Consider the following 56184-nt stretch of genomic DNA (forward strand, 5'->3'; position numbering starts at 1 on the left):
CGGGGGTGACTGGTTCGACGCCTTCGACCTGTCCTCACTGCGCGTCGGTCTCGTCGTCGGTGATGTCGTGGGGCACGGCCTGGAGGCGGCCGCGACCATGGCGCGCCTGCGTACCGCCGTCCAGACGCTCGCCGACCTGGACCTGCCGCCCGAGGAGCTGCTGACCCGGCTGGACGATCTGGTGCGGCGGATGCAGCGGGAGGCGTCCGAGCCCGACAGCGTGGGCGGCTCGTGTCTGTTCGCGGTGTACGACCCGGTCAGCCGGGTGTGCCAGATGGCCTCCGCCGGGCACCCGCCTCCTGCTCTGATCACACCCGAGGGCGATGTCGGCTTCGTGCCCGTCACACCGGGTCCGCTTCTCGGGGTCGGCGACAACCCTTTCGACGTCATGAGTGTGACGCTGCGGCCGGGGAGCACTCTCGTCATGTACACGGACGGGCTGCTCGGGCGGGATGTCGGACGCGGGTCGGAGCTGCTGAAGACCGCGCTGGCGGAACTGTCCCCGGCCGAAGGCGGTCTGGACTCCCTGGGCAGTTCCCTGCTGGCGCGGATTCCTCATGCGGAGCACCCGCCGGATGACATCACGCTCCTGCTCGCCCGTACCGACGCCGTACCCGAGGGGTCGATGGCGACGTGGGAGTACCCGGCGGATCCGGCCGCCGTTCAGAACGCCCGCGCCCACGTCAACGCCCAGTTGGAGGCGTGGGGACTCGACGAGCTGCTCTTCAGTACGGAGCTCATCGTGAGCGAGCTCGTGACCAACGCCATCCGGTACGCCGGCGGCGGCCCCGTCGTCCTGCGGCTGATCCTCGACCGCGTGCTCGTGTGCGAGGTGTCGGACCCGAGCAGCACCCAGCCCCGGCTGCGCCGCGCGCTCACCACGGACGAGGGCGGCCGCGGTCTCTTCCTCGTCGCCCAGCTGACCACCCGCTGGGGCAGCCGCTATACCGAGCGCGGCAAGACGATCTGGACCGAACAGCCCCTGACGGCGTTCTGAGGACGGTCGTCCTGGACCGGCTCACAGGGGCCGGGGGACGGCGACCCGCTCCCGCCACCCCGGCCCTTCGCCGCGGTCACCCGCCGCTCCGGTGGTTCACCAGCCGATACGCCGCCACTGCTGGCCCGTGCCGCCGTCGGGGGCCTGCTGTTCCACCGCCGCACCATCGGCGGTGGAACCACCGGCTATGCCGAGGGCCTTGCCGCTGCGTACACAGGTGACGGTGACGTAGCCGTCGCCCGCGTCGGCGACCTTCCACTGCTGGCTGGTGCTGTGTTCGGGCGTCCACTGGGTGATCCTGGCACCGGCGTCCGTGGTGCCGCCCCAGACGGCCCAGGTCAGGGGTGTGCTGCCGTGGGTGGTGTAGATCTCGTACCGCTCTCCCCCGACGGGTACGAACCTGAACTGCTGGTTCACGGCCCGGCTCGGGGTGTACTGGATCAGCGCGGTGCCGTTGGCGGTGGAGGCACCGGGGACGTCGACGGCCTTGCCCGTCCTGCGGTTGACCAGCTGGAAGACGGTGTGCTGGGCAGGTGGTGCGACGGACACCGATCCGTTGGCGGGAATGGTGACCTGACTGCTCCACTCCCCGAAGACGACCTCGATCGATCTGCCGGCCGTTCCCCGCAGCGTCGCTCCGGTCACCTGGCCGGCCTTCCAGTGCATGTCGAGCGTGAAGCCGCCTCGTACACCGACTCCGGTGACGGACCCGGCAGCGGCCCACGCGCCCGGGATGGCCGGAAGCAGTTCCACCTGACCGGGGCGGGACTCCACCAGCATCTGGATCATCGCGACGGACGTGCCGTAGTTGGCATCGATCTGGAAGACGGAACTGCTGCCGAAGCTGTACATGTCGAACATGTTGATCGCGCTGCCGTTGCTGAAGTTCACCGAAGGCCTCAGTACGTCCAGAACGAGTTCGTACGCCTTGTCCGCGCGCTTCAGCTTCGACCAGCAGATGGACCGCCAGGCACTGGCCCAGCCGAAGCTGGCCATGCCGCGCGCCTCCAGCAGTCTGGTCGCTCCCGTGACGAGCTCGGCGGGCGAGTGTGTGAGGTCGATACGGTCACCGGGGAAGAGGCCGATGAGCGGGGACAGATGACGGTGCGTCGTCTCCCCGAGGTTGTCGTCGCTCATCCACTCCTCCAGCCATCCGCTGGTGGCACTGACCTCGGGCAGGTACAGCCGGTCCTGGAGCCCGGAGACGGTGGCGGCGTAGGCGGCGTCCTCGGCCAGTGCGGCAGCGGCGGCCCGGTAGTTCCGGAACAGCTGCCAGACCAGTTCCTGCGCGTAGGTGATGCCACGTGCGTCCTGCGGCCCGTGTTCCGGCGACCAGTCGTGGTCGTCGACGAGGACCTGCTTCGTCCCACCTGTTGCGGGGTCGGGCACGCTCACGGTGACGAGCCGCGACTCCCAGAACTCGCAGGCGCCCTTGAGCAGGGGGTAGATCTTCGCCAGGTGCGCCGCGTCCTGGGTGTACTCGTAGTGCTCGTACAGGGAGTTGCACATCCACGCGTTGCCGGCGGGGTGCCACCACCAGCCGTTTCCGCCCCAGATGTTCGTGGAGATCCCCAGGGTCCAGCCGGCCACCTTCCCGGAGGTGTTCCGGAACCGGTTGCGGGAGTCCTGGAAGAGGTCCCGGGTGGTGGCCTGCCAGCCGGGCAGCTGGGCGACGCAGTGGTCGGTGAAGGCGTCGAAGCACTCGGACAGGCCCGCACGGTCGGGGAGCCAGTAGTTCATCTGGACGTTGATGTCGGTGTGGTAGTCGCTCATCCATGCCGGAGCGTTGGTGTCGAGCCACAGGCCCTGGAGGTTGGTGGGCAGGCTGCTCCGGGAACCGCAGATGGTCAGATAGCGGCCGTACTGCAGGTAGGACACTTCCAGTTCCGGGTCGGGCGCGGACCCGTCCGCCGCCCTGGCGGCCAGCCGGGCGGGCGTGGCCATCGCCCGCTGGGCGGTGGTCGACCTGCCCACGTCCACCGTCATGCGCTGCTGGAGCCGCTGGTAGTCGGCCACGTGTGTGGCCAGCAGCGCCGGCCCGCCGGCCGTCGTGGCCCGCGAGGCCTTGGTGCGGGCGACGTCCAGGGGTACGAGCGAGGGGTCCTTGTACGCGACGGACGCGTCCGCCTTGTAGTTGGTGCCGCCGGAGAGGATCAGCAGCACCTCGGTGCAGCCGCTGAACGTGACCTTCGTACCGGACGCCGAGACGGTCCCGCCCGTTCCGGCGGCCTTCACCGCGGTCGCGTACTTCAGGGCGTTCGGCAGCGCGGCCGAGAACGAGGCCTCCGCGGCGCCCGCGTTCGCCGACACCGTCTCGCCACGCGTCCCGGAAAGCGTCATCGATCCCGTGTAGGAGCCACCGCCGCTCTGCGACAGCCGCACCACGATCACGTCGTCGGGGTGGCTCGCGAACACTTCGCGGCGGTACGTCACACCGGCCGCCCGGTACGAGACGGTCACCAGGCCGTTGCTCATGTCCAGCGTGCGGCGGTAGCCGCTGACGGCCCCGGGCGCGTGGGCCGGGATCTCGAGAACGGCCCTGGCCAGCATTCCGAACGTACCGAAGTCGCCCGTGCCGTAGGGGAACTGCCCGTCCGACTGCAGTGCGGCGTTGGCATGGCCGGTCCACAGCGTCGCGTCCGTCAGGATCAGCGCGTCGCGGGCGGGGCCACCGGTGGCCAGCGCCCCCAGCCTGCCGTTGCCGAGGGGCAGTCCCTCCTCGACACTGCGGGCCTCGGCACCGGGCTCGGTGTACCAGAGCGTCACCGCGTCGCTCTCGGGCACCAGCGACAGCGCATGAGGACGCGTCACCGCGGCGGCGTTCGTGGTGAACTCCGGCAGCGACGACAGTGCGACCAGCGCGGTCATCGACGCTGCCGCGCGCAGTACGCCGCGGCGGGACATACCGCCCTGGTCCTGGGCGGTGGGCTGAGCGGGTGTACGACGGGACATGGGCTGCGGCTCCTTCTGGGGCAGCGGTGCTCGAATCGTGGGGGTACGGCGGCCGCAAGGCGGCCGCCTGGGCAGAAGTGCAGTGGCACGGGGGCGTCCTGTCAATGGCTGCGACAGAATTTCCTATACGATCGTCACGGATCGAAATCAGCGACACATCGCCTCCCTGGATCCGGACAGCCGAGTCCCAACACCTTCACCAACTGGTGTCAAATATGCTGATAAACCATCGAGTTGAGGCCACCGAGGCGCAGGCAGCAAACGAATCACGCCATAGGTCTTGACGCGAGGCATCAGCCGGTCAACCATCACCTCATCAAATTTCCTATTTGATTCTGAAGGTGGTGGTGGAGATGCGTCTCCCGATCAGAGCTGTGATGCCCGGCGTTCTCACCCTCGCCGTTCTCCTGGCGTCCTCCGCGTGCACGGTGAAGACCTCGGGCGAACCGTCGGACGAGCGGCCCAGGGCGACCGGCAAGGCCGGTCACGGCGGCGCGGAGCTCGCCGACGGGTCGGGCACCGAGGTGGCGCTCGTCCCGGGTGGGGCCCACCCGTACTTCCAGCCGTGGAAGAAGGCCGGAGCCGCCGCCGAGAAGGCGTACGGCCTCGGCGACGTGGCGTTCGACGAAACAGCCGAATGGGACCAGCAGAAGCAGAACAACCTGCTGTCCACGCTCGCCGCGCGTGGCTACAACGCCTTCGGCGTGTTCGGGGTGTCGCCGACCGACATCAACACCACGTTCGCCGACCTGAAGTCGCAGGGGCTGACCGTGGCCTCGCTCGGCTCGTGTCCCGCCGGCGGGAAGAACGAGGCCGAGTTCTGCCTGTCGACGAACGTCGAACTCGCCGCGTACAAGGCGGCGCGGGCCGCCATCGGAGCCATGGGCGGCAAGGGCACGCTGGTTCACCTCACCGGGAACAACGTCGACGCCAACACCCAGTTGAGGATGAAGGGCGTCTCCAAGGCAGTGTCCGAGACCGGCGGCAAGGTCAGACTGCTCCAGACCATCACGGACATCGACAAGGACCTCCAGACCGCGCAGAAGGCGGTCTCGGACCTTCTCGCGGCCAAGGGCAGCAAGATCCAGGGCATCGTCGCCACCGCGTACAACCCGGCGGTGGCCGCCGCCGACGCGGTCAGGAGCGCCGGTTCGCCTGCCAAGGTCGTCGCCATCGACGACGACGCCAAGATCCTCGGCTCGATCCGGAAGGGAACGGTCACCGCCACCGTCGTGCAGAACCCGGTCGCCCAGGCGGACATCGGAGCGTGGGCACTCGCCCTGCTGCAGACCGGACAGTGCACCGTCCGCGAGCCCGGACAGATCGTGGACTCCGGCTCCTTCGTCGTCACCGAGTCCAATGTCGACACCTACGACAACGCCCGGAAGGCCAAGACCGAGCAGCTCAGGAAGCAGTTCGCGGACCAGGTCCTCACCTGCGGCTGAAGCCGCCGCCGGCCCTCAAGAAATCGGACGTCGCACGATGAGCATCATCACGACCGCCACGGCCCTGCTGGCGGATATCGCCGTGGAGACGGACCGCACCGACGCGGTGCAGTCCTTCGTCAAGCAGGAGACCATTCTCGTCGAGATCACCTCCGCGGACGGTCTCCACGCAACCGGCTACGCCTACACCATCGGGACCGGAGGCTCCTCCGTCCTGGCCCTGCTCCAGGACCATCTCCTCCCCCTCCTCGTCGGGCAGGACGCCCGCAACGTCGAGGGGCTCTGGCAACGGCTCTTCACCACCACCCGGTCGACCACCACCGGAGCGATCACCTCCCTGGCACTCGCCGCGGTGGACACCGCGCTGTGGGACCTGCGCTGCAAGCGCGCCGGGGAACCCCTGTGGCGGCTCGCGGGCGGTCATCGCCGCGAAGTACCCGTCTACGACACCGAGGGCGGCTGGCTGCACCTGAGCCCCGACGACCTGGTCAAGTCCGCGCTCCGGGCGCAGGAGGCCGGCTGGGCGGGCGTCAAGATCAAGGTGGGCAAGCCGGACGTCGCCGAGGACGCGGAGCGGCTGCGCGCCGTACGCGAGGCCGTGGGCCCGTCGTTGCACATCATGACCGACGCCAATCAGTCGCAGACCGTCTCCTCCGCGCTCCGGCTGGCATCGGCGCTCGAACCCTACGCGCCGTACTGGCTGGAGGAGCCGCTGCCGGCCGACGACCTCGGCGGCCACGCGCAGCTGGCGCGGGCCACCAGGATCCCGATAGCCGTCGGCGAGTCCATGTACTCGATCATGCAGTTCCGCACCTACCTGGAGAACCGGGCCGCCTCCGTCGTGCAGGTGGATGCCGCCCGCATCGGCGGGATCACTCCGTGGCTGAAGGTCGCGCACCTGGCGGAGAGCCACAACGTGATGGTCTGCCCGCACTTCCTGATGGAGCTGCACGTGAGTCTGGCCGCCGCGGTGCCCAACGGGCACTTCGTCGAGTACATCCCGCAGCTGCGTGCCGTGACCCGCACCGAACTGGCCGTGCGGGACGGCATGGCCGTCGCGCCCGACGAGCCGGGCATCGGCATCGACTGGGACATGGACGCCATCGACAACCGGAGGGTGTCGTGACTCCGCCCGTCGCTCCACCGCTCCTCGATCCGGAGACCGAGGCGCCGCGGGCCGCCGCGCGCACCCCGCACAAGCTGCCGTTCTGGGTGAACCAGCGCCTCGGCCTGCTCGTGCTCACCCTCGCCCTGTGCGCGCTGTTCGGTGTACTGCGCCCCGCCTTCCTGGACGAACGGCTCGTGCTCTTCCCCCTGCTGCGCGACATCGCGACCCTGACCGTGGTGGCGCTCGCGCAGATGGTGGCCCTGTCCGTCGGACACATGAACCTGGCCGTCGGCCGCATGGCCGCCTTCGGGGCCCTGTTCGCCGGGTTCGGATACGACCGGCTCGGCCTGCCGCTGCCGCTCGGCCTCCTGTTGTGCCTGTTCGCCGGCGCGGCCATCGGCGCCCTGACCGGCTGGATCATCGCCCGCACCGGGGTGAGTTCGTTCGTGGTGACCCTGGCCATGGACTTCGCACTGCTGGGGCTGGTGTCGCTGCTGTACTCGGCTCTCACGGAGAACGCGGCGTTCACCACCAGGCCGTCGGGCCTGGCCGAGCTCCGGTCGTACTCACTGGCCGACATCTGTGCCGGCCCGGTGTGCGGATCACCCGCCGTACCCCAGATGATCCAGTTCACCGTGCTCGCGCTGGCCGCTCTCGGCTTCCTCTACGGATGCACCCGGCTCGGCCGGGAGCTCCTGCTCACCGGCGCCAACCCGGCGGCGGCGGAGCTGTCCGGCATCCCCACGGGCCGCCGCATCGTCCTGGCCCACGCCCTGTCGGGACTGCTGGCCGCCCTGGCCGGCTTCATGGCCGCCGTCGGCACCGGAACCTTCCGCGCCTCCCTCGGTGACGACTTCATGCTGCCGTCGTTCCTGGGCGCGGTGCTCGGCGGGACGCTGCTCACCGGCGGGGTCGTCTCGGTCATCGGCGCACTGCTGGGCACCTCCCTGGTCGGCGTCATCCGCAAGGGCCTCGACCTGCTCGGAGTGGGCCTCGAAAGCCTGAACATCTACCTCGGCTGCGTACTGCTGCTGGCTCTGTCGGCCGACCGCGTGCGCACGGTCGTGTCCTATCGCAAGGTGGTGCGCTCCACATGACCACGATCTACGAACGGGGAGCCCGGGCCGGCTCGGCCCTGCGCCGCTTCTCCCGCTCGACCACGACAACGCTGCTGGGTGTGGCGGTGGTCGGCTACGTGGCTCTGGGCGTGGCCTCGTCCGGCTCCTTCTTCGAAGGGCCCTCCGTACGCACCTTCCTGCAGTACCTGGCCACTCCGATCCTCATCGGCCTCGCCCAGATGGTCGCGTTGTGTGTGGGCCAGCTCAACCTGGCGGTCGGTGCCCTCGGCGGGTTCAGTGCCTGCCTGATGGGCGTGCTGATGGCGGACAACGGTGTCCCGGCGCCTGTCGCCGCCGCGGTGGGTGTGCTGACGGCGGCCCTCGTCGGCCTGGTGACCGGCGTGTTCATCGTGGCGACGAGGATCAACGGGTTCATCGTCACGCTCGGCACGATGACGATCCTGCTGGGCGCGCAGTACCGGCTGGCCGGCACCCGCACCGTCGACGGCTACTCCGAGACCCTCAAGGACCTCGGCAGGGCGGCCCCGTTGAACCTTCCGCTGGTGTTCCTGGTCGCGCTCGCCTCGGCCGTCCTGCTCACCGCCTTCATGTACCGCACCGTCGCGGGACGCCGTCTCCTCGCGGCCGGCGGCAACCCGCTCGCCGCCAGGCTGTCCGGCATCTCCACCGACCGGCAGATCGTGCTCGCCCACACCGTCTCCGGCCTGCTGGTCGGCGTGGCCGCGCTGACGGCGACCGCCTCCCTGCCGGGTGTCAACCGGAGCGTCGGCGGCGACTGGCTGCTGCCGAGCTTCGCCGCACCCATCATCGGCGGCGTGGCCCTGGTCGGCGGCAGTGTCGCGGTGCTCGGCACGGTGCTGGCGGCCTTCGTGATGCGGCTGATCGATGCCGCCCGGGCCCAGTTCTCCCTCGATCCGAGCTGGGTGAACTTCCTCATCGGACTGGTCGTGCTCGGCACCGTGGTCGGTGGGCGGATGCACCAGACCCATCTGGAGAAGAAGGGCAGGGAACAGCGGCGTATCCCGGCCGTGCCGGTGGAAACCGGCCGCGGGACGGACGCCGCCCTGCCGAGCGCGGGAGGCGCACGATGAACGACGTTCTGCTGGACTGCCGGGGCATCGTCAAGGTCTTCCCCGGTGTACGCGCCCTGGACGGCGTCGGACTGCGTCTGACGGCCGGCTCGGTGCATGCCCTGCTGGGTGAGAACGGTGCGGGCAAGTCCACCCTGATCAAGGTCCTGACCGGTGTGCACTCCCCCGACGGCGGCCAACTCCTGTGGCAGGACCGGGAGGTGCACCTGCGCTCGCCGCTGGAGGCCACCCGCACCGGCATCGGTGTCGTCCACCAGGAACGCAACCTCGTCCCCGGCTTCTCGGTCGCCGAGAACATCACCCTGCAGAGCCCTCCCTCGCGCCGCGGGCTCATCGACCGTGACGCCATGACGGAGCCGGCGCTCACGTGCCTGTCCGAACTCGGCCTGGACATCGATCCTCATCGGCCCGTCCGCGAACTCTCGGTGGCACAGCAGCAGTTGGTGGAGATCGCCAAGGCGCTCCACACCGAGAGCAGGGTGCTGCTTCTCGACGAGCCGACGGCCTCGCTCTCGCCGCAGGAGGCTGAGCGGCTGTTCGAGGTGGTCCGGCGGCTGGCCGCCAGGGGCACCTGTGTCGTCTTCGTCAGCCACAAGCTCGAAGAGGTCTTCGCCATCTGCGACACCGTCACGGTGCTCCGCGACGGCCGGTCCGTACTGGAGTCGTCGCCACTGGCCGGTCACACGCACGACGACGTGGTCGGCCTGATGGTGGGCCGTGCCCACTCCGCCACGGAGATGGAACCCCGCACCGTCGACGCCTCCGCGCCGCCGGTGCTCTCGCTCGACCGGCTCGCGACCGCCGACGGGCACGAGGACATCTCCCTGGACGTGCGTCCCGGCGAGATCGTCGGTCTGTACGGTCTGGTGGGAGCCGGCCGCAGTGAGCTCGTGAAGGCGGTCCTGGGCCTGGAACGGTGCACGGGTGGTGAGATCCGGGTGCATGGACAGGCTGCCCGGATCAGCTCTCCGCGGCAGGCGCTCCACCGGTACGGGATCGGATACCTCACCGAGAACCGCAAGGAGGAGGGCGTCTTCCTCGAACAGCCCATCCACCGGAACATCACGGTGACGGTCTGGAGCAAGCTGGCCGGGGCGCTGGGTTTCGTCTCGGCGCGCAAGGAGCGCGACATCGCGCAGGACCTGGTCGACCGGCTGGGAATCCGCGTCTCCGGACTCGCGCAGAACGCCGGTGAACTCTCCGGGGGCAACCAGCAGAAGGTGAGCCTGGCGAAGTGGCTCGCTGCCGACACACGTCTGCTCATCGTCGACGAGCCGACCGTCGGCGTCGACGTCCGCACCAAGCACGCCTTCCACGAGCTGCTGTGGGACCTGGCCCGCCGCGGGCTGCCCATCCTGCTCATCAGCAGCGACCTCGCAGAAATGATCACACTCGCGGACCGGGTCGTCGTGATGGCCGATCACCGGATCCGCGGGGAGGTCGCCAACGACCGGGACTACGAGAGCATGAGCGGGCAGATCATCCGCATCATCCACGACCGGGCGGACTCCGCAGTCGCTTCGAAGGCCGATGCCCGATGAAGCGCGTGGCCCAGGTGATCCGGGTCCGTCCGGAGAGGCTCGACGAGTACCGCGATCTGCACCGCCGGGTCCCGCAGCCGGTTCTGGACCGGCTGCGGGCCAGTCACATCGCGAACTACTCGATCCATCTGCTCGGCGACCGGCTCTTCGCCTACTTCGAGTACCACGGCGACGACCTGGCCGCCGACCTCGCCCTCATGGCCGCGGACGACGCGACGCAGGCGTGGTGGCGGCTGACCGATCCGTGCCAGGAGCCGGTCCCCGAAGCCGCGCCCGGGGAGCACTGGGCGTCGATGGAGCAGGTGTTCCTCATGGAGTGACCGCCCCGGACCCCACGCTCCCCCGACTCGCCCACCTCGTCCCCTCCCCCTCACCGAACCAGGACGTCAGCCATGCCCAGCGATCTCGGGAGACAGCCGCTCGGCGGCAGCAGCACGTGGACATCGCCGCTCGCCTTCGGCGCGGCGACCCTCGGCAACCTCTTCACCGAAACGACGGACGACCAGGCGGCAGCCACGGTCGAAGCGGCCTGGAACCACGGCATCCGGTCGTTCGACACGGCACCGCACTACGGTCTGGGACTGTCCGAACGCCGCCTCGGTGCCGCGCTGCGCCTCCGGCCGCGCGCCGAGTTCACCCTCTCCACCAAGGTCGGACGCCTCCTGGATACCGCGGCGGGGCTGCGCGGCTCCGACCTGGAGAACGGCTTCGCCGTCCCGTCCACGCACCGGAGGGTGTGGGACTTCACGGCCGACGGCGTGCGCCGCAGTCTGGAGGACAGCCTGGTCCGCCTCGGCCTGGACCATGTGGACATCGTGTATCTGCACGACCCGGACGACCATGCGGAACAAGCCCTCGACGAGGCGTATCCGGCCCTCGAACGACTCCGCGCGGAAGGCACGGTGAAGGCCATCGGCCTGGGCATGAACCAGCCCCGCCTGCCGTCCCGCTTCGTACGCGAGACGGACATCGATGTGGTGCTGCTCGCCGGTTGCTACACGCTGCTGGACCGGAGCGGCCTCCGGGAGCTGTTGCCGCTCGCCGCGGGACGAGGTGTCTCGGTCGTGGCCGGAGGTGTCTTCAACTCGGGGCTGCTCGCCGCGCCCGGGCCTCTGGCGACCTACGGCTACCGGACGGCGGCGCCGGACATGCTGAAGCGCGCGCTGGCCCTGCAGAGGGTCTGCGAGGGACACGGGGTGCCTCTGCGGGCGGTCGCGGCACGTTTCCCCCTCGGTCACCGCGCTGTCGCGTCGGTGCTGCTCGGACTGCGCAGCGCGGAGGAGGTGGCGGACGCCGTCGGACAGTTCCGCCGCCCGCTGCCGGACGCCCTGTGGCAGGACCTGCGCGCGGAGGGTCTGCTTGCCGCGGATGTTCCGGTCCCGAACGGCACACCGGCCGTCCCTCGTGACGGCCGGTCCGATCACATGGATCACCCATGACCTCGGCGTTCACCACCGCCCCGATGCCGCTTGGCTAAACTGCGGCTGTCCCGAGAAACCCGAGCAACAGGAGAACGGATGCCACCGCAGGACCGTTCTGCAGGCAGGCTCAAGGACTCGGACGGAGAGACAGGGTCCGCGCCCCCTGCCAGGCAGGTGCTCTCCGACAGCGTCTACGAGGACATCAAGGCGAAGGTCATGGACCATGAGATCGCGCCGGGTGCCCGCGTCGGCATCGACGCCCTCTCGCGGACCCTGGGCGTGTCCCCGACACCCGTACGTGAGGCCCTGGCCCGCCTCGAAGCCGACGGCCTGGTGGTGAAGCGGTCGCTCTCGGGATACCGCGCCACCGAGTTGCTGACGCGGCAGGGCGTTGAGGAACTCTTCGAGATGCGCCTGCTGTTGGAGCCCAGGGCCACGGAACTCGCGGCGGCGAACGCCACCGAGGAGGAGCTCGACACCATCGAGCAGATCGTGGAGGAGATGCAGACGCTCCCGGGGCCGACGGGCCGGTACGCGGACTACCGCGACTTCGCCGCCCTGGACCAGCGCTTCCACGACGCCATCGCCGCCGCGTCGCACCGGCCGCTGCTCGCCGCCGCGGTCGAACGGCTCCACTCGCATCTGCACGTCTTCCGGCTCACCCATGTCGAACTCGCCGGAAATCCGACACTGGCCGAACACGAGAACATCGTGCGCGCCATACTCCGCAGACGGGCCGACCGCGCCGCGGCCGCCATGACGGAGCATCTCACTCGCAGTCTGCAACGTCAGCTGAGCCACGGGAACGAGTCGTAGCGTCAGCTGAGCCATGACGCCGGGTCGTGGTGTCGGCCGAGCCCGGGACCGAGTCCCGGGGAAGCGGTTCGTCAGCCGTCATGGCCTGCCGGCTCCCACGCGGCCCGCGCACCGTCCACCGTCCTCGGTCAGAGCGTGAGCATCGCCTCGGCGACCTCGCCGACCGCCGCGTCGGGGATCGCGGTGGCGGCCTCTTCGAGGACGAGCAGGCGTGCCCCGGGGATCTCGCGCGCGAGCGCCTCGCCGTTGCCGACGGGGAAGAACGCGTCGCGGCGGCCGTGGACGACGAGTGCGGGGACACCGATCCCGGACAGGCGCTCACGCCAGCGGGGCGTGCAGTCGAGCCTGGAGAAGACCATGCCCATCTGGTTGGCCATCTGGACCGGGGGCGCGGTGCCGGGTGTGCGGTCCCAGACGCGCGCGGCGACCGCGCGCGCGGCGGCGGGGTCGTTGCCGAGGATCTCGGCGCCGGCGGCGGCGAACTCCGCGACCGCGTCGCGGTCGGTCCAGTCGGGCATCGGGCGCGCGAACAGCCGGCGCATCGTCGCCCGGTCATGGTCGGGAAGGTCGTCGTCGGGCGGCCCGGGGGCGACCGCACGGGTGCCTACGAGGGTGAGTGCCGAGAACGCGCCCGGATGGTCCAGCACGGCCACCTGAGCGACCATCCCGCCGACGCCGGTCCCCGCGATGTGCGCGGGCCCGTCGCCGAGCGCTTCGACGAGGGCCGCCGCGTCGGTGGCGAGGTCGCGCAGGGTGTAGGCGGGCGTCTCCGGATCCGCCGTCGTGGACTCCCCGCTGTCGCGCAGGTCGTAGCGGACCACACGTCGCCCGCCGGCGGCGAGGCGCTCGCAGAGCGCGTCGGGCCAGGAGAGCATCGTGGTCCCGCCGACGAGCAGGACGAGCGGCGCGTCGTCGTCGCCGAACGACTCGACGCCCAAGGCGATTGCATGGACGTGGACAATGGTCATCGGATCACCGGAAGTCGTCGTGGGCCGGGTGCGTCGCGGTCGATGCCGAGATTACGCTCCGCCGCACCGACGCGTGCGGAGCTGCGCCGCTGCGCGGTGGTGTCCCGGAGATCCCGGTCCGGCGCAGAGCAGGGAACGGGCCCCGGACGGGCTGCCGGCCGGCCTCAGCGACGCACCCTGAACTTCAGGTGCAGTACGCGGTCGCCCTGGACGACCACGTCGGGATCCTCCAGCAGCTGCTGCCCGTCGATGCCGCCGAAGAAGCGCTTGCCCGAACCGAACACCACCGGCACCACGTCCATCGCCACTTCGTCCACGAGGCCGGCCGCGAGGATCTGGCCGCCCACCTCACCGGCGTTGACGGCGACGACTCGGTCTCCGGCGAGTTCCTGGGCCTTGTGGATCGCGGCTTCCACGTCGCCGACGAAGTGGTACGACGCCTCGGGGTGCCAGCCCTCGGGCTTGGGCCGGTGGGAGACCACGACCACGTGGTCGCCCGCGGGCGGCCGGCCCTCCCAGCCGTTCACCAGGTCGAACAGGTGCCGGCCCATCACGATCGTGCCGATCGCCTCCCACATCGGCCGGACGTACTCCGCCGACGCGCGCGAGACCCTGAAGCCTCCTCCGCCTTCGGAGTGGTCGTACTCCTGGTCCCGGTCGCCGCTGCCTTCGGTGAGCGGGGTGTCCCCGCTGAAGTACCAGTCGTGGAGCGGCCCCACGTCGTCGTTCTTGTCGGCGATGAACCCGTCCACCGACACCACGTTGTGCATGATCACTGTGCCCACGGGGTTCTCCTCGACTCGGCGGCTCTGTTTGCCGCTGGTTGTGTCGCCGCTGGTCACCGCTTGCCTCCGCATGAGCGGCTGCCTCCGATGATGCGGCCCTGCGGGCGGCCGCGCTTGTAAGAAATCAATCGGCGGGCATCGGGCCGTCGTCCGGCGGGAACTCCTGCTCGGCCGGGATCCGGCGCCGCAGCGCCAGGTACTCCGTCGGCGTGTGGCCGGTGAAGTCCTTGAACTCCTTGCTGAAGTGGGCCTGGTCGAAGTAGCCCGCCGTGAGAGCGAGTTCCGTCCAGTCGACGGGGCGCAGCACGTCCACGGACAGGATCAGACGTGCGAACCGGTAGATGCGGGCGACCTTCTTCGGCGTGACCCCGACGTGAGACTTGAACTGCGCGGCCAGGTGGTTGCCGCTCACGCCTGCGGCATCGCTCAGCGCGGCGACCGGGACCGCGCCGCAGGACGCCTCCAGCCACCCTCCCGAGTGCCGGACGAGATCGAGACCGCGTGGCGGCGTCCCGACGAACCGCGACCGCAGTTCCTCCTCCAGGACCCGCAGCGTCTCGGCGGCCGAGGTGGCCTCGCCGGCCTGGTTGCGGATCCGGTCCACCGACCGCTGCCAGACGGAGTCGACGGGCACCCATCGGTCCCGTAGCTCGGTCGCGGGCACGTCGACGAACGGCGACATGCCCCAGGGCTTGAAGTGCACTCCGACGAGCCGTACCCGTGTGGGGTACTCGTAGAGGAATCGCCTGGTCCACAGCCCCATGAACAGTCCGTCGGTCAACGATGTCGGCGAGACCGCGGGGTCCGAGTCCCACAGGCGGGCCGGGTCGCCCAGGTTGATGAGCAGGTGCGTCGACGGCATCGGCGGAACGACCGTCCGGCGGTGGCCCGGCACCCCGGTCAGGCAGTAGATGTCGTCGATGAACCGGTCCAGCGGCGGCGCAGGCACCCGGCCGACGTACTCCATGCACTCAGTATCGCGGACGACGGTTCGGACGACCTCATGGACGACGCGCATCCGCCGCGGGCTGCACCGGCCACGGACCGGTCACCAGGCGTCCCAGTGCAGGACCTGTTCGCGCGGGATGCGCCGGGCGGGGCGGAAGTCGGTGCCGACGGTGTGGGCGACCGGGATGAAGGCGGCCTGCATCACCTCTCCGTACGGGATGCCGAGCACCTCTGCGAACTCCCGCTCCAGCGGCAGGTTCCCGGTCGTCCACACGGTTCCGAGGCCGCGCTCGCGGGCGGCCAGCATGAAGCTCCACGCGGCGGGGAGGATCGACCCCCAGGTGCCGGCCTGGTGGGTGACCGAGAGGCCCTCGGTGCGTCCCTCGACGCAGGGGATGACGTAGGCGGGCACCTCGTGCAGATGCCGGTACAGGTGCTCGACACCCGTGTACACCCGCCCCATCACGCCCGGCGCGACCTCGGCCCGGCGCACGTCCCGTGCGGGCAGCGGCTGGTGGGCCTCCGGGACGCTCAGGCTCGCCCGCCACAGGTCGGCGAGAACGGCCCGGCGGCCCGGGTCGGTGACGATGACGAAGTGCCAGCGCTGCCGGTTGCGGCCGGTGGGGGCCTGGACCGCGAGGTCGACGCACTCCTCCAGGAGGGCGCGGGGCACCGGCCGGGTCAGGTCGAGCCGGTGGCGGACGGCCCGGGTGGTGGAGAGCAGGGTGTCGGAAGCAAGACCGAGGTTCATGCGTTGAGCCTCGTACGGCCCGGACGGGCGGGGGAAGTCCGGGCTTCCACTGAGTGGAATCCGACGAAGGACAGGGGCGGGGAGTTGGGCGAGAGCGTGGCGGGACGGCTCTTCTCGGTGCTGGACGCGTTCGAGAGCGGTGGCCCGCCGGCACTGCGGCTCACCGACATCGCGGCCCGCACCGGGCTCCCGGCGCCGACGGCTCTGCGCCTGGTGCGTGAGCTGGTGTCGTGGGGCGGTCTGGAGCGGGGTGCGGACGGCAGGTACCGGCTGGGGCTCCGGCTGCGGGTGCTCGGCGCGGCGGCACCCTGCCCGCGCGGGCTCCTGGACGCGGCGCTCCCGGCACTGCGGGCACTGGCGGCCCGGACCGGCGGTCACGCGGACTTGGCGGTGGTCTCCGACCCGCCGGCCGGAGGGGTGCTGTGCCTGGTGAGCGGGGAGCGGCCGCCGATGCATGCGACGGCGTACGGGAAGGTGCTGCTCGCTGCTCCGCCGGCGGAGCTGCCCCGGCACACCCGGCACACGGTGGTCTCCCCCGGCGTCCTGGCCGGCCAGCTCGCCCGGGTCCGGGCGGCGGGTCTCGCGGTCTGCGCCGAGGAGTTCCGGCTGGGCGAGGTGTCGGTGGCCGCTCCGGTGCGGGGCCCGGTGGGAACGGTGGGCGCGCTGGGCGTCACCGTCTCCATCGGCGTACCGCTGGACCGGGTGGTGGCGGCGGTCCGGGCAGCGGCCGCGCGGGTTCGGCCTCCGGAGCCGCCACCGTCGCCATGACGGTCTCCGGCCATCACGCCTCGGGACACGCCAACGCGCACGTGCTCAGCGGAAGGCGGCGGCGTTCTCCGACACCCACTGCCGGAACGCCCTGGCCGGGGCACCGGTGATCCGGGGCACCGTGTCACGCACCATGAGCAGTTCGTCGTTGAGGTCGCCACCGGTCAGGTCCAGCAGCGCGTCAGCGGCTTCGTCGCCCAGAAAGGCCGCCATCTCGCTGTGGGCCTCCTGCCGGCTGATCTCGGCGAACGGCACCTTCCGCCCCAGAGCGGTGGCGACGGCCTCGGCCTGCTGCCGTGCAGTGATGCGCTCCGGGCCGGTCAGCGCGTACGTACGCCCCCGGTGGCCGGAGCCGGTCAGTGCGACGCGGGCCACCGATGCGATGTCCGCGGGGTGGATCGTGGGGAGACCGACGTCCGCGTAGGGCACGCGGACCGACTCGTGCGCTCGGATCGTTGCCGCCCACCACAGTGCGTTCGAGGCGAACTGTGTCGGCCGCAGGATCGTCCATGCCATGCCGCTGTCCTGCAACAGCTGCTCGACGGCCAGGTTCTCGCCGGCGGGGCCCAGGTGCGGATGGGTCTGGACGGTTATGGACGAGACCAGCACCACGTGTTCCACGCCGGCCCGCCGGGCCGCCTCGATGATCCCGGCGTCCGCCCCCACCCGTGACACGAGAAAGAGGGAGCGAACCCCCTCCAGCGCGGCCTTCAGTGAATTCGCGTCAGCCAAGTCGCCCTCAACGGCCTCCACCCCTTCCGGGAACGCGGCCCGAGCGGTGTCACGGGTGAGGGCCCGCAGCGGTCCGGCGCCGAGCGTCCGGAGCTCACGCACGAGCGCGCTTCCGATGTTCCCGGTGGCTCCGGTTACAAGGATCATGAAGTCTTCTCCAACCATCAGGCGGCGATCGACACGAGACGAAGCTATTTCCTCAACCAGACTTGAGGTCAACAGGCACCGGCCGACAGGCATCGCCAGGAACCGGCAGGGATGGTCCGGATTCAAGGTGATCAAGGCCGATTCCGGGCGTGACGGCGGTCACCCCGGCCCCTTGTCAGCAATCAGGGCGCCGTCTCGTTCAAAGGACACGCGAACGAGACAGGGAGCAACGCCATGAAGCACCGCATCGTCGTACTCGGCGCCGGTTACGCCGGGGCCTTCGCCGCCGGGAGTCTGGCCCGCCGGCTCTCCCCCGCCGACACCGAGATCACCGCGGTCAACGCCTCGCCCGACTTCGTCGAACGGATGCGGCTCCACCAGCTCGCGATCGGCCAGGACCTCACGTTCCGCAGGCTCGCTGACGTATTCGCCGGTACCGGTGTGCGGTTGCGCCTCGCGCGCGTCACCGGCATCGACCTCGAACGCGGGACCGTAGCCATGACCGGTGAGGACGGCGCCGACGAGCTCGGGTACGACACCCTTCTCTACGCTCTCGGCAGCTCCGCGGCCCATCACGGGGTGCCCGGCGTGGCCGAGTACGCCTTCGACGTCACCGGCCGGTCCTCGGCGCTGCGGCTGCGGGAGCGCATGAGCGGTCTGGGCGAGGGCGGCACCGTGCTGGTCGTCGGCGAGGGGCTGACCGGCATCGAGACGGCCACCGAGTTCGCCGAGTCCCGGCCCGATCTCAGGGTCGCACTCGCCGCCCGCGCCGAGCCGGGCGCCTGGCTCTCCCCGAAGGCCCGCCGTCACCTGCGCCGGGCCTTCGACCGGCTGGGTATCACCGTTCACGAGCACACCGGTATCGCAGCCGTCGAACCGGCACGGGTGATCGCCACGGACGGGAGGTCCATTCCGGCCGACGTGACCGTGTGGTCGGCCGGGTTCGCCGTGCACCCCATCGCGGCGGCCGCCGGTCTGGAGGTGGCGGGCACCGGCCGGATTGTGGTCGACCGCACCATGCGCTCCGTCTCGCACCCGGACGTCTACGCCGCCGGGGACAGCGCCCATGCGATCGGCGAGAACGGTAGGCCACTGCCGATGTCCTGCGCCTCGGCCGGCTTCACCACCATGCAGGCGACCGCCGCGATCATCGCGCGCCTGACGGACAGTGAGGTCCCGGCCGTCGGGCTGAAGTACTACGGAAATCACATCAGCCTCGGTCGACGGGACGCCATCTTCCAGATGGTGGACGGGGACGTCCGGTCGAAGTCCTGGTACCTGGGCGGCAGGACCGCCGCGCGGCTCAAGGCGGGCGTGCTCAAGGGGGCCGGGTGGAGCACCGCCCATCCGTCCTTCGGCCTGCCGAAGCGCAAGCAGCGCCTGGCCGCCGCGCCTGATGCGGCCGGTACGAAGGCCGCTGCATAGGGTGATCCGCATGGACGAAGCGGCTGTCGAACGGTTCGAGGCCGGCCGGGGGCGGCTGGCCTCGCTCGCGTACCGCCTGCTCGGCTCGGCCGCCGACGCCGAGGACGCCGTGCAGGACACGTTCCTGCGCTGGCAGGCCGCGGACCGCGGGCGGATCGAGGTACCGGAGGCGTGGCTGGCCACGGTCCTCACCCGTCTCTGCCTCGACCGTCTCCGCTCGGCACAGGCGCGCCACGAGCGAACGGCCGGTGCGTGGCTGCCCGAACCCCTCCTCGACGGCGACCCGATGCTCGGCCCGGCCGACACGTTCGAGCAGCGCGAATCGGTGTCCTTGGCCGTGCTCACCCTCCTGGAGCGCCTCTCGCCCTTCGAGCGGGCTGTCTACGTGCTGCGCGAGGCGTTCTCGTACGGCCACGCCGAGATCGCCGCGATCCTCGGCATCTCCGAGTCGGCGAGCCAGCAGCACCTCCACCGGGCCCGGATCCGGATCTCCGCCGAGCGCCGCCGGGGCGGCGAGACCGACCCCGCGTCCGCGCGCCGGGTCGTCGAGGAGTTCCTCGACGCCGCCGTGTCAGGGCGTACCGAACGGCTGGTGGCACTGCTCACCGACGACGTGACGGTGGTCTCGGACGGCGCCGGGCTGGCCAAGCGGCTGCTGCGGTACAGGACGCGCGAGCGGGTCGCCTCCTATGTGCGGGCCGGCTTCAGGCCCACGCCGGCGAAGCGGCGGCTGGCCGGCGGTCCGGTCGCCATGCATGTCGCGCTGGTCAACGGCTCGGTGTCCGTGCTCACCGTGGTGAACGACCGGGTCGTGGGCGCCGTGGCGTTCGAGGTCAGCGAGGGCAAGGTCGCGTCGCTTCAGGGCATCGCCGCACCGGACCGGCTGGGGCGCCTCAACGACGCCTGGCAGCGGCACGCACCCCAGGAGCCGGTCATCGCCGCGTGGTGACCGGCTCCTGGGAGGAGGCGGCATCCGGTGACCCGGTCCGGGAGACGGAGGCCCGTCCGCCGCCTCACCGCACGCCGGGGCCGACGGCCGTCAGCGGCCCTTGCGCACCCGGGCCGCCGCGCGTGCCTCCGCCGTCTTGCGGGCGTCGGCCGTCTTGCGGGACTCCTTGGGGCGGCCGGGGCGCGTGCCCATGCCGCGGAACGGGGCGTTGCCGCTGCCCTTCCCCTCGATGGGCGGGCGCTTCGCCCCGGTGATGGCGGTCAGCTTCTCCTCGCCGGAGCGCACCTGGGTGACGGTCGGCCGGATCCGCGCGTCGGTCATGATCCGGTTCACGTCCCGCCGCTGGTTCGGGGTGACCAGCGTGACGACGTTCCCGGACTCCCCGGCGCGAGCCGTACGCCCGCCGCGGTGCAGATAGTCCTTCGCGTCGGCCGGCGGATCCACGTTGACGACGAGGTCCAGCGCCTCGATGTGAATGCCCCGTGCCGCGACGTTGGTGGCCACCAGCACGGTGATCTCGCCGTCCTTGAACTGCGCGAGCGTGTGTGTGCGCTGCGGCTGCGACTTCCCGCTGTGCAGGGCGCCGGCCCGTACGCCGCTGGCGCGCAGGTGCCGGGTGAACTGGTCCACTCCGGCCTTGGTGTCCAGGAACATCAGGACCCGGCCGTCCCGCGCGGCGATCTCGGTCGCGGTGGCGTACTTGTCGGCGGGGTGGATGTTCAGTACGTGGTGTTCCATCGTGGCGACCGAGGCCGCCACCCGGTCGAGCGAGACGACGACCGGGTCGTGCAGGTGGTCCTGCACCAGCTGGTCGACGTTGCGGTCGAGCGTGGCCGAGAAGAGCAGCCGCTGCCCGTCGGGGCGGACCTGGCCCAGGATCTCCGAGACCTGCGGCAGGAATCCCAGGTCGCACATCTGGTCCGCTTCGTCCAGCACCGTGATCCGCACCTGCTGCAGTTCGCAGAACCGGCGCGACACGAGGTCGGCGAGGCGCCCCGGCGTCGCCACGACCACTTCGGCACCGGCCCGCAGCGCCGCCGCCTGCCGGTTGATCGCGAGCCCGCCGACCACCGTCGTGAGCCGCATGTTCATCGCCTGTGCGTACGGGCCGAGCGCGGCGCTCACCTGCTGCGCGAGCTCGCGGGTCGGCACCAGAACCAGGGCGAGCGGCCGTTTCGGCTCCGCCCGCATGCCTGCCGTCCGCACCAGCAGCGCGAGCCCGAAGGCAAGCGTCTTGCCGGAGCCGGTCCGCGCGCGGCCGAGGACGTCGCGTCCGGCCAGTGCGCTGGGCAGGGTCGCCGCCTGGATCGGGAAGGGCTCGGTCACGCCGAGGCCGGTCATCGTGGCCACGATTTCCGGCGGCAGCCCGAGTGCGTCGAAGGACTCGGCCGGCGGCAGGCCGGGGGCCGCCGTCTGCGGCGTTGTCGGTTCGCCCTTCGGGGCCGGCGGCTTCGCGTTCATGGGGTAACCCTTCTCGGTCCGGCGCCCCAAACACACCGGGGCCCGTACCCCTCGGTACGGGCCCCAACGGTTTTGAAGCGTGTTCCCAGTTTACCAGTGAGTGTCCGGCGCCCTCGGGTCCCGTAGGCGCGTTCGCCGACGTCACCGGCGCCGGTATCCGGCCCGGGCAGCGGCGGCACACGCCGAGAGGGCGACTCGCTGCGTGCTCACACCGTCATGAGCTTGCCGCGCTTGAGCCGGATCACCTCGTCGGAGGCGTCGGCCACCTGCCGCGAATGCGTCACCACGATCACGCACTTGCCGTCGTCGTGCGCCAGCTTCCGGAACACCTCGATGATCCCCTCGGCGGTGTCCTGGTCGAGGCTGCCGGTGGGTTCGTCGGCGAACAGGATGTCCACTTCGCAGGCGAGCGCGCGGGCGATGGCGACGCGCTGCTGCTGGCCGCCGGAGAGCTCGGGTGTCGGCCGGTGCCGGTCGCCCTCGTCCACGCCGAGCAGGCCGAGGAGTTCGGTGGCTCGCTGCTTCCTGTTGCGGCCCTTCACTCCGGTGATCTCCATGGCCGACGTGATGTTCTGGACGGCCGTCATGTACGTGAGCAGGTTCAGCGACTGGAAGACCGTGGACACGTGGCGGTTGCGGTACCGGCCGAGGCCGATGGCGGAGACGTCCTCGCCCTTGAAGCGGACGGTGCCCGTCGTGGGCGAATCGAGGCCGCTCGCGAGCGAGAGGAGCGTGGTCTTGCCGCTGCCGGAGGGGCCTATGACGGAGTACATCCGGCCCTGTTCGAAGGAGTGGTTGACGTCCTTGAGAACGGTGCGGCGGCTGTTGCCGTACGGGTAGGTGCGGCTCAGGCCGGTGAGCCGGAGGATCGGGGTGGTCACGTCACTCGCCCTTCGTGAGGATGTCGCGCGGGTTGAGGCGGAGGATCCGGATGCCGGGGACGACCGTCGCCAGGGCCGCGATGCCGAGGCCGGTGGCTCCGATCGCGCCGATGTCGCCCGCACCGAGCTCGATGTCGATCGAGTCGATGGGCTCGGCCCCGGGGGTGTCCTCCTTGTTCGCGCCGCCGGTGGGATCGGCGAGGTCCGGCTGTGGGCCTTGGCCGGCGGCGGCGTCCTCGGCGGAGGACACCTGTCCTGCGAGCAGTTGGTCGCCGACGGCCTGGGCGATGAACTGGCTGCCTGCGGCGGCGAAGCCGGTCGCCAGGACGGCGCAGGCGACCACTTCCACCAGGTGCTGGCCCAGCAGCTTGGGCTTCTTCTCGCCGAGGGAGAGCAGGATGCCCATCTCCTTGCGGCGTTCGCGCATGTTCGAGGCGATGATCAGCGCGAGGATGACCGTGCCCGCGACGGCGACGAGCCAGACCGTGAGGGAAGCGAAGTCCGCGGTCTTGGTGATCGGGCCGACCAGGGTCCTGTACTGCTTGTCGTTGACGCTCAGCGGGAAGACCGTCAGATCGGCTCCGGCTGCCTTCGCGTCCTTCTTGAGCCGGTCCAGATCGCCGGGGTCGCGCAGGGTGAAGGTGGCGGACTTGACCACACCGCCGCCGGCGTCGAGCTTCTTGCCGTCGAGGCGGGTGGCGCCGTCCGGGGTGACGTAGATCTGGTTCGACGGCGCCTGTATCGGCGGTACGTACGTACCGGGGTCGGCCGTGCTGTTCCGGTAGATTCCGCCGACGACGAATGCGGTTTCCTTGGTGCTGAGGCGGCCGTCGGGATTCTGGATATTGGCGTTGAGTCTGATTCTGTCGCCGACCTCGAGGTGGTTGTCCTTGGCCACCCGTTCCTCGATGACGACCATGTCGCTCGCGCTGTCGGACGTTATCCCGGTGCCGGAGACGAGCTTCGAGTCGCCGTTGCGGAAGTCCTTGACCGATTCCAGGTCACGGACACCGTCGGCCTTGAAGAAGTCCACACCCCCGGTGTCCTGGCCGGTCGGCGCGGGAACCGGCTGGTGGAGCCCGACCTGGTCGGTGGGGGCCGCGACCCCGTCCTTCGTGTAGTTGCACTGCGCCACGACGGACGACTCACAGATCCTGTCGACGAGGCTGCGGGGCAGGTCGGCGTCGGCGCCGATCATCCCGGGCCGGCCGCCGTCGCCCTCCGCGCCCTTCCCCGAGGCCAGGTAGGCGTCGAGATCGAGTTGCATCGTCGCCACCGCGCCCACGCTGTTCTTGGCCGAGTCCGCGGCGCGGGCCGCGGCGGACCGGATCAGGAAGCCGGACAGGACCAGGGTGCAGATGACGAAGAACAGACCGATGAGCATCACGGTTTTGCCCGGATGGCTTCGCAGCCGCCACCAGGCCCGTTTGAACAGATTCATGATTCTCACGCTAGGAGGACGGAGTTTTGAGTGGCGTTTGCGCGCGGCGTTCCCACTGGACGTCTCATACGCGGATCAAAGGCGCCGTTTGATAGGACGGAACCGGTACGTGTCGGCAGGGCGACCGCGTGCCGGGAACGGACGTCGGAGCAATGAGAAGCAGAGGTTGGCGCGCGTGCGTGTGCTGGTGGTCGAGGACGAGCGGTACATGGCACGGATCCTCGAGATCGGGCTGCGCAGGGAGGCGATCGCGGTCGATGTGGTGCACGACGGAGCGCGTGCCCTGGAGCAGCTCACGGTGTACGACTACGACGCGGTGGTCCTCGACCGGGACCTGCCCGGGGTCCACGGCGACGAGGTGTGCCGCCGGATCGTCGAGATGGGTCTGGACTGCCGCGTCCTCATGCTGACCGCGGCCTCACGCCTCGGCGACAAGGTCGAGGGCCTCGGTCTCGGAGCCGACGACTACCTGGCGAAGCCCTTCGACTTCCCGGAGCTGGTCGCCCGGCTGCGGGCGCTGTACCGCCGCAGCCCCATGGCCCACGCGCCGGTCCTCGCCTTCTCCGACGTACGGCTCGACACCCATCGCCGGCGCGTCACCCGCGCGGGCACCGAGGTACGGCTCACCCCGAAGGAACTCGCCGTCCTGGAGCTGCTGATGCGCGCCGACGGAGGGGTGCTGAGCGCCGAGTACCTCCTGGACAAGGCCTGGGACGTGAACACCGACCCCTTCACCAACGCGGTACGCCTGGTGGTGCACACCCTGCGCAAGAAGCTCGGCGAACCACAGCTGGTCCACACGTCCATCGGCGCGGGCTACTACCTGGGGACCGCATGAGACGGCCCGGACGCGGGCCGCGGACGCTGAGCATCCACACCCGGCTGTTCCTCGGCTTCGGGTCCGCCCTCGGGGTGTGCGCCACGCTGATGGTCACGATCATCTACGTCGGCATGCGCTTCCTGCCCACGTACGACTTCAGTGAGACCGTGGTCGTCCCGGACGCCTCGTCCTGGCCCCCGTTCCCCGCCCCGACCATCGAGCCACCTGTCGCGGCCAGTCCCGCCCCGGGACTCGTGCCGGGGCGCAGGGCCGAGCACCTGGGCAGCATCTCCAGCAAGGAGGACGTCTGGAACACGGTTCTGCTGGTGTCCACCGGCGGGGTGCTCCTGGTGATGGTTCTCGGCCTCGGTGCCGGCTGGCTGCTCTCCAGACGGCTGCTCGCCCCCCTGCACACCATCAGCGAGGCCGCGGCCAAGGCGGCGGACGGCAACCTGACCGAACGCATCGACGCCCAGGGCCCCGAGGACGAACTCAGGCAGCTGGCCGACACCTTCGACACCATGCTGGCCCGCCTGGAGCAGTCCTTCACCGCACACCAGCGGTTCGCCGCGAACGCCTCCCACGAACTGCTCACTCCCCTGGCCACCACCCGGGCCGCCCTCCAGCTCGCCGCCGACGACCCCACGGGCGCGGAGCTCGCCGAACTCGCTCCGATGCTCCGGGAGACGAACGAGCGCAACATCAGCGTCGTACGGGCCCTGCTCGACCTCGCCGGAGCCGATCAGGTCGCCTTCGACCCCGCCCCGGTCGACCTCTCCGACCTCGCGGAACGGTCTGCCGCCACCCGGTCCGGGCAGGCGGCCGCGAACGGGGTCCGGCTCGACGTGGACACCGAATCCGGCTGTGCGGTCGCGGGCAACGCCACCCTGCTCAGGCAGCTGCTCCTCAACCTCCTCGACAACGCCCTCACCCACAACATCCACCGGGAGGGCCGCGTCCACCTCGCCGTGTTCCGGGACGGCGCGAAGACGGTGGTGGAGGTCGAGAACACCGGCCCGCAGCTCGTCGACACCGTGGTCGAGCGGCTCTTCGAACCCTTCTACCGGTCACACTCCCGCGTGGGCAGCGACCGTGCGGGCCACGGCCTGGGCCTGGCGATCGTCCGCTCGATCACCACCGCCCACCACGGCACGGTCACCGCGGCCGCGAACCCCGCGGGCGGGCTCACCGTGCGGGTCGAGTTCCCGGCACCGCACCGCATCACGGAGGGCCCCGCCGCCACGCCCTGAGGACTGGACCGCCAGGAACTGCGGGACAGCCCTCAGTCTCCGGCTTCGCCCGGATCTCCGGCGTCGCGGTGTCCCCGGCGGGCGTCGCGGTCGAAGATGCCCATGATCTCGCAGGGGCCGCCATCGGCGCCGATCGCGTGCGGCATCATCGTCGGGAACTCCGCGGCCTGGTTGGTCTCCACCCGAACACGGCGGTGGCCCAGCATCAGGACAGCGGTGCCGGAGAGCACGACGAGCCATTCGCGGCCCGGGTGGGCGCGCATCCGCGCGGGGTTGTCCGGCGGCGGCCCGGTCATCCGCTGTCGCATGACGGTCATGCCGGGATCGCCCCTCATCGGCCAGCGCATCAGACCGTGAGCGGTGTCGATCATGGGGCTGATGACGACGTCGTCGGCGGCGTTCTCGACGAGCTGGTCGAGGGTGGTGTCCAGGGCGCGGGCGAGGGTGACGAGCTGGTCCAGCGCCAGGCGGCGCCGGCCGTTCTCGATGCGGCTCAGCGAGGACTGGCTGAGGTTGGCGCGGGTGGCCAGTTCTTCCAGGGACCAGCCCTGTGCGACGCGCAGGGCACGGATGCGTTTGCGCACGAGGCTGTCCAGCGCTCCATCTTCTTGCGTCATACGCAAGAGTGTATGCCTTTCATGCAATCCGGACTTAGCGTCGACGGCAGACGGCCTGGACCGGACCGCGCGCAACAGGACCCGCGGCGCGCGCCGCACACTGCCGCTCCTGAAACCGGCATCCGCATCGGCCTTCGCATCCCGGCGTCCGGGCAGTGCCCGACGGCCGGCCCGTCATGCCCTTCGAGAGGAATCCATGAGTACGAACCAGCCCGCACAGGTGGCCTCAGCCGGGGCCGGTGGTGAGGGCGCCGGACCGGACGCGCGCCGGCTGCGCACCATCCTGATCGCCGTCTCCATCGCTCTGATGGCCGTCATCGCCTCGGTGTCCGGGCTGAACGTCGCCCAGACACACATGGCCGTCGAGTTCGGCGCCTCGCAGAACACCGTTCTGTGGATCATCAACATCTACACGCTGGCCCTGGCCGCGCTCCTCCTGCCCCTCGGTGCGATCGGTGACCGCTTGGGCCGCAAGCCCATGCTGATCGCCGGCCTGGGCGTCTTCGGTGCGGCCAACGTCGTGGCGGGCCTCGCACCGACCGCCGAAGTCATGATCGCGGCCCGGGTGGCCGCCGGTGCCGGCGCCGCGATGATCATGCCCATCACGCTCGCCGTCATCACCGCCACCTTCCCCGAGGAGCAGCGCGGCAAGGCGATCGGAGTGTGGACCGGCGTCGCCGGAGGCGGCGGCATCCTGGGCATGTTCCTCTCCGCGCTCCTCGTCGATGTCGCGGACTGGCGCCTGCTGTTCGTGCTGCCCGTGGCCCTGGTCGTCGTGGCCCTGGGCATGACCCTGAGGTCGGTGCCCAACTCCCGGGAGCGCTCGGCCCATCCGTTCGACATCGTCGGCGCGCTGGTCTCGACGGTCGCCGTGATCGGCCTCATCTTCGTCCTGCAGGAGGGCCCCGAGCGCGGCTGGACCGCACCCGTGACGCTGGGCAGCCTGGGCGTCGGCATCGTCGCGGGCATCGGCTTCGTGGCCTGGGAGCTGCGCCGCCGGGACGCCTCACTGCTTGACGTGCGCTTGTTCCGCGAGCGCGGCCTGCGCGGCGGCTCGCTGACACTCCTTGTCGTCTTCGGTGTCCAGGCGGGCATCGCCGTGGTCATGTTCCCGTTCTTCCAGGCGGTGCTCGGCTGGTCGGGCCTGCTGTCCACGGTGGCGATGATGCCCATGGCCGTTGCGATGATGCTGACTTCCGGGCTGGCCCCCGGACTTGCCGCCCGCATCGGCTCCCGCCCGACCATGGCCGTGGGCATCGCCCTGGCCGGCTCGGGTCTGGCACTGATGGCGCTGTTCGTCTCCGTGGACGGCGGCTACCTGACCGTCCTGCCGGGCATGCTCGCCATGGGCATCGGCATGGGCCTGTCGATGACGCCCTCCACCGAGGCCATCACCGGCTCCCTGCCGCGCGGGAAGCAGGGCGTCGCCTCCGCACTCAATGACGTGACCCGGGAGTTCGGCACCGCGCTCGGCGTCGCCCTGCTGGGTGCGCTCCTGTCGGCGGGCTACCGCGGCGCCATCGACGACAGGCTGGACGGCGTCCCCCGGGGGGCAGCGGACTCCGCCCGCGAAGGCATCGCCAACGCGGTCGAGGCCGCGAGCGGCACCGGAGCACACGACCGGCAGATCGTCCACGCCGCCCAGCAGTCATTCGTCGACGGCTGGCAGCAGGCCATGTGGGCGGGCGTCGCGGTCATGGCGGCACTGTTGGTCTGCATCGCGCTCCGTGGCCCGAAGAGCCCCACCCCCGCCGAAGTGGCCGAGCCCGGGGCCGAGCAGGTCCACGGGGCTCGTCCTGCTGATGAGGAAGTGTGCTGACCCAGCCGATGCCGTGTGCCACGCGTACGGTCGTCGGGCCGCAGGAGCAGAGGGAGCTCTGCCCGTCGATGGCCGAGCATGCGGGCCGTCCGGTGGCGGCGGTGCTGCGACAACTGTCCGCGGACGACGGGCCGGTGCTGGTCCACTGCGCGTCGGTCAAGGACCGGACCGGTGTCGTGGTCGCCCTCGTGCCGACGCCGTTGGGGGCGTCCGAGGCGGAGACGGTGGCGGACTTCGTGCCGGCGCGCCTCCGGGCGCTGGGCGCCACGTAACGAGACCTCTCGGCGCTGCCCGGTGGATGAAGGGGCTGCGCCGCCGGGCCGTCGGAGCGTGCTCCGACGGCCCGGGTCGCTCAGGGGGTCAGGCAGACGTGATGTTCTCTGCCTGCGGGCCCTTCTGGCCCTGCGTGATGTCGAAGGTCACGGCCTGACCCTCCTGGAGCTCACGGAAGCCGGTTGCGTTGATGTTGGAGTAGTGCGCGAAGACGTCCGGCCCGCCGCCGTCCTGCTGGATGAAACCGAAACCCTTTTCGGCGTTGAACCACTTGACGGTTCCGCTGGCCATGCCGGTGCCTCTCAGTCGATTCAAGGATCCGTACCACACGGACCCATGGATGCCCTGGCCCCACACAGCACATCGCCCGCGCCACAGCGCGGGCAACCGAGGGACCACGGCATCTGGAAAAGACGCTACATGGCGAAGCCCGCCGCCACCAGAGACCCAGGCATCGTTCCCCGGGTCCAACGCCACGAGTCACCGCAACAGCGTCCGGAAGCGGGTCGGCCGGCGCCCTCGGTTCTCGGCCGGCAAGGGCACCGAGACCCGGACGCGGGCGAGTTGCCGCTCACCCGACGGACTTCAGGCCACGAGCAGGCGGAGGCCGAGATCGGCCGCGTCGAGGCCGCCGAGGTCGCTGTTGCGCTCGGCCCACCGGCCGGATCCGAGGTCGTCGCGGAGGTTTCGCACCGCCCGCTGCTCGGCCTCCGGACCGACCCTCGTCCACACGGACATCGCACGGCGGACCCGATCCTCCAGATACGCCTCCGGCCGGCGCCAGTACGCCTCGAACAGGCCGTCGGCGCAGTCCCACGGAATCGGCACCGGCTCCGCGCGGGCGCCGATCGCGCCGGCCATCCCGCCCAGTGAGGGAAACCCCGCGAGGACGTCGGCGAACTCGGGCAGGTAGTCGCGGGTCAGCCAGAACCGGTCCTGCCATCCGGGCTCGTCGGTGTCGAACGTGAGCACCACCACGCGACGGGCCACACGTCGCATCTCGCACAGCCCCGCTGTCGGGTCCTCCCAGTGGTGAACGGTGGAGACGGCCATCGCTGCGTCGAAGGACCGGTCCTCGAACGGCAGGTTCTCCGCGGCGGCGGCCACGCACGGCGCCGAGCCGGCAGGCCGCTGCCCTCGCATGACCGCCGACGGCTCCACCGCGGTCACGGCACGGTCGGCGGGCTCGTAGGAGCCGGTGCCCGCACCGACGTTCAGTACCGTCCGCGCGTCCCCGAGCGCGTCCCAGATCTGCGCGGCGACCCGCGGCTCGGTGCGCCGCGTCGCGGTGTACGCACCGCCGATCGCGTCGTACAACCGTGCGCCGAGCATCTCCAGTTGCTCCTCCGGTGTCACTGTCAGCCCTCTCTCCCGTGCCTTGAGCTCTCTGTCGATGGCCGCCACCATGGCGTCGGCGCTATCACGCCGCTCCACCTGCAGGCCACGCAGCCTGCGCAGGTGCGCGATCGCGTCCGCCGAGGGGTCGTCGACCAGCTCCGCGATCTCCCGCAGCCCGAAACCGAGCCGCCGGTAGCCCAGCACCTCCCTCAGCCGCTCCACATCGCCCGCCGCATAGGCCCGGTACCCGGACCCGGTCCGTGCCGACGGACGTACGAGCCCGATCTCGTCGTAGTGATGCAGCGTGCGGACGCTCACACCTGCCAGCTCGGCCACACGCCCCACGGTCCAGTGATCCTCCATGGCACCGACTGTGCGGCCTGACGCCACGTGAGGGTCAAGAGCCGGACTCACAGCAGCAGGGGACGGGGGCGCCGACCGCGCCGCATCCCGCGGACCCGCCCGCACGGGCCCCCTCCCGGGATGCCGCGCAGCAGCCCTGACGCCCGTACGGCTTCGGCGCACCCCGCACACGACGGTCGACCGGCTCCCGGCCACGCGCCGTACGCTGATACATGCGTTTTCTGTTCAGGCTCATCCGCGCCCCGGCGGCCGGACGGCCTGGTGCCGATGCCGACCTTGGGACGTGCAGCCTTCATGACCACAGCGCGGAACCTTCTCGTGATCACCATGGACATGGCCGGAGACCACCCCGTCAGATCGGGTGAGCTGTCGCTCGCCCTGGCGGGGGCCGAACTGATCGACCTGGCCGTGGACGGCGCGGTCGAGCTGCGCGAGGACCGCATCGTGCCCGGCGCGGGTCCCGCATCCTCGGACGCCACGGCGCACGAGCCCGCGGACGAGCTGTTGCAACAGGCCTCCGCGGCGCTGCGCCGGGACGAGCCGTACGAGTCGGTCGGTGACTGGCTGTGGCGCCGGGGAGAAGGGCTGTCCGGGACCTACGCCGCCGCCTTCGAGGCAGCGGGGCTGCTGACCCGGCAGCGTCGGCGCGGGCGCCCCTTCCAGTCCGGTGAACTGGTACTCGCGGAGTCGTCCGCCCGCCATCGGGCCGCGGAGCTGTGGTCCTCCGCCGAGCCGGTCCTCATGACGCTCGCGGAAGCCGTGGGCGTCCCCGACGAGCGGCCCCATGACACTCCCGAGGTGACCGACGACTCGGTGGCCCTCATCCTGGCCACCGTGAGCGACGCCCTGCTGGAACTGGAGGGCGAGCGGCAGAAGCGCGACATCGAGCAGAAGGCGTTCGACAACATCTGGCGCGGTCCCGGCGGATAACCGCCCGGAGCGAAAGCCCCCGCGCTGGTAAAGTGTGATCGACGTCGACCGCGCATCGAGCGCGACGAGGGAGTGGCAGACATGGTGGGTGACGACGACATCTCCGGGTGATACCCGGACATGACCGGCCGTTGACGGGCGCATCGAGCGCCACCGTCCGGCCTCGTCGTCCTGCCTTTCCCCCCTGTCTGCCCCGGGCAGAACTCTGTCTGCCCTCACCCGGCCCGAGGTCCCTCTCATGTCCGACGCTTCCGTCATCTGCTCGAACCTGTCCTTCGCCTGGCCGGATGACACTCCGGTCTTCCAGGACCTGTCCTTCACGATGGGCACCGGCCGTACCGGCCTCGTCGCTCCCAATGGTTCGGGCAAGAGCACGCTGCTCAAACTGATCGCCGGTGAACTCCGCCCCGGCACCGGGTCGGTGTCCGTGGGCGGGACACTGGGCTACCTCCCGCAGAGCCTCCCCCTGTCGAGCGGTCTCACGGTCGCCGAGGTCCTGGGGATCGCCCAGGTGATCCGGGCCCTGGACGCCGTCGAGTCCGGGGACGTGAGCGAGCGGCACTTCACCGTCATCGGCGACGACTGGGACATCGAGGAACGCACGCGCGCCCAGCTCGACCGCCTCGGCCTGACGGACCTCGCCCTCGACCGGAGCCTGGCCACGCTCAGCGGCGGTCAGGTCATCTCGCTCGGCCTGGCTGCCCAGTTGCTGAAACGGCCGGACGTACTGCTGCTCGACGAGCCCACCAACAACCTCGACCTGGAAGCCCGCCACCGGCTCTACGACGTGCTGGAGGAGTTCACCGGCAGCCTGCTGCTCGTCAGCCACGACCGGGCCCTGCTCGACCGCATGGAGCGCATCGCCGAGCTCGGCGGCGGTGAACTGCGGCTGTACGGAGGTAACTTCAGCGCGTACGAGGAGTCCGTGCAGGCCGAGCAGGAAGTCGCCGAGAAGAACGTCCGCAACGCCGAGCAGGAGCTGAAGCGGGAGAAGCGGGAGCTCCAGCAGGCCCGCGAACGCGCCGAGCGGCGCGCGAGCAACGCGGCGCGCAACCTGAAGAGTGCCGGGCTGCCCCGCATCTTCGCCGGGAACATGAAGCGCGGTGCCCAGGAGTCCGCGGGCCGGGCGGGACAGATGCACGCGTCCCGGGTCAGCGAGGCGAAGTCCCGGCTCGACGAGGCGGGGCGTTCGCTGCGCGACGAGCAGCGCCTCACGCTGGACCTGCCCGAGACCGACGTGCCCGCCGGGCGCAACCTCTTCCTCGGCGAGGAGATGCAGGTCCGTCTCGGCGACCGGGAGGTCTTCGCGGACCAGGGCGTCGAGCTGTCCATCCGGGGCCCCGAACGCATCGCGCTCTCCGGACCCAACGGCGCCGGGAAGACCACGCTGCTGCGCCTGCTCACCGGTGAACTCGTCCCGGAGGGCGGTCAGATCAGGCGGGCCGGGGGACGCATCGCCTACCTCTCGCAGCGACTGGACCTGCTGGACCTGGACCGGACCGTCGCGGAGAACTTCACCGCCTTCGCCCCGGACCGGCCCGAGGCCGAGCGGATGAACCTGCTCGCCCGCTTCCTCTTCCGGGGCGCGCGGGCCCATCTGCCCGTCCGGGTGCTCTCCGGCGGCGAGCGGCTGCGCGCCACCCTGGCGTGCATCCTGTGCGCCGAACCGGCCCCGCAGCTGCTGCTCCTCGACGAGCCGACGAACAACCTCGACCTGGTCAGCGTGGGACAGCTGGAAGGCGCCCTGAACTCCTACCGGGGTGCGTTCGTCGTGGTCAGCCATGACGAACGGTTCCTCACCGAGATCGGTGTGAACCGGTGGCTGCGCCTGGCCGAAGGCACCCTCGAGGAGACGGGGGCCCCCGAGGTGTGAGCCGCCGGTGTGCCGATGTGGTCCCGCGCCCGAGGCCTCGCGCCCGGCGGGCCGAACACCGAACACGTTGGATGGATTCCCATGCCCCAGCCCGCTCTCATCGCCCACGACCTCATCCGCAGCCTGGGCGGCCGCCGGGTGCTCGACGGCGTCTCGCTCACCGCATCCCCCGGCCGCCGTATCGGGCTGATCGGGGAGAACGGCGTCGGCAAGTCCACCCTGCTGCGGCTGCTCGCCGGGGCGGACGAACCCGACGCGGGAACCGTCGACCGCCCGGCCGACCTGGGCTTCCTGCAGCAGGAGGCCCCGTTCGACAGCGCGTCGACCATCGCCACGGTGCTGGACGAGGCCCTGTCCGAGGTCCGCGAGGTGCTGGCCGACCTCGAACGGCTCACCGGGGAGCTCGCGGACGCCTCGGAGAGCGATCCCGGCTACAGCGGACTGCTCGCCGACTACGCCGGCCGGCTGGAGACGGCCCAGCACCTGGAGGCCTGGGACGCCGACCGGCGCGCGGCCCTCGTACTGGAGGGCCTGGGCCTCGGAGCGTTCGAGCCGGGCCGGACGCTCGGTTCGCTGTCCGGCGGCCAGCGCGGGCGGCTGTCCCTGGCCGCGCTGCTGGTGCGTAGGCCGTCGGCGCTGCTCCTGGACGAGCCGACCAACCACCTCGACGACGACGCCGCCGCATTCGTCGAGGAACAGGTGCGCGGCCTGCCCGGAGCCGTGGTGCTGGCCAGCCACGACCGGGCGTTCCTCGACGCCGTCTGCACCGACCTGATCGACCTCGACCCCGCGGTGGACGGCCCCGTCCGCTACGGCGGCAACTACAGCGCCTACCTCGCCGAGAAGCACGCGGAGCGGGAGCGCTGGGAACAGCGTTACGCCGAGGAGCAGGAGGCCCTCGACGCGCTGCGCCATACGGCCGGTGTGACGGCGCACCGTCTGGCGCCGGACCGGGGGCGGCGGGACAACGAGAAGATGGGGTACGGCCTGCGGGCCGGGCGTGTGCAGAGCCAGATCTCACGCCGCGTGCGCAACGCCACCCGCAGGCTGGAGGAGCTGGAGCGGACCCGGGTCGGTGAGCCCCCGCGGCCGCTCCGCTTCGCCGGTCCGGCACTCTCCGCGCCCGCCGAGGAGAGCCGCGATCCGCTGGTGGCCCTCCACGGCGTGGGGGTCCCCGGCCGGCTCGCGCCGGTCGAAGTGGAGGTGTCGGCGACCGACCGGCTGCTGGTCACGGGAGGAAACGGAACCGGCAAGTCGACGCTGCTGGCCGTGCTCGCCGGACACCTCGCGGCCGGGGGCGACATCCGGCGGCGGGCCGGCCTGACGGTCGGGATGCTCTCTCAGGACACCGTGTTCGACCGGCTCGACCGTACGGTCCGGGACACGTATCAGCAGACGCTGGGCGCGGAACGGGCCGAGGCGGTCCCGCTCGGCTCACTGGGCCTGATGCACGAGACGGACCTCGGCAAACCGGTCGGCCACCTCTCGGTCGGACAGCGCCGACGGCTGGCTCTCGCCCTTCTGGTGGCGCGCCCACCGCAGCTGCTGCTGCTCGACGAGCCCACGAACCACCTGTCCCCGCGCCTGTGCGACGAACTCGAGGGAGCCATGGGCACCGGACCCGGCGCGATCGTGGTCGCGAGCCACGACCGCTGGCTGCGCGGGCGCTGGCAGGGGCGCGAGCTCCGGCTGGCCGCCGGTCCGGGCCAGGGGGCAGCGGGCACTCCCCCACCTGAGCCGGTGACGTTCCCCGCTCCGAGTGTGCAAGGCTTCTCAGGGAACGAAAGAGAAGGTGATCTGTGATGGCTGACAGTGAGAAGAAGGCCCTGCTGGCCGGTGGCTGCTTCTGGGGGATGCAGGAGCTGATCCGGACACTGCCCGGAGTGGTGAGCACGCGGGTGGGATACAGCGGCGACGACATGCCCGAGCCGACCTACCGGAACCACGGGAACCACGCCGAGGCCATCGAGATCGTCTACGATCCCGCGGTCACCGACTACCGGGCCCTCCTGGAGTACTTCTTCCAGATCCACGACCCGTCCACGAAGAACCGCCAGGGCAATGACATGGGCGCCAGCTACCGGTCCGCCATCTTCTACCTGGACGACGAGCAGCGACGAGTCGCGCAGGACACCATCGCCGATGTCGAGGCGTCCGGGCTCTGGCCGGGCCCCGTGGTCACCGAGGTCGTACCGGCGGGCGCGTTCTGGGAGGCCGAACCGGACCACCAGGACTACCTCCAGCGCTACCCGGACGGCTACACCTGCCACTTCCCGCGCCCCGGCTGGCAGCTGCCGCGCCGCGCGGACGCCTGACCGCCGTACCCCGCACCTCGTGGCCCGCTCCGCACCAGGGGGCGGCGGCAGCCGTCCCCTGGTGCGACCGGTACGGGACGGTTCCCCGATACTGCAGTACACGCGGTTCGAGGTGGAGCTTCTGCCGCCCGGCTCGCAGAGCCCAACAGTGGAAGGCTGAACACGGTGACCACCGTCGCATACCAGGGTGAACCCGGATCCAACTCGGCAACGGCAGCCCATGCCCTGTTCCCCGAAGGACATGAGCTGCCCTGCACGGGATTCGAGCAGGCCCTGGATGCCGTCACGCTCGGCACCGCCGACTTCGCCGTGATCCCCATGGACAACTCCGCGGCGGGGCGGGTGGCTGACGTCCACCATCTGCTGCCGGAATCAGGGCTGTTCATCGTCGCCGAGTACTTCCTCGCCATTCGCTTCGACCTGATGGGTGTCCCCGGCACGACCGTCGACCAGGTGGAGTGCGTACGCAGCCACGTGCATGCCCTGGGGCAGTGCCGGAAGGTGCTGCGGGAGGGCGGCTGGCGCACCCTCGTCAGCGATGACACCGCAGGGGCGGCGCGTGAGGTGGCGGAACTCGGCGACCCGCGGCACGCGGCCCTCGCCCCGCCCGCCGCGGCCGCGCTCTACGGGCTGGACGTCCTGCGGTCCGAGGTCGAGGACGACCCGGACAACACCACTCGGTTCGTCGTCCTGTCCCGGGACTCCGCCCTGGCCCCCGACACGGGCGGGCCGACGATGACGAGCCTGTTCTTCTGCGTACGGAACATCCCCAGCGCGCTCTACAAGGCGCTCGGCGGCTTCGCCAGCAACTCCGTGAACCTCACCAAGATCGAGAGCTACCAGATCGGCGCCGGACTGAACCCGAGCCGCTTCTACGTGGAGGTCGAGGGCCACCCCGACGAGCCCCATGTCGCCCTGGCCCTCCAGGAGTTGCAGTTCTTCTCGTCCGAGGTGCGCATTCTCGGCGCGTATCCGGCGCACGCACACCGACTGCGGGACGGCCGCACGTCCGGAGCCGGCACCGGCTGAGACGGCCGGCAGCGCCCGACCGCTCCGACAACGCGGCACACTTTTGGACTTGCAGGTCCATTTTTCGACGTGCACGCTGCGATGGACCAAGCAGTCCAGACGCGGGCGGTCCACCGCTTCCCCGGTGACACCGCCCGCGCGGAGCGGTTCCGGAAGGAAGCACCCATGAATCTTCAGCTGAGCGGCCGGCGCGCACTGGTGACCGGATCGAGCAGCGGTCTCGGCGAGGCGATCGCCAGGCGGCTGGCGGCGGAAGGCGCGACCGTGGTCGTGCACGGGCGGGACGTGGCGAGGACCGAGGCGGTCGCGAAGAGCATCGTCGCGGAGGGCGGGGACGCGGCGGTGGCGATCGGCGATCTGGGGACCGACGAGGGCGCCGACGCCGTGCACGCCGCGGCCGCCGGCGCCGGCCCGGTCGACATCCTGGTGAACAACGTGGGCACGTACGACATGTCCCTCGGCTGGACCACCGCGTCGGCGCAGCAGTGGGCCGACACGTACAACACCAATGTCCTGACCAGCGTGCGCATGATCCAGCGCCTCGTCCCGGGCATGCGGGAGCGGGGCTGGGGACGGGTCATCCAGATCAGCAGCGTGACGGGCGACAAGCCCGCCGCGTCCCAGCCCCATTACGCGGCGACGAACGGAGCACGCAACTCCCTCGCCAAGTCGCTCGCACGGGAGTTGCGGGATTCCGGTGTCACGTCGAACACCGTCGCGGCAGGCGGCATCCTCACCCCGCAGTCCCTGGAACCGTTGCTGACGCTGGGCAGAGAGCACGGATGGGGACAGACCTGGGAAGCGATCGAGCCCCGCCTGACCGCGGAGCTCGCACCGAACGACGTGGGCCGCATCGGACGCCCCGAGGAGTACGCCGACGTGCTCGCCTTCCTGGCGAGTCCGCTGTCCGCCTACATCACCGGCGCGACGCTCTCGGTGGACGGCGGATGGTACGCCTGAGGCACGGGTGGCGCCGCGGTCCGGGGACCGCGGCGCCATGGTCGGGCACGGCAGCGGAAAGAGTCGCGCGGCCGGCCGGAGAGTCCGGCATCAGGTCAGGGCGTGGGCCGTGCCCCGCAGGTCGGCGATCCCCTGATCGAGCGCGGCGCGCAGGTGGTCGGACCGGCCCGTCGACAGCAGGATCGACACCCCGCCCTGGACGCCGGCCAGGAGCGCTGCGGCCCGCAGGCCGGCGTCGATCCCACCGGGCACCAGGTCTGCCGCCTGCAGCGCCCGGATACCGGCCTCCAGGCTCTCCTGCCAGCGGCTCATCAGACCGGACACGATGGCCCGAGCCCCGGGGGTCGACCGCCCGACCTGAAGGAACAGCGAGCCGAGCGGGCACTGGTCCCCCTGGGACTCGTAGCGCTCGATCACGACGTCGCGCCACTCGTCCCACGCCTCCCACGAGTCCAGTCGGCCCAGATACGGCTGCTGGTCCTCCAGCACCCGGTCCGCCTCGAACTGGGCCACCGCGAGCAGCAGCTCGTCCTTGCCGGTCGGGAAGTAGTGGAAGAGCTGGCTCTTGCTGGTCCTGGTCCGCGCCATGACGTCCTCGAGCGTCGCCGCCGCGACGCTCTTCTCGCGAAGCACCGTCGCGGCGCCCTCGACGATCCGGCTCCGCGTGGCCCGCCCCTTCGCCGTCAGCTCGCCGGCCATGACCCACCTCCGCACACTGGACGATGGAATCCATCGTATGGGGGCGCGGGGGTCGCCCGACGAGGTCAGACGGCCGCGCGATCGCGGCCGGCGGACCTCGTCGGTGGGCCCGCGGGGTCAGACGAGACCGGCGACCAGCAGGGCGAAGGCGGCGATGAGGACGGCGACGCGGACGTAGTGGTAGCGGTCCCAGCGGTTCATCTGCTCCTTCCAGTCCGCGGGCCGGTTGTCGGGGGTCCACGCCTTGCTCCGGTTGTTGATCGGGACGAGCAGCAGGATCGACATGATCACGCTGACGATCAGCAGCACGCCGGCGGAGACGACGAGGCCGGTGCCCTCGTGGTGCCATCGGGCGATGGCCCAGATCGCGACGAGGACGAGCGAGCCGATGTACCAGAACGGCATCACGGCGCCGAGCATCCGGCCGCCGTGGGCGCGGCCGAGCTGGCCGCTGTCCTCGGGGAGGGCGTTGAAGATCCTGTTCATGACGAAGGCGACGGAGAACTCCACCCCCACCATCACGCCGACGACCACAGTGGTGAACACCTCGAGTGCGTTGAGCATGATGACTCCTCCCTGTTTTCTAGCGTTGCTAGGTGATGAGGCAACGCTAGTACTACTGCCGCTCGATTGTCTAGCGATGCTAGGATCGAATCATGTCGGTACAGGAACGCAAGCAGCGTGAACGGGCGGAACGCGAGCGCCTCATCGTGGCGACGGCCCGTGAACTCGCCGAGCAGCAGGGCTGGGACTCGGTCACCACCCGCCGGCTCGCCGAGCGCATCGAATACAGCCAGCCCGTCCTCTACAGCCACTTCCGCGGCAAACGCGAGATCATCGGCGCTGTCGCCCTGGAGGGTGCCGCCGAGATGGCCGTGGCGGTGCGTGCCGCGACCGCCGCCGCGGACGGCCCCCGCGCGCGGGTCGCCGCGCTCGCCCGTGCGTACCTCGAATTCTCCGCGGACAACCCGGCGGTCTACGACGCGCTGTTCCAGCTCGACGGCGGCCTGGCATACGCACGGGAGGACACCCCGGAGCCGCTGAAGGACGCCTTCGCCGCCCTGCTGGAGACGCTCGGCGAGGTCGCCGGGGAGGGCGCCGACCCGGGAGTGTTCACCGAGATGTTCTGGGCGTCCCTGCACGGCCTGGCGACCCTGACCCGCGCAGGACGGCTCCTGCCGGAGCCGGCCGCACAGAGGGTGGAGCTGCTGGTGGACCGGCTCGCCCGGTATCCCGCCGAGGCGTGAGCGTCGATACGGGCGGGCCACCCGTCACCTGCTCCATCCGTCCGCATCGATGAGGGGGTTGGGGCACATGCCCCCGACCCCCTCATCCTTCAAGACATGTTCGGCCCTCCGGCTGCCACCGTGAGGACACGAGCACGGCTGTCAGTCGAGACAGAACTCGTTGCCCTCGACGTCCTGCATCCCGAGGCACGACTCGTTCTCCTCATCGGCGAGCTGGAGCTGCCCGCGTACCGCGCCGAGGGGGACCAGCCGTGCGCACTCGGCTTCGAGCGCGGCAAGCCGCTCCTCGCCCACGAGTCCGGCGCCGACCCGCACATCGAGGTGCACCCGGTTCTTGACCGCCTTGCCTTCAGGGACGCGCTGGAAGTACATGCGCGGGCCGACACCCGTGGGATCCACGCAGGCGAAATCCGCACCCTGCCGCTCGGGCGGCAGCGACTGATTGAACTCGTCCCAGCCGGCGAACCCCTCCGGTGGCGGGGGTACGACGTATCCCAGTACCTCGCACCAGAAACGAGCGACGCGCTCAGGATCGGCGCAGTCGAAGGTGACTTGGAACTGCTTGATCTTTGACATCGGCCCACCGTAGTGGCGCGCCGTGGCACCGGGGAGCTCGAACGCACGAAGGAACCTCGACGGGACACCGGGTGCGGAACAGCCGGTGTGTCACCCGCTGGACTTCAGTGGGGCGGATCGTCGTGCAGCCCAGCGGGCGGTGGGCGGAAGGGCGAGTGCCGCACCGGCGAAGAGGGCGGCGAGGGCCACCCACCCCGCAGTGCCGTACGGAATGACCAAGGTGGTCAGCAGGCCCGGGCCGAACGCCTGACTCGCGGAGATTCCGGTCTGGTAGACGCCCTGGTAGGCGCCGTGGGCGTGGTCGGGTGCCAGGTCGTAGGAGAGGGTCCAGCTGCCTGCCTGCGAACTGACCTCGCCCAGGGTGAGCAGGACGGCGGCGGCCAGGAGGACGGCGCCGGCGACGATCGGTGACCGGTGGGCGGCGCAGGCGGCGGCGAGGCATGCGGCCGCGACGAGGAGGCCTCCGCGGCGGAAGGCGCGCGCCGCCTGGGGCGGGCCGGTGATGCCACGGGTGGCACGGACCTGCAGAGCGACGACCAGGGCCGTGTTGGTGACCAGGAGCCAGCCGACCATGGCCCGTGGCGCGCTCGTGCACGTGAGGAGCCACAGGGGCAGGGCCACTTCGAGAACGACGTAGAGGGTGTTGACGACCCCGTTGAGCGCGGTGACGGCGAGGTACGGCAGGTCGCGCAGCGGCTGGGCCGCGCGCCGGCCGGGCACGGCGGCGTGCCGTGCTGCCGCGGTCTGCGCCACGTCGGTCTTCGCGGCCGGCGGCCGGGCGGTGAGAGGGATCCGGCGGAGTGGGATCAGCGCGAGGAGGAATGCGGCGGCGCTCACGCCGATGGCCGCCCGGTAGGCCGCGTCGCTGTCGAAGGCGAGGAGGAGCGATCCGAGGGCGGCGCCCGCTCCGATGCCCACGTTGTTGACCGCCCGCAGCAGGGCCAGGGCACGGGTGCGTATGCCGACGGGGAGCGCATGGGCGTACAGGGTGGCGCGCGCGGTGGCGTTGGCACGGCTGCCGGCCGTGGCCAGGCAGGCCAGCACCAGGAAGACCGGGAAGGAATCGGCGACGGCGTACAGACCGACGGCGGCCGCCTGCAGGAGGTGCAGGCAGGTCAGGACGGTCCTGGCGTTCCATCGGTCGCACGCGCGACCGGCGGGGAGGGAGGCGAGGATCCCGCAGAGCCCGGCGACGGTCAGTGCCAGTCCGACCCGCGCGACGGAGTAGCCCAGACCCTGGGTGAACCACAGGGTGCTGATCGTCAGGAAGAGTCCGTTGCCGACGGCGTTGACCGAGAGCAGTGCGGCGATCCCCCGTACGGTCGGATCGTTCATCAGCCGGGTCATCGGGGAGGCAGGGGCCGGAGGGAGGGGTGGGGCGGAAGCGGCAGTGGTCATGGGCTTCAGCACAGCTTCGGCCCTGAGTGAGCGGAATGGATTTACCCTGGGGCTTAATGATTCGCTTCCGTCTCGGTGTGGCCGACCTCGCGGCGACCTCGTTCGCCTACTCGCCGTTGCAGGAGACCGTCCTCAGCCTGCGGATGTGGACGGGGCACGCGTGGCGCTTCCCCGCTCTGCGCGAGACCTTCGCCGGCCTCCGTCCGGACTTCGAGCATCTCGATCACCTGCTGCTCACCTCGCTGGTGGCCCGTCGGCGGTACTGGGTGCCCGACTTCCTCACGCCCCGGCCGGCCACCTCGGCACCCGACATCGGCCGGGAGTTCGCCGAGCTGCGCGCCACCGATCCGGCTCTGGTGCGGGCGGGTCTGGAGCAGACGTTCCTGCCGCTGGGCGAACCGGTCCCGGCCAGGCTGGCCGACGCCTGGGACGACCCGGCACGCCTGCTCGCCGACATCGCCGACGCCCTGGAGGAGTACTGGGCCTCGTGCCTGCGCCCCACCTGGTGGCCGCGGGCGAGGGCGGTGCTGGAGGCCGACATCGGCCACCGTGCCCGCGTACTGGCCGAGGGCGGCGCGAACGCCCTGCTCACCGGCATCAGCACCCGGCTCTCCTGGGCCGAGAACATGCTCACCATCCGGCGCGACGGCCCCTGGCCCTCGCCTCCGACCGAGATCCCCATCGACGGACGACGCCTGCTGCTGACCCCCAGCTGCTTCGCCGACGGCGTGTCCACCATGCTCAGCTCACGGGCGCTGCCCCATATCGTCTACGGCGCGCGGGGACTGGCCACCCTCACCGAGCGCCCGGCAGCGCCCGCTGCCCGAGCGCTGGAACGGCTCCTGGGCGCGCCACGCGCGCGTCTGCTGACCATGCTGGCCGAGCCCGCCTCCACCACGGAACTCGCCCACCGCCTGGGTGTCACCCCGGCCGCCGTCAGCCAGCACCTGTCCGTCCTGCACGCGGCTCAGCTCCTGGAGCGGACCCGCCACGGACGCCACGTCCGCTACCGGCACAGCTCGCTCGGCGCCGCCCTGTGCGCACCGCACCTCGGCCACGGCTCCGACCACTGAGCCCGGACCATCGGGCGGGCCTGTCGGACGCTGCGGTTGCTGCGCGGTGAGCGGGGCGCGACCGTGGTGGTTATGACGAGTCGGTACGAGGGCGACGCGGTGCTGATGGCTGGGCGCCTGCAGATCCCGGTGGAAGCGCACCTGGTCACGGTGGACCCGGACGGGTGGCGCGGCAGCCTGCGCGGTGTTCCGACCAGCCGGGTGTTCGACCTCCACGACAGTGACGTGCTCCGCCTCAGCATGCCGGACGGACAGGTGCGGCAGGTCCATATGGAGCAGGCCAGTCATGCGCATGAGAGCGAGTTCACCGTTGTGCCCGTGTCGGGTGACGGGCCGCCTCCCTTTTCGTAGGGCGTCCCTCCGCGGGTTCGGCCACCGGCACACCCGCGTCGACACCTTCGAATCGGCCCGAACACCTGTGTGTCGCGGGCGGCACATCCGTACCCATGCACGAGGGACGAACACCTCGCGCCCGTCGCGAAGTCCTTCACCGACATGTCCCCGTGAAGAGGCCGCGCAGTGGGTGCGAAGGAATCGTCGGCGCGCAACGAGCCGAGTAGGGTGTTGCCTTCAACCTGCGCAGCACCGGCGTACCAGCCTCCCTCCGCCATGGAAACGTGCCCGGTCGGCCGTTCTTCACCGTTCACACATATCGGCGAGCACCATCGCGGTGGGTACCATGCGCAGCACCGTCCAACACGAAGGAGTGCCCGGTTGTGACCAGCCAATCAGCTGCCACGCTCCGATCGCGGTATGCGGAACAAGCCGCGACGGACCTGGAGGACAACCGTCGTCTCCAGCAGGAACTGGCCGAGAAGATCAAGGTGTTGAAGCAGGAGGAAATCCTCCTGACGGGCATCATGAACCTTGCCGAGCGGCACGAGGGCCCGTCGTCGGCCCCGCCCGCCGCGCCCGAGCAGGTCCAGGGCGAGCCCGTCCCCGCGCAGCGGAAGCAAGGAACCGAGGGCACCGCCGCCGACAAGCCGTCCCGGCCCTCCGCCCCGGTCAAGAAGTCCCCGGCCAAGAGCACCGCGAGCAAGCCCTCGAAGGCCAAGTCCCCTCAGCCTCTGCTGGGAGACGTGCTTCTGGATCTGCTCCGGACGTACAACGAGCCGCGTCTCGCGAAGGAACTGCGTGACGAACTGCTGGAGAAGCACCCGGACCGCACCCCGACACCGCAGGTCGTGCGCAACACCCTTGAGGCGCTCGTCGCCAAGGGGCGCATCCGGCGCCACAAGCAGCAGCGGTCGGTGATGTACTCCCCCCTCGAGTCCTCCTGAGGCCTGACGGGAGTTCGGCCGCCGCGCCGGGGTCATGGAGGCCGGCGTCTCCATGACCCCGGCCGGGGAGTGCGGATGACGGTCCGGGCCCAGGAACCCGTGTGGTGCACTCGCTCAGGCAGTGGGCGGTTGGTCCGGGAAGGGAACCGCGTAGCGCGGGTCCCGGCCCGAGGTCGTGCGGGCGTACCGCAGGAGCTCGCGGATGATGCCCGCGTTGCCCATGGCCCAGCCGGTGGCCGGGGCGAGGTCACTGGGGGTTTCGCGGTGTTCGGCGTTGGACCAGCACGTTCCGTCGGCGTCGGTCCTGGCGCGGGCCGCCAGATCGGCAACAAGTACCCGGGCGAACGCGTGGCCGTCGCCGCATTCGGCCTGTCGGTCGCAGGCGAGGGCGAGGACGCCCGCGGTGCCGCAGCAGCGGCCGTTGTTGTCCCAGAATCCGGGACGGGTCCGTTGCGGGATACCGGAGTTGACGAGTGTGTGCCAGCAGCGGTCCACGAGGGCGGGCCACGTGGGGTCGTCGGGCAGGATGCGGCTCAGCAGGCGGAACGCCTGGGCGTCACCCGCCGTACCGTGACACCAGCCGTAGCTGTGGCGTTCGATCTTCTCGTGTTGCTGTTGCGGGTCGGAGTGCGCGACGAGGAAGCCGTCCGGGCCTGCCTCGTTGCGGGAGATGACGTCAGCGGCGCCCGCCGACGCGAGTTCGACGAGGTCGGGGCGGTCGGCGGCCCGTCCGACCGCGGCGAGCGCGTAGACGATACCGAGGGTGCCGTGCGACATGTGGTGCATGCGCGGAGCCACACCGGTGCGGATCTCCCACTGGACTCCGCCGGCGGTGGTTTCGGCGGTGGCCGGGTAGCGGTCGACGGCCAGGCCGGCGAGATCGAGATCCCCGCACTCCAGCGCGGCGAGCGCGATACCGGCGTTGCCTGCGATCAGTTCGAAGCAGTCGTTCCACCCTGCGCCGTCGTAGCGGGACCGCAGGAGGTCCAGAGCCCGGTCGGCGGCCGCCCCCGCCTCGGTGTCACCGAGCACGCGGTGCACACCCCGCAGGGCCACGGCCATTCCGGCCACCCCCGTGTGGAGGCCGCTGTGTCCCCACCCGTCGACCGCGTCCGCGACGCTGCGTGCACCGCGCACGGCCGCGTCCGCGTACCGGTCGTCCGCGAAGTGCGACCAGGCGTCGAGGAGGGCGGTCAGCACGCCCGAAGTCCCGTTGTACAGAATGGGCGTCGTCTGCTCGGCGGTGAGCGTGTCCGGCCAGGCCAAGCCGCCGTCGACGTCCCGCGCGGCCTTCAGCAGCCAGTCGAGGGCGCCGACGGCGAGCGATTCCGCGTTGTCCGTCGCACTGGTGGTCATCGCCCCAGCGTTCCACAGAGTCGGCGTCCCCCACGAGCCCCGGAGCAGGTCAACTCCTCATGGCGTCGCCGACTCCTGCACAGGACGCACCGGTTGAGGCGGACCGCGCGGATCAGCACGTGCCGGGGACGGCCGGGCTCCGCCCCCGCGACCGGGTTCAGCGCAGCAGCGCCGCGCGCAGGGTGATGGCGTGCCGCGTACGCAGCCGCCGCAGCTCCCACATCGCCACGGCGGTGACGGTCAGCGGGGCCCCGAGGACGAAGGCCACCCGCACGCCCGTCGACACACCGTCGTACGCACCCCGGAACACGTCGAAGAGGGCGACCTCCCACACGAGCAGGGTCGCGAGCAGCGGTGGCACCGTCTCGTGAAGATCCGCCGTCCTGAACACGTGCACGAGTGACTGCGCGATGCCGTAGAGAGCGAAGGGGGCGAGCCACAGGAGGAAGGCGCCCAGGGCGAACAGCAGTACCACCCGCCCTGCCGAAGCAGTCCAGTCCGTGTTCTCGCCCACGTATCCCAGCCCCGTGACCAGTCGTGGCGAGGCGAGCGTGACGACCAGCGCGAGCAGTGCCCCGACGGGCTTGCCCACACGGCGCAGGAACAGGCGCCGGTTCGGCGGGCGGGCCGCCATGACGAACGCGGCGACGGCGACCGGGAACGTGACTCCGAGCGCGATGAGCGTGGTCCGGATCTGGCCGAAGCGGTCGTCCATCACGTCGTCGGCGTCGGCCGCCGGCCCGTAGGACAACAGCATCCACGTGACGGCGATCAGGCCGACGACCGACCGCAGGACCTGGATCCTCTTCACCGCCGGATCGTGCACCCGGTCCGGCCGGGACGGTGTGAACACCGCACGCCCGACCGCGATCGGGTTGAAGAGTCGTCCGAAGGTCAGCCGGCGCGCCGGACCCGGAGGCCACGGACCCGCCGGCGGCACGGGTGGCACGCCTGCACCCGGCGGTGGTCCTCCGCCGTACGGATTCAACGGTGCCCCGCCGCCGCTCATCCCCCGCGTCCTTCCTGTTGCCGTCGCCGCGGACAGTGTCCGTGCGGCACAGCGACTGATTCACCTCAGCAGTTGCGCTACAGCTGTATGTTGACAGCCTTTCGGCGGCCGAGGTGGAAGGAACCCAGAGTTCCTACGACGCGACGAACCGCGATCCGCCATCGTCCGGAGAGGCGGGGCCCGGCCCTGTGCCGCGGCTCGGCCAGGCCATGTCGTCCACGGCGAGGAACCGCTCGCCGGCCACCGCGGCGGGGGTCGCCCCGGTGAACGCCATGACGTCGCGGTGCAGGTGGGACTGATCGGCGTAGCCGGCGTCCACCGCGACGTATGCCGCGGCCTCACCCGCGACCAGGCGGTGGGCGGCGTGGTCGAAGCGGACCAGGGTCATGGCGCGCTTGGGCCGCAGACCGAGTTGCGAACGGAACCGCGACCACAGGCGCTTGCGGCTCCAGCCGACCTCGGCCGCGAGCCCGTCGACGCGGACCCGTCCCCGGCTGCCGATGATCCGGTGCCAGGCCCAGGCCACCTCCGGGTCCACCTGCGGCCCCGCCTCGTACCGGCGGGCGAGCAGCGCTTCCGTCAGTGCGAAGCGCTCCTGCCAGGACGCGACATCGCCCAGTTGCCCGCGGATCCGGGACGCCTCGCGGCCCCACAGGTCACCCAGGGAGACGGCGGCGCCGTCGAGAGAGGCGGGGGACTCGCCCAGAACCGCGCGTGCGATCACCGGGGACAGGCGCACCTGCACGCACTCGACGTCCTTTCCCCACGCCCGGACCGCGCCTCCGGACCCGAGCCCGGGCCCGGCCACCATGCTTCCCCGCTGCTGCCACCCGGCGGCGCAGTCAAGGACGGGCGAGCCGGCGCCGAAGTCCAGGAGCAGTGTCACGGCCGGGTGCGGAACCATCCGGAGTTCGTTCAGGTCATGGGCGCGGAACCCGGCCATGGTGAGACCGGCCACCCTGCTCGGAATGCGGGGACATGCGACATCCCACGTAGCCTCACCGTGCCTGAAGGTCTGCACCGTTCCATGCTACGCGAGCCGGCCGACGGGACATTTGTCCAATCCGCGGGCGGGTGCGGGCAACGACAGTGCATCCATGACTGCTTCGGACAACGCACCGCATGCGAACGGCTCCACCGGAGCCACCGGGAGTTCGATCCTCTCCCTCGACGACGGCGGCCTCCACGTGTGCCAGGACGGCCCTCCCGACGCCCCCGCGCTCCTGCTCATCCACGGCTCCGCGTCCTCGGCCCGCTCGTGGGACGCGCTGGTGCCGATGCTGGCCGGATCCCACCGCGTCATCCGGATCGACCTGCTCGGACACGGCCGGTCGGCCAAGCCCGCCGACCGCAGTTACGCACTGGCCGACCAGGCGCGCCGGGCCGGCATCGCACTCGACAGCCTCGGCGTCGAACGCGCCCTGGTCGTCGGTCATTCCAGCGGCGGTGTGGTCGCCACCGCTCTCGCCGAACAGCGGCCGGCCCTGGTGACCGCGCTCGCGCTCGTCAACACCGGGCCCGGCCTGGACGCCTTCATCGCACCGCAGTCCGGCGGGGCGGGGCTGACCCAATGGCCGCCGACCGACGAGCAGATCCGGGAGTTCGCGAGCACCGGCTTCAGCCGGGCGGGGTACCGGTTCCCCGACGAGCTCCTGGACGAGGTGCGCTGCATGACCCTCCACACCCTCACCGCAACGATGCAGGGCACCCGCGACTACCTGGAACAGCAGGCGCTGCCGGGCCGGCTGGCGGTCCTCGCCAAGCCGCTGCTGGTTCTCTTCGGCGAGGACGACCGCAGGTGGAGATCCTCGTCGGCCAACGACTACCTCACCGTTCCTGGGGCGGAGGTCGAATTGCTGCCGGGTCTCGGGCACTCGCCCATACTCGAGGATCCGCCGCGCACCGCCGCCTCCCTGCTGAGGTTCGCCGCCCTCCACTCCGTACCGGTGAACTGAACGACGAGGAGGGGTGTCATGCGGATTCTCGTCTCCGGCGCAGGCGTCGCCGGTCCGGTACTGGCGTACTGGCTCACCCGGCACGGCTTCTCGGTCACCGTCGTCGAGCGCGCTCCGAGTCCGCGCAGGACCGGCGGCCACGCGGTCGACCTGTTCCGGCCCGCGATGGACGTCTCGGAGAAGATGGGTGTGCTGCCGCTCGTCGAGGAGCGGGCCACCGGCACACGGCGGATGACTGTTCACCGCGAGGGCGTACGACGTCCCGTCCGGGTGGACCTCTCCAGAATCTTCGGTGCCGCCTCCGACCGGCACGTCGAGATCATGCGCGACGACCTGAGCGAGATCTACTACGACGCCGCGCGCGATGACGTCGAGTACCTCTTCGACGAGTCGGTCACCGGGATCTCGCCCGACGGCGAGGTGCGGTTCGAGCACGGGGCGCCGCGCCGCTTCGATCTCGTCGTCGGCGCGGACGGTCTGCACTCCAACGTGCGTCGTCTCGCCTTCGGCGACGAGTCCCGCTACAGCACCTTCACGGGGGCCTACCTCGGCGTTCTGGCCCTGCCGAACGCCTCGGGACTCGACGGCGAGCTCCACATGCACGTCGGTGTGGGCCGCACGGCCGGCATGTACGGCGCGCGGCACCTCGACGACGCGCGCGCGTTGTTCCTGTTCCGGAGCGAGCATGAGCCGGCCTGCCACCACCACGACGTGCCCCGGCAGAAGCAGCTGCTGCGGCGTGCGTTCGACGGCCTGCACCCGGACGTGGACGGGTGGCTGGACGAGCTCGACCGGACTCCGGCGTTCTACTTCGACTCGATCACGCAGCTCCGCATGGACTCGTGGTCGCGGGGGCGGGTGACGCTCGTCGGCGACGCGGGCTACTGCCCGGGCCCGGCCGTCGGCGGCAGCACCAGCGTCGCGGTCGTCGGGGCCTATGTCCTCGCCGGGGAACTGGCGCGGGCGGGTGGTGACCACGAGCGCGCCTTCCCCGCCTACGAGCGCGCCATGGCGGAGTACGTACACGGCAGCCGAGCGGCCGCGCTCAGTGCGGCCAGGACGCTGATCCCCACCTCACGCCTCGGCGTGCACGGGCTGGCGCAGGGTGCGCGCCTGGTCGCCGCCCTGCCCGCAGGGCCCGGCCGCGCGCTCCTCCGTGTCGCCACCAGGACCGCACGCGTGCACGACTCGGTGACCGTCGACGACTACCCGCCGTCGCCCACCGCCCCACGGGCCCGGTGACCGTTGTCGCGTACGCCGGGGCCGGGCGCCGCGCGCCGTTCACTCATGCACGGGCCCCTGGGCGCGGCGTGTCCCGCCCCCGGCTCCGTACGCGTGCCGCTACACCCCGACGCGTTGCGCCAAGCCGTCCACGATGAGGGCCAGCCCGGCCTCGAACGCCGACTCGTTGTCGATCTCCGGGACGACCGGGTGGTCCGCGTCGGCGGCGGGGCCGGTGCCGGCCTGTTCCTCCAGGACGCTGCCCACGGTGTAGCGGCCCGCGGCCAGCATCGCCATCTGGGCCTCCCTTTCGGGCAGACCGGAGGCGAGCAGGAAGTCCATCTTCCGTGCGACCCGGTCGAGGTCCGCCCCGCCGGGCATGCTCCCGGCGTGGAGCCGTGCGCCGTCCCGGCGCAGCAGCAGGGTTCGCCGGAAGCTGCGCGTGTTCTCCAGGAACCAGTCCCGCCAGTTCTCGCCGGGCCGCGGCAGCGGAACACTCGCATGCGGCGCCATGGCGGCCTCGGCCATGGCGCTGAGCAGCTCTTTCTTGTTCCGGAAGTGGTAATAGAGCGACGGCTGCTCGACACCCAGCCGCTTGGCCAGCTGCCGGGTGCTGACAGCGTCCAGACCGGCCTCGTCGAGCAGGTCGAGCGCCTCGCCGACCACGATCTCTCGGTTCACCTTCACGTTGACAACCTATCGCTGATAGACGACGCTGTACATTCACCTATCACCGATAGAAAGTGGGTGGCGGCATGACACGGGAAGCGGGAACGCCCTCCTTGAAGGTCCTTGTGTGCGGCGGTGGGGTCGCGGGACAGGCCCTGGCCTACTGGCTCGCCCGGGGCGGCCACCGGGTGACCGTGGCCGAGCGCTTCCCGGCGCTGCGGGACACGGGCGCGCAGGTGGACCTACGGGGCCAGGGCATCGACGCCGTCGAGCGGATGGGACTCCTCGACACGGTCAGGGACAAGCTCGTGGACGAAGCCGGCGTCGCCTTCGTGAACGCGCGCGGCAAGGCGCGGGCGACCATCATGGCCAACACCTCCGGCCGGGGCCGGCAGAGCCTGACATCCGAGTACGAGATCATGCGCGGCGATCTGGTGCGCATCCTCCACGAAGCGGCCAAGGACGACGTGAACCACCTCTTCGGCGTCGCTGCCGAGCGCTTCGAGCAGGACGAGCGGAAGGTCGTGGCCCACTTCTCGGACGGCTCGTCCGGCGAGTACGACCTTCTGGTCGGCGCGGACGGCCAGGGCTCGCGCATGCGCCGGACCGTCCTGCCGGACGACTCCCCCGATCCGTACTGGCGGGTGGGCATGCACATGGCCTACTGGTTCGTCCCGCGCATCGCGTCGGACACCGATATCCGGGACACCTACAACGCCCCCGGCGGCCGCATGATCATGCGCCGGAGCCACAACCCGACCGAGACACAGGTGTACTTCGTGCTGCGCGAGGAGTCCGAGGAGGCGACGGCGGTCCACCGGGAACCGGTCGAACGCCAGAAGGAGTTCTGGGCCGACAGGTTCCGCGACGCGGGATGGCAGACCGGGCGGTTCCTCGAAGGCATGCGGACCACCGGCAGCTTCTACTCCCAGGAGGTCGTGCAGGTACGCACCGACACCTGGTCCAAGGGCCGCGCGGTGCTGGTCGGCGATGCCGCCCACTGCGCCTCTCCCTTCAGCGGCATGGGGATCTCGGGCGGGCTGACCGGTGCGTACGTCCTGGCCGGCGAGATCAACCGGTGCCCGCACGACCTGCCTCAGGCCCTGGCGAACTACGACACCGTCCTGCGGCCGTTCGTCGACGAGATCCAGGCCGAGGTGAAACCGCACCTCCTGCGCGTGGGCATGCCCATGAGCCGGCTGGCCATCGACGCCTTCCACTCCGTCACGGCACTGGCCTGCTTCCTGCGCGTCCCCGGTCTCATCGCACGGTTCTCCAGGGAGGACCGGGGCGGCAGCTGGCGGCTTCCGGACTACCCGGAACTCCGGCTCGGCGCTGCCTGACCCGGCGACCCAGCAGGGCCCCATACGAAGGACCGGCACCCGCGGCCGAGAAATGCCGCACGTCAAGACGTCGGAGTGTCAAGGCGTCGGGCGGGTCAAGGTGTCAGGCCGTGCCGCCGAGGACGACGTCCTTGGCCTCGACCGCCCCGGCCGTCCGCCCCGGTGCCGCCTGGTAGTTCCAGTACAGGTTCGTGTGCGCGATGACCTGGTCCACCGGGGGCGCGCCCCATGCCGTCTTGTCGCCGGCCGTGTGGGCGTCACTGACCAGCGTCACGTCGTACCCCCGGGTGAACGCGCCGTGGAGTGTCGAGCGGATGCACGCGTCGGTCTCCGCACCCACGACCACGAGCCGCCCCACTCCGAGTCCCGACAGCACGGTCTCCAGTGTGGTGTCCTCGAAGGAGTCCCCGTAGTTCTTCTCGACGAGCGGATCGCCGTCCTCCGGCGCGAGCTCCGGAACGATCCGCCAGTCGTCGCTCCCTCGTGTCAGCCCCTCGTCGGAATGCTGGACCCAGACGACCGGGACCCCTTCCCTGCGCGCCCGCTCCACGAGGCCCGCCACGTTCGCGACGACGACATCGCGCTGGTGGGCCCCTTCGACGACGCCGTTCTGCACGTCGATGACGAGAAGCGCGGAGTTCGGCCGGTTCTCCAGTGTGGTCATGCTCTTCCCCTATCACGCTGATCCTGTACCCCTCGCAATCTAGCCCGCCGCACTGACAACGACCCTGTGGCGGGTCGGCGAAGGGCCGCCGGCCGCATCTCTTCGCGGTCGGCGGCCCCGGTCGGCGCATGAACGGGATCAGGCACGGATCAACGCGGATCAGGCACAGATGAGGCACCGGTCAGACGGAGACCAGGCACGAATCAGCTCGGGAGCCGATCCATGATCCAGGTGCACAGCTCCTCGGTGATGGCCGTATGCGCACTGGTCGTGGAGGAACAGCGGAAGTCGTCCAACTCGCTCTCGTCCGGAGCGAGATCGTCGATGTTCACATACAGGTCGTCCTGCTTGTCGATGTCGCGAACGGCGACCGCGCTGACCGTGGGGACGAAGCACACCTCCTCCTGCCGCAGGTCCGTCTTGGCGCCGAGCTTCCTCATCGTGTCGGCGAGGATCTTGTACGTGTGCAGGGTGCCGCCCGGCGCACCGTCCAGTTCCGGGAAGGCGTCGGTCGTGACGGTCCTCTCGGCCTTGGGGAACCTGCGGTTCAGATAGGCCGCCGTCACGTCGTCGCCCCGGGCCTGGGCGTAGAAGGTGGTGCCCGGGTAGATCCGGTCGATGCGAAGGGTGACCTCGCCCGGCTCCACGTCCGGCAGTCCGAGCCCGTCGGACCGGCCGTTGGCCACGGCGATCTTCATCGGGATCTGCGGCCAGCCACCGACCCGGTCCAGAGCGGCCAGGAATTCCGTGCGCTCCGGGGCGACGCCGATCTTCTCGGTGTCCTTGTCGTAGTGCTGCCAGAGCATCTGACGCGCGGCCGGGCTGTCCATCTGCTTCGCGAAGGCGTTGGGGAACGGGATGAAGTGCGAGAACGCCTGCACGCCGACCGGGATGGAAGCGCCTCGGTGCGGGCTGTCGTAGGAGAAGTACAGTCCGGTCCGGTGGTCCATCCGCTGCGTTTCGAGACGGGCGAGCGCGTAACGGGTGACGATGCCGCCCATGCTGAACCCGCCGACGGCCAGGCGGGCGTCGCCCACCTGCTCGGCGATGGCCCGCATGATGGCGGCTTCGGCCGCGCGCGCGTTGTCCAGGATCGACGCACTGCGCTCCTCGAAACCGAGGAGGATCACGTCCCGGCCGCGTCGGCGCAGTTCGCTGATGAAGGGGAAGTCGCCGCCCTCCAGCCCGTGATAGAGCACATCGAGCTTGCTCCGGCCCAGATTGAAGCCGTCGGCCATGATCACGGGCCGGACGAGGCCGCCGTGGTTGCCCTCGCCCGGGAAGACCCAGGCGAAGCCGTTGGGCAGGGGCCATTCAGCGTGGTCCGGCACCTCGATCGGTGCGGCGGGCTCGGTGGCCGGCAGGCCGCCGAGGGTGAACGAACCGACGTTGGGCTCGGTCGTCTCGGACAAGGTCGTACTCCTTCGGAAGGGCGGGCGAGACAACGCCATCATGGGGGACGATCCGGGCACATCGCCCTTCTGAGCTGCGGGGTTCACCTCATGTGATGGAGCGGGCACAAGATTGTTTACGACAGCCCTCGGCGGCCTGCGCTCGTCGCGGGGCGCGGTCACAGCCACGCCCGTTCCCAACCCTTGCGAGTTGTCAGGACGTTGCTAACCGAGTTGTCGGGACGTAGCTAGCCGAGTTGGCCGTGTCGGCAGGTTCCGGTGAACACGCGGCCGAGTTGGTCGTCCAAAGCGGCCACGATCGCCGGTTCCGGTGTGCCGTCGGGGTCGATGTGCGCGTGCAGGGCGAGCCCTTCGGCGAACGCAACGATGCGCAGGGCCCGGTCAGCGGCGTCGACCCCCTGGGCGACCTCGCCGCAGACCGTGCCGTTGCCGATGGCCCGGGCGACGCGTGAGCGGATACCCATGAGCGTCTCCCTCTGGACGGCGGCCAGGCGGGCGCTGTGCGCGGCCTGGTCCGCAAAGGCGAGTCGGACCAGGAACTCGGCGCGGCGGGCTTCGTCGAGCGGCATGAACTCGGCCAGTGCCTGCCGCAGCATCTCGGCGATGGTCAGGCCCTCGGCCTCACCTCGGTTCACCAGCTCGTCCACGCGCGCGGTGAACCGCCCGTTGACCCGGGTGAACGTGGCCAGCAGCATCTGGTCCTTGGCCGTGAAGTAGTGCTGCACCAGGCCCACGGACATGCCTGCTTCCGCGGCGGTCCGCGCAACGGTCACGGCGGTGAGGCCGTGGCGCACGACCAGGCGTTGGACGGCGTCGGTGATCTGCCCTTGCCGGGCGTCATGGTCGGAAACTCTCGGCACGTGAGGACGGTACCGCGTGCTATAACCGTACGTCTATATTGCTACCGGGGAGGAACCTCTGATGATCCGACTGCACTCAACCCGGCTGTTAGGCATGGGACTTGCCCTCGCTCTCCTGCTGCCACCCGGCGTGGCCACCGCGAGCCGGGCCAGTGACGGACTGGCGGCCGGCAGCCGCCGCGACCCGGCCCTGCAGGAACTGGCCGATCAGGTGGTGGCCGGCCCGAACCCCAACCCGGGCGCCTTCCTGTTCACCCGGCGTGGCCCGGACGACCGCTTCGGCGCGGCCGGTCTGGCCGACCGGTCCACCGGGAAGCCGATGGCACCGGACCTGAGGTTCCGCACCGGGAGCGTCACGAAGACGTTCACCGCGACGGTCGTCCTGCAACTCGTCGCCGAGCACCGGTTGCGACTCGACGACACCGTGCAGAGCCTGTTGCCCGAACAGGTCCGCACCGACAACGCGCTGTCCGGTGCGCCCATCACCGTCCGCCAGCTGCTCAACCACACGAGCGGGCTGTACGACTACATCGACGGGCTGCTTCCCCACTTCCGCAGCCTCGACCAGTACTGGCCCCGTGACCGGCTGATCGGCATCGGCCTCGCCCGGCCCCGGTACTTCCCGGCCCCCGGCACGCGGTTCCGCTACTCCAACACCAACTACCTGCTGCTCGACCTGATCGTCGAACGGATCACCGACCGCGACCTGCGCACCAACCTCGAACGCCGCGTCTTCGCCCCCCTCGGGCTGCGCGACACGTCGTACCCGCTGACCCGGACCACGATCGACGGCAACCACGTCCACGGCTACGCGGACGTCTCGCTCCTCCTTCCGGACGCACCGGACCCCACCCGGTTCGACGTCACCGCGCTCAGCCCGTCGGAGGCCGGCGCGTCGGGCGCCCTCGTCACGACCGCGGCCGACATCGCACGCTTCTACCGGGCCCTGCTACAGGGACGTCTGCTGCCTCCGGACGTGCTTCGCAGGATGCTCACCGACACGGTCCCCACGACCGGCAGCGCCCCGCCCGCCGTCGCCTACGGCCTGGGCATCTACGTCTACGCCACCAGCTGCGGCCGCGCGTACGGCCACGGCGGCAGCGCACTCGGATATCTGACCTTCGCCCTCAACAGCCGCGACGGGAACGACCAACTCGTCGCCCACACCAACTGGAACCCGTTCTCCGACACCGGGATCGACGAGGACTTCTGGGCCGCCTTCCAGCAGGGCTACTGCGCAAGTGCCGGGTAGCTCCCGCCGGCGCCGGATGGCCGGCAGGACACATTTCGCCCGGAGATCCGCAGGCCACCCGCTTCGGGTGTGCGCATCTTCGGGCGGTCCGGTCGCGGTCACCGGCCGTGTGCCCGACCTGTCGGTCGCCTCCTCCCACTACGGCATGTTCCAGGCGGCAAGGACGGGCTGCGCGTCCTCGGTGGCCAGGAAGGCGAGCGTGCCCGGATGCGGATGGCCGAGCAGGCGGCCTGCGGACGCGTCGAGACCGAGCCGGCGCACGGTGAGCAGGCGCGCCAGATGACCGTGCGCGACGACGGCGACATCGCCGTCGTCCAGCAGCGGACGGATCCGGTCCAGTACCGCGTCCACCCGTGCCGACACCTGCCGGAGCTGCTCGCCGGGATGCTCGGCGTCGCCGGGAACGACGCCGTCCCGCCAGAGGTCCCAGTCCGGACGCGGCTCCCGGATCTGCGCCGCCGTCAGCCCCTCGTAGCCGCCGTAGTCCCACTCCGTCAGGTCCTGATCGGGCCTGACACCGGTCAGGCCGGCCAACTCCGCCGTCCGCAACGCGCGGTTCAGCGGGCTGCTGAACACGGCCACCAGGTCGTGTCGCGCGAGCCTCGGCGCGAGCGCCCTCGCCATGGCCTCACCGGCATCGGTCAGCGGAACGTCGGTACGCCCGGCGTGCCGGCCCGACACGCTCCATTCGGTCTGACCGTGCCTGATCACCATCAGTGCGCCCATGGCCGCGCACGATACCCCGCCATGGAACGGTCGGACCGTGGGGTGCCCGCCCCTCAGCCAGTTGTGTGCAGCGGAACCGTGAGCTGCTTGAGCCAGGTGCCCGTGGTGAAGTCGCGGGCCTTGATGACGACCGCACGGGGGCCGACCTCGA

The 56184-nt window shown here is 70.8% G+C and carries 55 protein-coding genes (2 of these 55 only partly in view); 30 read left to right on the forward strand and 25 right to left on the reverse strand.

Features of this window, described 5'->3' with window-relative positions; all coding sequences use genetic code 11:
- A protein-coding gene (locus tag OG408_RS01995; RefSeq protein ID WP_326667763.1) for an ATP-binding SpoIIE family protein phosphatase crosses the window boundary here: on the forward strand, positions 1-997 show its end. The gene continues 1301 nt to the left of window position 1, outside the view; only the last 997 of its 2298 coding nucleotides appear in the window; its start codon lies off the left edge, out of view; the stop codon is at positions 995-997.
- Between the two features lie 96 nt (positions 998-1093).
- Here OG408_RS01995 and OG408_RS02000 read toward each other — a convergent pair whose 3' ends face one another.
- The gene (locus tag OG408_RS02000) at positions 1094-3949 is read right to left on the reverse strand and encodes a glycosyl hydrolase family 95 catalytic domain-containing protein (protein ID WP_326667764.1); all 2856 of its coding nucleotides are present in this window, start codon (positions 3947-3949) and stop codon (positions 1094-1096) included.
- A gap of 353 nt (positions 3950-4302) precedes the next feature.
- Here OG408_RS02000 and OG408_RS02005 point away from each other — a divergent pair, with 353 nt between their 5' ends.
- The 8 genes from OG408_RS02005 to OG408_RS02040 all read left to right on the forward strand — a co-directional run bounded on the left by OG408_RS02005 (position 4303) and on the right by OG408_RS02040 (position 12450).
- Positions 4303-5394: a substrate-binding domain-containing protein gene (locus tag OG408_RS02005; protein WP_326667765.1), complete on the forward strand. Its 1092-nt coding sequence runs from the start codon at positions 4303-4305 to the stop codon at positions 5392-5394.
- A 37-nt stretch (positions 5395-5431) separates the two neighbouring features.
- Positions 5432-6520, forward strand: coding sequence for a mandelate racemase/muconate lactonizing enzyme family protein (locus OG408_RS02010; protein WP_285563953.1), 1089 nt, complete (start codon positions 5432-5434; stop codon positions 6518-6520).
- Positions 6517-7599 carry an ABC transporter permease gene (locus OG408_RS02015; RefSeq protein ID WP_442805997.1) on the forward strand — a complete coding sequence of 361 codons (1083 nt, stop codon included), beginning with the start codon at positions 6517-6519 and terminating at the stop codon, positions 7597-7599. The genes OG408_RS02010 and OG408_RS02015 overlap by 4 nt, the downstream gene beginning before the upstream one ends.
- Positions 7596-8672, forward strand: a complete 1077-nt coding sequence (locus OG408_RS02020) for an ABC transporter permease (protein WP_326667766.1) — start codon at positions 7596-7598, stop codon at positions 8670-8672. Before OG408_RS02015 ends, OG408_RS02020 begins: the two co-directional genes overlap by 4 nt.
- Positions 8669-10213 (forward strand): sugar ABC transporter ATP-binding protein, encoded by a 1545-nt coding sequence (locus tag OG408_RS02025; protein WP_326667767.1) that lies wholly within the window; start codon positions 8669-8671, stop codon positions 10211-10213. The genes OG408_RS02020 and OG408_RS02025 overlap by 4 nt, the downstream gene beginning before the upstream one ends.
- Positions 10210-10533: an L-rhamnose mutarotase gene (locus OG408_RS02030; protein ID WP_266787543.1), complete on the forward strand. Its 324-nt coding sequence runs from the start codon at positions 10210-10212 to the stop codon at positions 10531-10533. The genes OG408_RS02025 and OG408_RS02030 overlap by 4 nt, the downstream gene beginning before the upstream one ends.
- A gap of 72 nt (positions 10534-10605) precedes the next feature.
- Complete coding sequence (locus OG408_RS02035; RefSeq protein WP_326667768.1) at positions 10606-11652, forward strand: aldo/keto reductase; 1047 nt, start codon at positions 10606-10608, stop codon at positions 11650-11652.
- Between the two features lie 78 nt (positions 11653-11730).
- Complete coding sequence (locus OG408_RS02040; RefSeq protein WP_326667769.1) at positions 11731-12450, forward strand: GntR family transcriptional regulator; 720 nt, start codon at positions 11731-11733, stop codon at positions 12448-12450.
- A 128-nt stretch (positions 12451-12578) separates the two neighbouring features.
- Here OG408_RS02040 and OG408_RS02045 read toward each other — a convergent pair whose 3' ends face one another.
- The 4 genes from OG408_RS02045 to OG408_RS02060 all read right to left on the reverse strand — a co-directional run bounded on the left by OG408_RS02045 (position 12579) and on the right by OG408_RS02060 (position 15902).
- Positions 12579-13418 carry an alpha/beta fold hydrolase gene (locus OG408_RS02045; protein WP_326667770.1) on the reverse strand — a complete coding sequence of 280 codons (840 nt, stop codon included), beginning with the start codon at positions 13416-13418 and terminating at the stop codon, positions 12579-12581.
- Positions 13419-13582: 164 nt separating this feature from the next.
- Positions 13583-14203 carry a dihydrofolate reductase family protein gene (locus OG408_RS02050; RefSeq protein ID WP_266787525.1) on the reverse strand — a complete coding sequence of 207 codons (621 nt, stop codon included), beginning with the start codon at positions 14201-14203 and terminating at the stop codon, positions 13583-13585.
- A gap of 124 nt (positions 14204-14327) precedes the next feature.
- Positions 14328-15170, reverse strand: coding sequence for a helix-turn-helix domain-containing protein (locus tag OG408_RS02055; RefSeq protein ID WP_266787523.1), 843 nt, complete (start codon positions 15168-15170; stop codon positions 14328-14330).
- 81 nt (positions 15171-15251) lie between these two features.
- Positions 15252-15902, reverse strand: coding sequence for a nitroreductase family protein (locus tag OG408_RS02060; protein ID WP_266787521.1), 651 nt, complete (start codon positions 15900-15902; stop codon positions 15252-15254).
- Between the two features lie 84 nt (positions 15903-15986).
- Here OG408_RS02060 and OG408_RS02065 point away from each other — a divergent pair, with 84 nt between their 5' ends.
- Positions 15987-16670 (forward strand): IclR family transcriptional regulator, encoded by a 684-nt coding sequence (locus OG408_RS02065; protein WP_285563959.1) that lies wholly within the window; start codon positions 15987-15989, stop codon positions 16668-16670.
- A 45-nt stretch (positions 16671-16715) separates the two neighbouring features.
- Here the strand turns inward: OG408_RS02065 and OG408_RS02070 are convergent, their stop codons facing one another.
- A complete protein-coding gene (locus OG408_RS02070) occupies positions 16716-17549 on the reverse strand; it encodes an NAD(P)H-binding protein (protein WP_326667773.1) in 834 nt (277 codons plus the stop codon).
- Between the two features lie 234 nt (positions 17550-17783).
- Between OG408_RS02070 and OG408_RS02075 the strand changes: the two genes are divergently transcribed.
- Positions 17784-18974: an NAD(P)/FAD-dependent oxidoreductase gene (locus OG408_RS02075; protein ID WP_285563960.1), complete on the forward strand. Its 1191-nt coding sequence runs from the start codon at positions 17784-17786 to the stop codon at positions 18972-18974.
- A gap of 10 nt (positions 18975-18984) precedes the next feature.
- On the forward strand, positions 18985-19923 hold the full coding sequence (locus OG408_RS02080) for a sigma-70 family RNA polymerase sigma factor (protein WP_326667776.1): 939 nt from the start codon (positions 18985-18987) through the stop codon (positions 19921-19923).
- A 90-nt stretch (positions 19924-20013) separates the two neighbouring features.
- On the opposite strand, the gene OG408_RS02085 is transcribed toward OG408_RS02080, so the two are convergent.
- The 3 genes from OG408_RS02085 to OG408_RS02095 all read right to left on the reverse strand — a co-directional run bounded on the left by OG408_RS02085 (position 20014) and on the right by OG408_RS02095 (position 23706).
- Complete coding sequence (locus tag OG408_RS02085; protein WP_266787511.1) at positions 20014-21384, reverse strand: DEAD/DEAH box helicase; 1371 nt, start codon at positions 21382-21384, stop codon at positions 20014-20016.
- Positions 21385-21590: 206 nt separating this feature from the next.
- A complete protein-coding gene (locus OG408_RS02090; protein WP_326667780.1) occupies positions 21591-22265 on the reverse strand; it encodes an ABC transporter ATP-binding protein in 675 nt (224 codons plus the stop codon).
- Position 22266: 1 nt separating this feature from the next.
- The gene (locus tag OG408_RS02095) at positions 22267-23706 is read right to left on the reverse strand and encodes an ABC transporter permease (protein ID WP_326667782.1); all 1440 of its coding nucleotides are present in this window, start codon (positions 23704-23706) and stop codon (positions 22267-22269) included.
- 175 nt (positions 23707-23881) lie between these two features.
- On the opposite strand from OG408_RS02095, the gene OG408_RS02100 reads away from it, so the two are divergent.
- Positions 23882-24544: a response regulator transcription factor gene (locus tag OG408_RS02100; protein ID WP_326667784.1), complete on the forward strand. Its 663-nt coding sequence runs from the start codon at positions 23882-23884 to the stop codon at positions 24542-24544.
- Positions 24541-25776 carry a sensor histidine kinase gene (locus OG408_RS02105; protein WP_326667786.1) on the forward strand — a complete coding sequence of 412 codons (1236 nt, stop codon included), beginning with the start codon at positions 24541-24543 and terminating at the stop codon, positions 25774-25776. The genes OG408_RS02100 and OG408_RS02105 overlap by 4 nt, the downstream gene beginning before the upstream one ends.
- A 32-nt stretch (positions 25777-25808) precedes the next feature.
- Here OG408_RS02105 and OG408_RS02110 read toward each other — a convergent pair whose 3' ends face one another.
- A complete protein-coding gene (locus tag OG408_RS02110) occupies positions 25809-26393 on the reverse strand; it encodes a helix-turn-helix transcriptional regulator (RefSeq protein ID WP_266787500.1) in 585 nt (194 codons plus the stop codon).
- A gap of 196 nt (positions 26394-26589) precedes the next feature.
- Between OG408_RS02110 and OG408_RS02115 the strand changes: the two genes are divergently transcribed.
- Both OG408_RS02115 and OG408_RS02120 read left to right on the forward strand, forming a co-directional pair.
- Positions 26590-28212: an MFS transporter gene (locus tag OG408_RS02115; protein ID WP_326667790.1), complete on the forward strand. Its 1623-nt coding sequence runs from the start codon at positions 26590-26592 to the stop codon at positions 28210-28212.
- Positions 28213-28220: 8 nt separating this feature from the next.
- The gene (locus tag OG408_RS02120) at positions 28221-28484 is read left to right on the forward strand and encodes a tyrosine-protein phosphatase (RefSeq protein WP_285564119.1); all 264 of its coding nucleotides are present in this window, start codon (positions 28221-28223) and stop codon (positions 28482-28484) included.
- Positions 28485-28572: 88 nt separating this feature from the next.
- Here OG408_RS02120 and OG408_RS02125 read toward each other — a convergent pair whose 3' ends face one another.
- Positions 28573-28776 (reverse strand): cold-shock protein, encoded by a 204-nt coding sequence (locus tag OG408_RS02125; RefSeq protein WP_136326921.1) that lies wholly within the window; start codon positions 28774-28776, stop codon positions 28573-28575.
- Positions 28777-29070: 294 nt separating this feature from the next.
- On the reverse strand, positions 29071-30186 hold the full coding sequence (locus OG408_RS02130; protein WP_326667791.1) for a MerR family transcriptional regulator: 1116 nt from the start codon (positions 30184-30186) through the stop codon (positions 29071-29073).
- Positions 30187-30480: 294 nt separating this feature from the next.
- Here OG408_RS02130 and OG408_RS02135 point away from each other — a divergent pair, with 294 nt between their 5' ends.
- The 6 genes from OG408_RS02135 (at position 30481) to OG408_RS02160 (ending at position 37293) form a co-directional block, all read left to right on the forward strand.
- Complete coding sequence (locus OG408_RS02135; protein ID WP_326667794.1) at positions 30481-31116, forward strand: GOLPH3/VPS74 family protein; 636 nt, start codon at positions 30481-30483, stop codon at positions 31114-31116.
- Positions 31117-31354: 238 nt separating this feature from the next.
- Positions 31355-32989 (forward strand): ribosomal protection-like ABC-F family protein, encoded by a 1635-nt coding sequence (abc-f, locus tag OG408_RS02140; protein WP_326667796.1) that lies wholly within the window; start codon positions 31355-31357, stop codon positions 32987-32989.
- A gap of 81 nt (positions 32990-33070) precedes the next feature.
- Positions 33071-34792, forward strand: coding sequence for an ABC-F family ATP-binding cassette domain-containing protein (locus tag OG408_RS02145; RefSeq protein ID WP_326667798.1), 1722 nt, complete (start codon positions 33071-33073; stop codon positions 34790-34792).
- On the forward strand, positions 34792-35304 hold the full coding sequence (gene msrA, locus OG408_RS02150; protein ID WP_285563972.1) for a peptide-methionine (S)-S-oxide reductase MsrA: 513 nt from the start codon (positions 34792-34794) through the stop codon (positions 35302-35304). Before OG408_RS02145 ends, msrA begins: the two co-directional genes overlap by 1 nt.
- Before the next feature lie 165 nt (positions 35305-35469).
- On the forward strand, positions 35470-36333 hold the full coding sequence (locus OG408_RS02155; RefSeq protein WP_326667800.1) for a prephenate dehydratase: 864 nt from the start codon (positions 35470-35472) through the stop codon (positions 36331-36333).
- A 165-nt stretch (positions 36334-36498) separates the two neighbouring features.
- Entirely contained in the window at positions 36499-37293 is a 795-nt protein-coding gene (locus tag OG408_RS02160) for an SDR family NAD(P)-dependent oxidoreductase (RefSeq protein ID WP_326667802.1), read from the forward strand.
- A 90-nt stretch (positions 37294-37383) separates the two neighbouring features.
- Here OG408_RS02160 and OG408_RS02165 read toward each other — a convergent pair whose 3' ends face one another.
- On the reverse strand, positions 37384-37992 hold the full coding sequence (locus OG408_RS02165) for a TetR/AcrR family transcriptional regulator (RefSeq protein WP_326667804.1): 609 nt from the start codon (positions 37990-37992) through the stop codon (positions 37384-37386).
- Between the two features lie 117 nt (positions 37993-38109).
- Complete coding sequence (locus OG408_RS02170) at positions 38110-38556, reverse strand: DUF1772 domain-containing protein (RefSeq protein WP_326667806.1); 447 nt, start codon at positions 38554-38556, stop codon at positions 38110-38112.
- 92 nt (positions 38557-38648) lie between these two features.
- Here OG408_RS02170 and OG408_RS02175 point away from each other — a divergent pair, with 92 nt between their 5' ends.
- Positions 38649-39239, forward strand: a complete 591-nt coding sequence (locus OG408_RS02175) for a TetR/AcrR family transcriptional regulator (protein ID WP_326667808.1) — start codon at positions 38649-38651, stop codon at positions 39237-39239.
- Positions 39240-39380: 141 nt separating this feature from the next.
- On the opposite strand, the gene OG408_RS02180 is transcribed toward OG408_RS02175, so the two are convergent.
- A complete protein-coding gene (locus OG408_RS02180; RefSeq protein WP_285563977.1) occupies positions 39381-39815 on the reverse strand; it encodes a VOC family protein in 435 nt (144 codons plus the stop codon).
- 90 nt (positions 39816-39905) lie between these two features.
- On the reverse strand, positions 39906-41213 hold the full coding sequence (locus OG408_RS02185; protein WP_326667810.1) for an MFS transporter: 1308 nt from the start codon (positions 41211-41213) through the stop codon (positions 39906-39908).
- A gap of 56 nt (positions 41214-41269) precedes the next feature.
- Between OG408_RS02185 and OG408_RS02190 the strand changes: the two genes are divergently transcribed.
- The 3 genes from OG408_RS02190 (at position 41270) to OG408_RS02200 (ending at position 43566) form a co-directional block, all read left to right on the forward strand.
- Complete coding sequence (locus OG408_RS02190; RefSeq protein WP_266787471.1) at positions 41270-42286, forward strand: ArsR/SmtB family transcription factor; 1017 nt, start codon at positions 41270-41272, stop codon at positions 42284-42286.
- A 72-nt stretch (positions 42287-42358) separates the two neighbouring features.
- Positions 42359-42637, forward strand: coding sequence for a hypothetical protein (locus OG408_RS02195; protein ID WP_266787469.1), 279 nt, complete (start codon positions 42359-42361; stop codon positions 42635-42637).
- A 365-nt stretch (positions 42638-43002) separates the two neighbouring features.
- Complete coding sequence (locus tag OG408_RS02200; RefSeq protein WP_326667812.1) at positions 43003-43566, forward strand: hypothetical protein; 564 nt, start codon at positions 43003-43005, stop codon at positions 43564-43566.
- Positions 43567-43680: 114 nt separating this feature from the next.
- Here the strand turns inward: OG408_RS02200 and OG408_RS02205 are convergent, their stop codons facing one another.
- From OG408_RS02205 to OG408_RS02215, 3 genes are all read right to left on the reverse strand, one after another.
- On the reverse strand, positions 43681-44922 hold the full coding sequence (locus tag OG408_RS02205; RefSeq protein WP_326667814.1) for a lanthionine synthetase LanC family protein: 1242 nt from the start codon (positions 44920-44922) through the stop codon (positions 43681-43683).
- A gap of 157 nt (positions 44923-45079) precedes the next feature.
- The gene (locus OG408_RS02210; RefSeq protein WP_326667816.1) at positions 45080-45733 is read right to left on the reverse strand and encodes a hypothetical protein; all 654 of its coding nucleotides are present in this window, start codon (positions 45731-45733) and stop codon (positions 45080-45082) included.
- A gap of 331 nt (positions 45734-46064) precedes the next feature.
- The gene (locus tag OG408_RS02215) at positions 46065-46952 is read right to left on the reverse strand and encodes a helix-turn-helix domain-containing protein (RefSeq protein WP_326667818.1); all 888 of its coding nucleotides are present in this window, start codon (positions 46950-46952) and stop codon (positions 46065-46067) included.
- A gap of 76 nt (positions 46953-47028) precedes the next feature.
- Between OG408_RS02215 and OG408_RS02220 the strand changes: the two genes are divergently transcribed.
- Complete coding sequence (locus OG408_RS02220; RefSeq protein WP_326667820.1) at positions 47029-47886, forward strand: alpha/beta fold hydrolase; 858 nt, start codon at positions 47029-47031, stop codon at positions 47884-47886.
- A gap of 18 nt (positions 47887-47904) precedes the next feature.
- A complete protein-coding gene (locus OG408_RS02225; RefSeq protein ID WP_326667822.1) occupies positions 47905-49128 on the forward strand; it encodes an FAD-dependent oxidoreductase in 1224 nt (407 codons plus the stop codon).
- 99 nt (positions 49129-49227) lie between these two features.
- On the opposite strand, the gene OG408_RS02230 is transcribed toward OG408_RS02225, so the two are convergent.
- Positions 49228-49794, reverse strand: coding sequence for a TetR/AcrR family transcriptional regulator C-terminal domain-containing protein (locus tag OG408_RS02230; RefSeq protein WP_266787455.1), 567 nt, complete (start codon positions 49792-49794; stop codon positions 49228-49230).
- A 95-nt stretch (positions 49795-49889) separates the two neighbouring features.
- On the opposite strand from OG408_RS02230, the gene OG408_RS02235 reads away from it, so the two are divergent.
- Complete coding sequence (locus OG408_RS02235; protein WP_326667824.1) at positions 49890-51119, forward strand: FAD-dependent monooxygenase; 1230 nt, start codon at positions 49890-49892, stop codon at positions 51117-51119.
- Positions 51120-51222: 103 nt separating this feature from the next.
- On the opposite strand, the gene OG408_RS02240 is transcribed toward OG408_RS02235, so the two are convergent.
- The 3 genes from OG408_RS02240 to OG408_RS02250 form a co-directional block, all read right to left on the reverse strand.
- Positions 51223-51783: a cysteine hydrolase family protein gene (locus OG408_RS02240; protein ID WP_326667825.1), complete on the reverse strand. Its 561-nt coding sequence runs from the start codon at positions 51781-51783 to the stop codon at positions 51223-51225.
- Positions 51784-51986: 203 nt separating this feature from the next.
- The gene (locus OG408_RS02245) at positions 51987-53195 is read right to left on the reverse strand and encodes an esterase/lipase family protein (RefSeq protein WP_326667827.1); all 1209 of its coding nucleotides are present in this window, start codon (positions 53193-53195) and stop codon (positions 51987-51989) included.
- A 227-nt stretch (positions 53196-53422) separates the two neighbouring features.
- Positions 53423-54055: a TetR/AcrR family transcriptional regulator gene (locus OG408_RS02250; protein WP_326667829.1), complete on the reverse strand. Its 633-nt coding sequence runs from the start codon at positions 54053-54055 to the stop codon at positions 53423-53425.
- Between the two features lie 94 nt (positions 54056-54149).
- Between OG408_RS02250 and OG408_RS02255 the strand changes: the two genes are divergently transcribed.
- A complete protein-coding gene (locus OG408_RS02255) occupies positions 54150-55307 on the forward strand; it encodes a serine hydrolase domain-containing protein (RefSeq protein ID WP_326667830.1) in 1158 nt (385 codons plus the stop codon).
- Positions 55308-55445: 138 nt separating this feature from the next.
- Here the strand turns inward: OG408_RS02255 and OG408_RS02260 are convergent, their stop codons facing one another.
- Positions 55446-56033: a histidine phosphatase family protein gene (locus tag OG408_RS02260; RefSeq protein ID WP_326667831.1), complete on the reverse strand. Its 588-nt coding sequence runs from the start codon at positions 56031-56033 to the stop codon at positions 55446-55448.
- Positions 56034-56086: 53 nt separating this feature from the next.
- Positions 56087-56184, reverse strand: the final stretch of a protein-coding gene (locus OG408_RS02265) for a metallophosphoesterase family protein (protein ID WP_285563991.1). The gene runs 955 nt beyond the window's last position; the window shows 98 of its 1053 coding nt (coding positions 956-1053); its start codon lies off the right edge, out of view; it ends in the stop codon at positions 56087-56089.

It is taken from the genome of Streptomyces sp. NBC_01257, from assembly GCF_035917255.1.
Lineage (GTDB): Bacteria > Actinomycetota > Actinomycetes > Streptomycetales > Streptomycetaceae > Streptomyces.

Bases quoted from the DNA above. Each gene is read 5' to 3' on its own strand.
- OG408_RS02000 (WP_326667764.1), bottom strand. From the start codon at position 3,949: ATGTCCCGTCGTACACCCGCTCAGCCCACCGCCCAGGACCAGGGCGGT.
- OG408_RS02005 (WP_326667765.1), top strand. From the start codon at position 4,303: ATGCGTCTCCCGATCAGAGCTGTGATGCCCGGCGTTCTCACCCTCGCC.
- OG408_RS02010 (WP_285563953.1), top strand. From the start codon at position 5,432: ATGAGCATCATCACGACCGCCACGGCCCTGCTGGCGGATATCGCCGTG.
- OG408_RS02020 (WP_326667766.1), top strand. From the start codon at position 7,596: ATGACCACGATCTACGAACGGGGAGCCCGGGCCGGCTCGGCCCTGCGC.
- OG408_RS02025 (WP_326667767.1), top strand. From the start codon at position 8,669: ATGAACGACGTTCTGCTGGACTGCCGGGGCATCGTCAAGGTCTTCCCC.
- OG408_RS02030 (WP_266787543.1), top strand. From the start codon at position 10,210: ATGAAGCGCGTGGCCCAGGTGATCCGGGTCCGTCCGGAGAGGCTCGAC.
- OG408_RS02035 (WP_326667768.1), top strand. From the start codon at position 10,606: ATGCCCAGCGATCTCGGGAGACAGCCGCTCGGCGGCAGCAGCACGTGG.
- OG408_RS02040 (WP_326667769.1), top strand. From the start codon at position 11,731: ATGCCACCGCAGGACCGTTCTGCAGGCAGGCTCAAGGACTCGGACGGA.
- OG408_RS02045 (WP_326667770.1), bottom strand. From the start codon at position 13,418: ATGACCATTGTCCACGTCCATGCAATCGCCTTGGGCGTCGAGTCGTTC.
- OG408_RS02055 (WP_266787523.1), bottom strand. From the start codon at position 15,170: ATGGAGTACGTCGGCCGGGTGCCTGCGCCGCCGCTGGACCGGTTCATC.
- OG408_RS02060 (WP_266787521.1), bottom strand. From the start codon at position 15,902: ATGAACCTCGGTCTTGCTTCCGACACCCTGCTCTCCACCACCCGGGCC.
- OG408_RS02070 (WP_326667773.1), bottom strand. From the start codon at position 17,549: ATGATCCTTGTAACCGGAGCCACCGGGAACATCGGAAGCGCGCTCGTG.
- OG408_RS02075 (WP_285563960.1), top strand. From the start codon at position 17,784: ATGAAGCACCGCATCGTCGTACTCGGCGCCGGTTACGCCGGGGCCTTC.
- OG408_RS02080 (WP_326667776.1), top strand. From the start codon at position 18,985: ATGGACGAAGCGGCTGTCGAACGGTTCGAGGCCGGCCGGGGGCGGCTG.
- OG408_RS02085 (WP_266787511.1), bottom strand. From the start codon at position 21,384: ATGAACGCGAAGCCGCCGGCCCCGAAGGGCGAACCGACAACGCCGCAG.
- OG408_RS02095 (WP_326667782.1), bottom strand. From the start codon at position 23,706: ATGAATCTGTTCAAACGGGCCTGGTGGCGGCTGCGAAGCCATCCGGGC.
- OG408_RS02105 (WP_326667786.1), top strand. From the start codon at position 24,541: ATGAGACGGCCCGGACGCGGGCCGCGGACGCTGAGCATCCACACCCGG.
- OG408_RS02110 (WP_266787500.1), bottom strand. From the start codon at position 26,393: ATGACGCAAGAAGATGGAGCGCTGGACAGCCTCGTGCGCAAACGCATC.
- OG408_RS02115 (WP_326667790.1), top strand. From the start codon at position 26,590: ATGAGTACGAACCAGCCCGCACAGGTGGCCTCAGCCGGGGCCGGTGGT.
- OG408_RS02120 (WP_285564119.1), top strand. From the start codon at position 28,221: ATGCCGTGTGCCACGCGTACGGTCGTCGGGCCGCAGGAGCAGAGGGAG.
- OG408_RS02125 (WP_136326921.1), bottom strand. From the start codon at position 28,776: ATGGCCAGCGGAACCGTCAAGTGGTTCAACGCCGAAAAGGGTTTCGGT.
- OG408_RS02130 (WP_326667791.1), bottom strand. From the start codon at position 30,186: ATGGAGGATCACTGGACCGTGGGGCGTGTGGCCGAGCTGGCAGGTGTG.
- OG408_RS02135 (WP_326667794.1), top strand. From the start codon at position 30,481: ATGACCACAGCGCGGAACCTTCTCGTGATCACCATGGACATGGCCGGA.
- abc-f (WP_326667796.1), top strand. From the start codon at position 31,355: ATGTCCGACGCTTCCGTCATCTGCTCGAACCTGTCCTTCGCCTGGCCG.
- OG408_RS02145 (WP_326667798.1), top strand. From the start codon at position 33,071: ATGCCCCAGCCCGCTCTCATCGCCCACGACCTCATCCGCAGCCTGGGC.
- msrA (WP_285563972.1), top strand. From the start codon at position 34,792: ATGGCTGACAGTGAGAAGAAGGCCCTGCTGGCCGGTGGCTGCTTCTGG.
- OG408_RS02160 (WP_326667802.1), top strand. From the start codon at position 36,499: ATGAATCTTCAGCTGAGCGGCCGGCGCGCACTGGTGACCGGATCGAGC.
- OG408_RS02165 (WP_326667804.1), bottom strand. From the start codon at position 37,992: ATGGCCGGCGAGCTGACGGCGAAGGGGCGGGCCACGCGGAGCCGGATC.
- OG408_RS02170 (WP_326667806.1), bottom strand. From the start codon at position 38,556: ATGCTCAACGCACTCGAGGTGTTCACCACTGTGGTCGTCGGCGTGATG.
- OG408_RS02175 (WP_326667808.1), top strand. From the start codon at position 38,649: ATGTCGGTACAGGAACGCAAGCAGCGTGAACGGGCGGAACGCGAGCGC.
- OG408_RS02180 (WP_285563977.1), bottom strand. From the start codon at position 39,815: ATGTCAAAGATCAAGCAGTTCCAAGTCACCTTCGACTGCGCCGATCCT.
- OG408_RS02185 (WP_326667810.1), bottom strand. From the start codon at position 41,213: ATGACCACTGCCGCTTCCGCCCCACCCCTCCCTCCGGCCCCTGCCTCC.
- OG408_RS02190 (WP_266787471.1), top strand. From the start codon at position 41,270: ATGATTCGCTTCCGTCTCGGTGTGGCCGACCTCGCGGCGACCTCGTTC.
- OG408_RS02195 (WP_266787469.1), top strand. From the start codon at position 42,359: ATGACGAGTCGGTACGAGGGCGACGCGGTGCTGATGGCTGGGCGCCTG.
- OG408_RS02205 (WP_326667814.1), bottom strand. From the start codon at position 44,922: ATGACCACCAGTGCGACGGACAACGCGGAATCGCTCGCCGTCGGCGCC.
- OG408_RS02220 (WP_326667820.1), top strand. From the start codon at position 47,029: ATGACTGCTTCGGACAACGCACCGCATGCGAACGGCTCCACCGGAGCC.
- OG408_RS02225 (WP_326667822.1), top strand. From the start codon at position 47,905: ATGCGGATTCTCGTCTCCGGCGCAGGCGTCGCCGGTCCGGTACTGGCG.
- OG408_RS02240 (WP_326667825.1), bottom strand. From the start codon at position 51,783: ATGACCACACTGGAGAACCGGCCGAACTCCGCGCTTCTCGTCATCGAC.
- OG408_RS02255 (WP_326667830.1), top strand. From the start codon at position 54,150: ATGGGACTTGCCCTCGCTCTCCTGCTGCCACCCGGCGTGGCCACCGCG.
- OG408_RS02260 (WP_326667831.1), bottom strand. From the start codon at position 56,033: ATGGGCGCACTGATGGTGATCAGGCACGGTCAGACCGAATGGAGCGTG.